The organism is Pedobacter hiemivivus (genome assembly GCF_005144565.1).
In the GTDB taxonomy this organism is placed as follows: Bacteria; Bacteroidota; Bacteroidia; order Sphingobacteriales; family Sphingobacteriaceae; genus Pedobacter; species Pedobacter hiemivivus.
This window is the reverse complement of sequence record NZ_SWDX01000012.1, coordinates 1-57,671: the sequence shown is the minus strand read 5'-3', so window position 1 is coordinate 57,671 and position 57,671 is coordinate 1. Positions and strand designations below refer to the sequence as shown.

Sequence of the window (57,671 nt, the reverse complement as noted above, 5' to 3'; positions counted from 1 at the left end):
ATTGTAAGAAATCAGACCGATATCTTTTCCTAGTGTCCATTGATTTTTACGTGCCAGCTTAATAATGGAAATATCATCCTGATCATATCTGCTGAATGTGATGTAAGCGTCGCCATTTTTACAGTTTGGTTCATCCACGGTGTTGTAAATGATATGTTTTTTACGAGTTAACTTACAGAAAGTCTCAAATCCATTTATTACCTCTTTGGCATGAAATGCTTCTAATGGTGCAATTAAAACTAATCTCGAGTATTTCTCTAGCTGGGGAAGGAGTTCCGTCAGCGATTCCTGAATATCTGTTTTATAATCCTGATAAATGCAGGTGTAATCTCCGGTTAGATTTTTCTCTTCATAATCCAGTATGATTCTTTTTTGTGAGGGAATGCGATTGAGCACTTCGGTAGTGTTGCCTTGTAAGAATGTTGTGATTACAAAATGAGTGTAATTGGGTAAATTCTCATCCACAAGTTTTTCGAATACCTTAAAATTATGATGATGAAAATATACGTCTACATCTGCCTGACCTTTAATCTTTTCTAAAAAAGACTGGTATACCCGATCTCTTAAGACATTCATTTTATCAAGGATCAGACATATTCGATAGGGCTGATATTGGGCCTTTTTCTTTACATAATAGCCTTTTCGGTATTCGGCTTCAATAATCCCTTTTTCAGATAAATGACTGAGGCCTTTTAACGCAGTTTCCTTACTGATTTTTAATTTTTCAATTAATTGATTTAAAGAAGGGAGTCTGTCGTTAATTTTGAGTTCGTCTATTTCAATGAGATGGTTAATATATTCTGCTAACTGCAAATACTTCATTCTATGTGTAGAAACAGGGGGGGAATCGGTCTCTATACTTTGTTTTTCAATTTTAGATTTTGAATTTTGAGGCATATATTTTTTTGTTGCGTTGCAAAACTAACTGATATTTTTGAGAAAACACAATCCATACCAAACCAAACCAAGCGCGGGTGTTGAATATTTTTATTGAAGATTTTTGTTTGTTAAATTATTGAATTTTAATTGTTTAGTTTTTGAATTCTGTTTCTTGACAGGGATGTTGTGATAATAAAAGATAAATAATGTTTGAAAACTAAGATTAATTTATATTTTTGTTATGACTGTTAAACCAAACCAGACCAAACCAAATATGAGCGATGTGTTATCATCCAAAAAATCGGGCATTACATACTTATATATTCCCGCACTACCTGTTCAGATTCAAATCCTAATCAGAGGGGCATTGATAAACTGATCTACAGAAAGCAATTATAGTATGAAATATAAAAACACTAACAAATGAAATACATTAAAACCTCCGTTTTACTTCTTCTTTTAAGCCTAATCACTGGTTTATCGTTTGGGCAAACCAGTCCTAAAAGTTTAAGGCTATTTATTATTGGCAATAGTTTTTCTCAAAATGCGTCGGCGTATTTATCCAATTTTGCAAAGGAAAAGGGCACAGAACTCATTGTGGGCAGAGCAGAATTAGCCGGTCATTCTTTAGAGCAGCATTGGGGATACGTTGAGGCCGCAGAAGCCAATCCTGAAGATCCTAAAGGGAAGCCTTATAAAGGTAATAAGTCCTTGCGTATGCTTTTATCGGCGGGTACCTGGGATGTGGTTACGCTTCAACAGGCTTCTTATCTATCCGCGGATAAGGAAAGCTACAATCCCTATGCTCAAAAACTATACGATTACATTAAAAAGATTCAACCAAATGCCAGGATTATTATCCATCAAACCTGGGCCTATAGAAGTGATGCTTTAAAATTTGGTCGAGTGGCGCCAAATCAGCTGGCTAAAAATCAGACTGAAATGTGGGAGAAATCAAGGGCGGCTTATCATGCCCTGGCCAAACAGTTGAATGCGAAAATTATGCCTGTTGGGGATGCCTTTTATGCCGTAGCATCAGATAAGGTTTTTGGTTTTAAAAAGGATCCTGCTTTTGATTATGAAAATCCGGTGTATCCCAACCTTCCTAACCAAGAAAATTCTATTAACATGGGTTATTACTGGAAAGATAAGAAAATTGTATTTGACCCAAATCATGCCAATGAAGCAGGAAGATACCTGGGGGGATTAATTTGGTATGCAATCTTATTTAACGAATCTCCGTCAAAAATTGAGTATGTGCCTAAAAATGTCCCAGCGGATTTTGCTGTCTATTTAAAAACAGTAGCAGAAAAAACAATTAAAAATTTAAACACAAGTAAATAAACCATTCGCATGAATTCAATAATAGATACCTCGGTTATCGTCGTTTTTTCAGTGTTTATTATGATTATAGGTTTGCTGTTTTCCAGAACGGGGAGAAACCTGAAATCATTCTTCGCGGGTGGTGAGGCGGTGCCCTGGTTTATCGGTGGCTTATCCCTTTTCATGAGTTTTTTCTCTGCAGGTACTTTTGTAGCATGGGGATCTATTGCCTATAAATACGGCTGGGTGGCCGTTACTATTCAATGGACCATGTGTATTGGAGGATTAATAACAGGCTTATACATTGCGCCAAAGTGGAAGGCAACGGGAAGCCTGACGGCAGCCGAATTTATAAAAGACAGATTGGGTGCACACGTACAAAAAAGCTTTATTTATATTTTTATGCTGGTCTCGCTATTTATCAAAGGATCAGTATTGTATTCGGTAGCTAAGTTGGTGGGCTCATCTTTGGAGTTTCCATTGGTACCTGTTACCCTCATTTTAGGCATACTTATGATTGCTTATACCGCAGTGGGTGGTTTATGGGCAGTTATGGTGACTGATATTTTACAATTTGTAATACTTACAGCAGCCGTTCTTTTGATCATTCCTTTAGCCTTTACAGAAGCTGGAGGCGTACAAACATTTTTGACTAAAGTACCCGATGATTTCTTTAACGTCGTTAATGGGGAGTATACCTGGGGCTTTATCGGTGCTTTTGCACTTTACCATATCTTTTATATCGGTGGGAACTGGACTTTTGTGCAGCGTTATACGAGTGTTGATACCCCAAAGTCCGCATCTAAAGTGGCATTTCTATTTGCTGGATTATACATTGTAAGTCCGGTATTGTGGATGCTACCCCCAATGATTTACCAAACTATTAATCCGGGCCTAACAGGTTTAGAAACTGAAAATGCTTATTTAATGGTATGCAAGCAAGTGCTGCCAGCAGGATTGATGGGCTTGATCCTGACAGGGATGTATTTCTCAACTTCGGCATCAGCAAATACAGCTTTAAATGTGGTGTCTGCAGTTTTTACAAATGACATTTATAAAGGAACAATAAACCCGCAGGCATCGGATGAAAAGCTGATGAAGATTGCCCGTACCTCATCATGGTGCTTTGGTTTTGGTATGATTGTAATCGCATTAATCGTACCCTATATAGGTGGAATTGTCGAGTTTACATTAAGTGTAGGCGCCATTACAGGCGGACCGTTATTGGCTCCACCAATATGGGCGTTGTTTTCTAAACGCATTACAGGTAAAGCAACTATTACGATTACCATGGTCAGTCTAGCGGTTAATTTATGCTTCAAAATCGTATTGCCACTTGTGCTTGACTATAAACTCAGTCGTGCAAGTGAAATGCTACTTGGTGTGTTGCTCCCTTTTATCCTGTTGGTAATTTATGAACTGTATGCCGCATACAAAGGGAAAATAAGTGCGGAATATTTGCAATTACAGGAGCTCAAAGCCTTTCGTGCTGCAAATGTGCCAGAAGTTGATGAAGAAGAGGTGGCAGAGATTAAAAGACAAAATAAGTTCGGTTTACAAGTCATCGCATTTTCATTGGCTTTTATCGCCTTGCTGCTATACATTCTTTGCGCTTTTACCACTAAGGGAACGACTATGGTGGCCGTTATTGCGACCATAATTTTACTGAGTGCCTGGATTCCGTTAAGAGCAAGTTTTAAGAAGAAAATTTAATAGAAGATATATAACATTACTGGGGTCACCCAAACATTTACTATGATAAAATCAGAAGGAACAGATGCCCGTAGCTTGGTGTCTGAAAAATTAAGTACCGCGTTTTTAGTTGTTGGAGGTGGATTGTCTGGCGTTTGTACCGCAATTACTGCCGCGCGTAAAGGCCTCAAAGTTGTTCTTGTGCAAGATCGCCCCGTTTTAGGTGGTAACTCATCCAGCGAAGTGAGATTATGGATCCTTGGCGCTACCTCGCACATGGGGAATAATAATAGATGGAGTAGGGAAGGTGGGGTTGTTGATGAAATTCTGGTAGAGAATACTTATCGAAATAAAGAAGGTAATGCTTTGATTTTTGATACCATATTACTGGATAAGATAGCTGCTGAGCCCAATATTACACTTTTATTGAATACAGTTGTTTATGAGGTTCATAAATCAGATAAGGATACTATTTCATCTGTAAAAGCATTTTGTAGTCAAAATTCAATTGAATATATCATTGACGCACCTTTGTTTTGCGATGCATCTGGAGATGGAATTGTTGGCTTTTTAGCTGGAGCAGCCTTTAGGATGGGCGCCGAAAGTAAAGAGGAGTTTGGTGAGAAATTTGCACCAAGTGTTGAGTACGGCGAACTATTGGGGCACAGTCTTTATTTCTATAGTAAAGATACAGGTAAGCCCGTAAAATTTGTGGCACCTGATTTTGCATTGAAAGACATTACGAAGGAAATTCCACGTTTTAAAAGTTTTAATGCCAAGGAATTTGGTTGTAAATTATGGTGGCTAGAATATGGTGGAAGATTAGATACTGTACATGATACCGAAAAAATTAAGTGGGAACTTTGGAGAGTAGTGTATGGTGTATGGGATTACATCAAAAACTCAGGTGAGTTTCCTGAAGCGGAAACGATGACATTGGAATGGGTAGGCACTATTCCCGGGAAACGAGAGAGCCGTCGATTTGAAGGAGATTATATGCTCCGTCAGCAAGATATTGTATCCCAAAATACCCATACAGATGCGGTTGCATTTGGGGGTTGGTCTATAGATCTCCACCCTGCTGATGGTGTGTTTAGTGAAAAACCAGGCTGTAATCAATGGCATAGTAAAGGCATTTATCAAATCCCATACCGTTGCTTATATAGCAGAAACATAAAGAATCTTTTCTTTGGTGGACGGATTATCAGTGCTTCACATGTGGCATTTGCATCAACCAGGGTAATGGCTACGGCAGCTCATGTAGGTCAGGCAGTTGGTATGGCTGCATTTATTGCCAATAAGCATAAAGCAAACCCCGCCGACTTATTGCCTAAAAACCTGATGGAAGATCTGCAAAAGGAATTGTTGAAAACTGGTCAGCATATTCCTGGACTTGAATTGGCAGATCAAGAGGATCTTGTACAATCTGCTGAAATATCTGCATCTAGTGAATATGTTTTAACTGAATTACCTTTGGATATACTGAAAACCTTGGATGTGTCCGTTGCACAAATGCTTCCTTTGGACAAAGGTAAGGTTCCTAAGGTTACTTTACATGTAGAATCGGCTGTGGATACCACACTTGATATCGAACTACGCATTAGCGGAAAATCTGGAAATTATACACCGGATGTGGTACTAGAGCAGCAAGTATTGGCGATTGTACCGGGCGAGAACTCTTTAAGTATTGAGTTTTCTGCAGCATTAGCCGAAGATGCATATGTGTTTATGGTATTACACAAAAATCCATCGGTAAAAATCTATCATTCAGAACATCGTATTACTGGAGTCCTTTCTGTATTTAACCTCGTGAATAAAGCCGTGTCTAACTATGGCAAGCAAACCCCAGCGGAAGATATTGGTGTTGACGAATTTGAGTTTTGGTGCCCACAGCGCAGACCAGAAGGACATAACCTAGCCATTCAGGTAGAACCAGGACTTTCTAAATTCACTGCCGAAAATATCAAAACAGGAGTTTACCGACCTACGACAGCACCTAATGCATGGGTTGCTACATTAGCCGATGCTCAGCCATCCATAAACCTAAAATGGGACAAGGAACAAAAAATAAGCACCATTGAACTGTTTTTTGATACGGATTATGACCATCCGATGGAGTCGGTACTGATGGGCCATCCGGAAAATGTTATGCCTTTTTGTGTAAGAAATTACGAGATTAAAGATGGTAATGGAAACCTTATATATACTAAGAAGGATAATTATCAGACCAAGAACACCATTGTTCTCGATCAGGCAGTGTATACCGACAGTATTACTATAAACCTGGCACATCCATCTCAAAATACACCAGCAGCATTATTCTCAGTAAGGTGCCATTAAACATCATACTTAAGCACGATATTTAAGCATCATGCTATCGACAAAATTTGCCTTCTGTGAAGAGACCTAGGAACTTTTGCCTTCTTCAGGCAAAAGATTTTTCGGGAGTACTTATTGGACTGTGTCCTCAAGAGTGCTTCGCAGTTCCAGACTCTGAACAGAATGGCTAATTTTGAATCCTATATGCGCAACGCCTATCCCCCGCAATAATATGATTCACTCTGGTAATGTTGACCTCTTCTCCCAGTACAAACTTAAACGTATTAAGTTCCGAAGTACAAAAGCCCTGACAAATTTGTGCCGCTGCGCAAATGGGACAATGGTTTTCAATTAATAGATAGCCCTTTTCATCCTTGATGTATTCAGCCATATAACCTTCCACTGTACGGATGTTTACGAGCTGTTGTATTCTTTCTTCTAAAGTAGTGGATTGTTGCAATTGTTGACTGTATCGTTGCTTGGCTTTTTGCTCGCCAGCTGATATGACCGTTTGGAGCGCATCTTCTCCCAAGGTTTCTTTAATTTGCTGAATCAATTTCACCGTAAGTTCTGCGTGCGTATCCGGAAAACCCTTGTTGCCAAGCTCTGTTAAACTGAAGTATTGGGTGGGTCTGCCAACTCCCTTAGATTCATGCGTAGATTGGATTAAACCTTCTTCCGTAAGCTTAAGTAATTGAAGTCTGGCTCCTTCGCTAGTGATTCCCAGTTCTTTAGAAATAGCTGCGGAAGTTAAAGCGCCACGGGTCTTCAGTAACATTAAAAAACGATTTGTCTTCATAATCTAATAAAACAAGTGTTTAGTTGTTTTATTAGCAAAAGTACTAACTTTGCTGAACTTATAAGAATATCAGGAATTATAATTTCTCCATGCACGGTATTGTAATCTCTTATTATTTGTATAAATAAATCTAAAGCAGACAACAATGTACTTTAATTACCTGGAATTCCTTTATCTACAACATACCGGACCACCGCTATATTAACCTGGCCTTTAGCAGCTATTCTTAACCATTTTTAAATACAGCCAAAGCCCTGAAATCTTATTTTTTTGGGAGTAAGGGGATTGTTATGGCTATTTTTTTACCAATACATCATACAAATACTGTCATTATGAAATCAATACAATTACCATTATTAATCACACTGCTTTTTTTACAGGCATGTGGACCAGAGCAGCAAACAGCGCAGGTAGAAACCATTCAGGAATACCCTGTAATGACGATAGAACGTCGGGAGGCCATTATAAATACCGAATATCCAGCTACTATTCAGGGACAGCAAAATATAGAGATCCGCCCCAAAGTAGACGGCTTTGTTGCACAGATTTTTGTGGATGAAGGGGCTTCAGTGAAAAAAGGACAGCCTTTGTTTAGGATCAATGCACCGCAATACGACCAGGAAGTAAGAACTGCTGATGCAGCGATCAAAAATGCGCTGGCGGAAGTGAATACCGCAAAAATGCAAGTCGAAAAAACTTTACCGCTTGTAAAAGAAGGCATAGTAAGTGATTACGAATTGAAATCGGCGAACTTTAATTTACACGCTAAAGAGGCTGCGCTTGCACAAGCTAAAGCCAGTCTTGCAAATGCACGTATCAATGTAGGTTATACGCAGATTAACAGCCCGGCCGATGGTGTAGTTGGGGCTATACCCTATAAAACAGGAAGTTTGGTTAGCAGCGCTTCGCCACAGCCATTGACTACAGTATCCAACATCGCTCATGTTTTTGCTTATTTCTCTTTTAATGAGAAACAGTTTTTAGACTTCACAGACAGCTTTACAGGTAAAAGTATGGGGGATAAGCTAAAACACTTTCCAGCGGTTACACTTTTGTTGGCCAATGGAACGGTTTATAAAGAAAAGGGACGTATGGAAAGTATTGGCGGATTGATCAATACAGAAACCGGTGCGGTGAATTTAAGAGCCGGCTTTCCTAATGCAGATGGCGTGATTAGAAGTGGAGCAAGTGCCACCATTCGAATCCCTATGTCGGCAAAGGATGCGGTTCTTATTCCTGCCAAAGCTACTTATGAAATGCAGGAAAAGCTGATGGCTGTACTGGTAAATAAAGATGGAGTGGTAAAGCCTGTTGAAATAGAGATCATGGACATTCCTTCAGGAGAATTCTATGTAGTGAAGAAGGGCCTAAATGCGGGAGATCAGGTGGTAGTGGAAGGTATGGGAAGTTTGAAAGACGGGACGAAGATTAAACCTGCAACAGTTAAAAAATAGCGCACATTTTATATAAAATATTAAACAATCATGTTAAAGAAATTTATAGACAATCCCGTATTATCTACTGTAATATCGGTGATCATTGTCATACTGGGGTTGTTAGGACTGTTCTCTCTACCAATATCCCAATATCCTGATATTGCGCCACCAGCAGTTGAAGTAAGCACTGCTTATCAGGGGGCTAGTGCGGATGTAGTGATGAAAAGTGTAATTATTCCACTGGAAGAACAAATTAATGGAGTGGAGAATATGACGTATATGACCTCCAAAGCCAGTAACGATGGCAGCGCCAGTATCACCATCAATTTTAAGCAGGGGACAGATCCAGATATGGCTGCGATTAACGTGCAGAATAGGATCACTAAAGCAACCAGCCTATTACCAGCAGAGGTAATTAAGATGGGGATTACCACCAGTAAAAGGTTGAATAGTGAAGTGTTTAGCTTTTTACTTTATAGCGAAGATGGAAAATACGACCAGAAATTCCTCGACAATTATTTGAAGATCAATATCATTCCTCAGATTAAAAGAATTCAAGGAATTGGAGATGCTCAAGTTTATGGTGGTAAGGATTACAGTATGCGGATCTGGTTAAAACCTGATGCTATGGCGGCCTATGGTCTTATCCCGGGTGATATCGTAAGTGCACTGGCAGAACAGAATATTGAAGCTGCACCGGGTAAGGTTGGTGAAAATAGCAACCAAAGTTTCCAGTATACCTTAAAATATACTGGTCGGTTTGAGAAGGCTACCGAGTTTGAGAACATCATTCTTAAATCGGTAGGTAGCGGACAGGTGTTAAAATTAAAAGATGTAGCGGATATTAATCTGGGTTCATTTACCTACTCCAGCTCCTTAACCGCTCAAGGACATGAATCGCCGTATGTTGCGGTTAGTCAGACTTCCGGATCGAATGCGCATGAAATCATCAAACAGTGTGAGAAAATACTAAAAGATGCAGAAAAGACTTTTCCTAAAGGGATTAAGATAGGCGTGTTTGCCAATGCCAACGAGTTTCTGGATGCGTCCATCTCTAAGCTGATCTTTACCATTATCGAAGCGTTTATACTGGTATTTATAGTCGTGTTTATCTTTCTTCAGGATTTTCGTTCTACATTAATCCCAGCTATCGCGGTACCTGTGGCGATTATTGGTACCTTCTTTTTCCTGAAGCTATTTGGATTTACCATTAACCTGCTTACGCTATTTGCATTGGTATTGGCCATAGGTATTGTGGTCGATGATGCTATTGTGGTGGTCGAAGCTGTGCATGCTAAGTTGGATCAGGGGGCAAAATCAGCCAAGAAAGCAACCATGCATGCGATGAGCGAGATTAGCAGCGCTATTATTTCTATCACCCTAATTATGGCAGCGGTGTTTGTTCCCGTAACTTTTGTAACCGGGTCTGTAGGCGTGTTTTACAAACAGTTCGGTTTAACGTTGGCAGTAGCGATTATCATTTCGGCAGTAAATGCCCTTACTTTAAGTCCGGCTTTATGTGCCTTATTGCTTAAGTCGCACAATGCCCATGATCAACCTAAAAAGGGTTTTATGCAGCGGTTTTATGATGGATTTAATGCCTCATTTACCGCTATGGCCAGCAAGTATAAGAAATCGGTTATTTTCTTGATCAACAAAAAGTGGATAGCATTTGCGGGTATTGCGTTGTTTGCTGTGCTGTTCTGGTTTTTGGTTAAAACCACGCCAACGGGTTTTGTTCCTAATGAAGATAGTGGTTCAATTTATGGCAATGTAATTCTTCCCCCGGCGACTTCGTTGGAACGTACAGAAGTGATTGCTGATCAGATAGACAGTATTGCACGGTCTATTCCTGAAGTGGAATTGTCATCCAGACTTGCGGGGATGGACTTGATGAGTGGTACAGGAAGCTCATATGCAGCAATTTTTATCCGTTTGAAACCATGGAAAGAAAGGACAAAAAAGGGGCAGGATATTAAGAGCATCGTTGGACAGTTGTTTGCCAAGACAGCTGAGATTAAAGGTGCCAATATTATCTTTTTTGCAGCACCAACCTTACAGGGATTTGGAAACAACGATGGTTTTGAATTCCAGCTACAGGATAAAACTGGTGGAAGCTATAAAGCGTTTGATGCTGTAATTGGCAAATTTATGGGCACACTTAATCAGCGTCCTGAAATTATGTACGCGGCAACTTCTTATAATACTGGATTTCCTCAATACGAAGTAAGCGTTAATGTCGCCAAATGTAAAGAAGCCGGAGTTGCGGTAAATACGGTATTGGAAACACTTCAAGGTTACCTTGGTGGGATTTATGCCTCTGACTTTAACCGTTTTGGTAAGCAATATAAAGTGATGATTCAGGCTGAGGCATCGCAAAGAAGTAATAAAGAAGCATTAAGCAAAATATTTGTTAGGAATGATCAAGGGGTAATGGCTCCGATTTCTGGATTTATCACCCTGAAGAAAACTTATGGCCCTGAATTCATTAACCGTTTTAATCTGTTTACTGCGGGTGCTGTAAATGGCGCGCCAAAGCTAGGATACAGTTCGGGTGATGCGATCAAGGCTATCCAGGAAGTTGCCGCAGAAACTTTACCACAAGGGTATACTTTTGAGTTCTCTGGTTTAACGCTAGAAGAGCTTTCCAGCGGGAATCAAACCTTGTTAATTTTTATACTAAGTCTGTTGTTTATTTACTTCCTATTGAGTGCGCAGTATAAGAGCTATATTTTGCCTTTCTCGGTGCTGTTGTCCTTACCGATCGGTTTGGCCGGAGCCTTTTTGTTTGCCCGTTTATTTGGGTTAGATAATAATATATTCCTACAAATCAGTTTGATTATGTTGATCGGCCTATTGGCGAAAAATGCGATCCTGATTGTTGAATTTGCCCTGATGCACCGATTGAGTGGTAGAAGTCTTGTTCAATCTGCCATAGGGGGTGCAACGGCCAGATTGCGACCAATCCTGATGACTTCTTTTGCCTTTATTTTCGGTTTATTGCCTTTAATGTTGGCAACAGGCGCAGGTGCCATTAGTAATCGTTCTATCGGAACGGCTGCCGTAGGCGGGATGTTAATAGGAACCGTATTTGGCGTATTTGTAATCCCTGTATTGTTTGTCGTTTTTCAATCCTTACAAGAAAAGATCTCAGGTACCACAAAAACCAATGAAATTGAATAGTTAATAAAGAAAATCAAAAATGAAATCATATATAGGATTAATGCTACTGCTCGTGCTTGCTTCCTGCAAGATATCGAAGGAGTACCAAAGACCAGATTTAAATACTACACAGCTTTACCGGGACTATCAATCGGTTGATACCATTAATATCGCTTCGATGCACTGGAACAAGTTGTTTGCGGATCCAATTTTAAATGGCTTGATTACAGAAGGATTGCAGCAAAATATAGATCTGAAGATGGCATACCAACGTATTATAGCTGCAAGCGCTAGCTTTCAACAGAGCAAGTCAGCCTTTTTGCCCGATTTGAATGGTAATGCCAGCATTAAACAATCCAAATTGGCCTTCCCACAGGGGTTTGGAATTATTAATTCCTCTACCCAATATGATGTGGGTTTAACCTCAACATGGGAAGCTGATGTATGGGGTAAGTTAAAGCGTGCTAAAAAAGCTGCGTTGGCAAGCTTATTACAGACCGAAGAGGCAAGGAAGGCTGTGCAAACACAACTGATTGCAGATATCAGTAATTGCTATTTTACTTTATTGGCATTAGATCAGCAACTGCTGATCTTAGAACAAACTGTAAATAACAGAAAAACAGACGTGCGAACCATGAAGTCTTTAAAAGCAGCGAATGTAGTAACCGGAGCGGCTGAGGTGCAGAGTGAAGCCAGTCAATATGCTGCTGAAGTTGTGATCCCACGATTGAAGAGACAAATTAGGGAAACCGAAAACGCTTTAAATCTGCTGTTGGCAAAGCCATCCACTACGGTTAACCGAGCTTCGTTAAATGATCAAAAACTGTTGGTTGATCTTAAAGTTGGCTTGCCTGTACAATTATTGCAAAATAGGCCCGATGTAAAACAGGCAGAATATGCTTTTATGGCTGCTTTTGAAAATACAAATGTAGCGCGTAAGCTGTTTTATCCTTCTGTTACGCTAACTGCATCTGGGGGCTTTACCAGCTTTAGTTTAAAAGATTGGTTAACTCCAGATGGTCTATTTGGTAATATAGCAGCTGGAATTGCACAGCCCATTTTTAATAAAGGTGTAAATAAAGCCAGGTTAATTACTGCAAAGGCGGCTCAACAAGAAGCGGCACTAGCATTTCAAGGATCCCTGTTAAAAGCAGGGGAGGAAGTTTCTAATGCTTTGTACGCTTACCAAACTGCTGTTGAACAAGAAGGGATTAGAGTAAAGCAACTGGCTGCATTGGAAAAATCGGTTGATTTTACAAAGAAGCTGCTACGTTATAGCTCTGCCACCAATTATACTGATGTACTTACTTCTGAGCAGAATCTATTGTCGGCACAGTTAGAAGGTGTTGACGATAAATTGCAACAGTGGCAGGCAGTGATTGGGTTGTATAGGGCGCTTGGAGGGGGGGGGGAAGGTGAAAATTAAGCGTTCTCCTCTAAGGCTGCATTACTTGTCGCTGAAGAAGCTCCAAGAACGCTGAGGCCTTTTCCGAGAAGCTAAATTTTCTTTTAAGCAGGTGTGTTAGGACAGTTTTATAGAAGAACAGGTGTGTTAGGATAGTTTTGTCTGACCAGCAGGATAAGCATCATGCTGGTCAGACAAAATTTGCCTTCTGTGAAGAGACCTAGGAACTTTTGCCTTCTTCAGGCAAAAGATTTTTCGGGAGTACTTATTGGACTGTGTCCTCAAGAGTGCTTCGCAGTTCCAGACTCTGAATAGAATGGCTAATTTTGATTTTGACTATTAAAGCAGTTGATAATCCGGCAGCTCCTCAATAAAAGCAAACTGCGAACTTTGATGATCTATAATCGCATAGCAATGTCTTAAGCCATTCGTTACAACCAACCATTTGGTTTTATGCACCGAATTATAGCGGGCAGCCTGGTCAAATACAGACTGTGTGATTTTTACAGCCGGAGCTTTACATTCGATCACCATTACTCTTTCGCCGAGATTGTTGAAAATAACAATGTCGGTTCTTTTTTGAAGCTTATTGAGTGTCAATCCCCCTTCAATTTGGATTAGGGATCTTGGGAATTTCTTAACAAAAATCAGGAATTGGATAAAATGCTGTCTTACCCATTCCTCGGGTGTCAATACCAGGTGTTTTTTCCTAATTTCATCAAATATAAAATACTGGGTATCCTTATGGGTAATTCTAAAAGGATACTCTGGTAGATTAAGTGGAGTAGGTATAAATGACATTAGTTTTTATTACAGGAAGAAAGGAAAAACACGATAGCCAAGCATAAATATAAATCTTAACACAATGAATGCTATTAGGGCTGTTTTAACAGTCTGGTTTTTAATGGTGGCCAGGAAGAATAGCATTACGGCTAAAGTCACAATGTCTGATGTCCAACCATATACTTTATAAACCAAGTCAATTCGAGCAAAGTCTCCATCATTGTGGGATACAAGTGGGGTAGCTTTTTGAATCAGGAACATGACCGTAGAAAGCAGGTAATCTACTCCAATAATGATCAACAGTGCTTTGATGGTTTGATGATCGGTTTTTGTCTGCATCTCTGGGGTAATCATGGTTGTGCCACAGTTTTTGCAGAATTTTGCTTCTGGAGCATTGGGGGCATTACATCTTATACAATTCATAAGGAGCGGTTTTTAGTTGAAATAATCACTTTTGTCGATAACCATTGTACTTGCTGCACGGTCACCCAGTCTTCTACCATCGTTAGTTGCTAATACCATAATTGGCTCTATAAATCCGCCAACAATTGGAACGATACCCATCAATAGCATAATGATATTTCTTAAGAATGATTTCTGCTTGGTACATGGCATATTGGTTTCGAGATCAATGACCATTAGTTTCATGGCTTTTTTGCCTGGACTCTGTCCCGTTCCGAACCCATCTTTAAACATTTGGAAGGCTAGTGGAATTAGGAATAGTAATATGCCAACAATACAAAATGCGGCAGCCTCTTCTTCCTTACTTCCGTATGCAGCAATAAAAGCAAACACGAAAATCACTGCTGCCGGTATCATCAATGCAAGAAAAATTAAGCCATCTAACAAGGCCGCTACGAATCTATTGCCAATGGAGGCTTTGTAATAAGATTGGCCAATTTGCGGCTGACGTTCAAAAGGATTGTGAAGTTGAGGTTCAGTTTGTTCCGCAGAACTGTCGGTCGCTATAAGCCTGGCGCCATCATTGACACAAAACTTTACATCTGAAGGGTAGCTGGTTTTACATATTGGACATAAATTATTCATAGGTAGGTATAAATGATAATTGTGCAAAAGTAGACAAATTTTTTATCTAAGTTTACAGCATTATATGAGTGCTGCCGACATAATAAAAGACATCAAAGCCAGAAAGTTTAAGCCTGTTTACCTGTTACATGGTGAAGAACCTTATTACATAGATCAGATCATCCATTATATGGAAGAGCATATTCTGAATGATATGGAGAAGGGCTTTAACCAAACCGTTCTGTATGGAAAAGATACAGACATGGCTACGGTAATGAATGCCGCTAAGCGCTATCCGATGATGTCCGACTACCAGCTGGTCGTAGTGAAAGAAGCACAGGATTTGAAATGGGCCAAAGAGACGGAAGGCAATAGTAAAACTGCTGAATTTGTATTGAACTATTTCGAAAAGCCTTTGCCTAGTACCATCCTGGTGCTGGGGTATAAATATGCCAATTTTGATAAGCGCAAAAAGATCTATAAAGCGATTGACAAGAATGGGGTGGTTTTTCAGTCAGACTTGGTGCGCGATTACAAACTTGCGCAATGGATTGACGAGCTGGTAAAGGAGAAGGGGTATAAAATAGCTCCACAGGCATCGGCCTTGATGGCGGAATACCTGGGAGCCGATCTTTCTAAAATTGCCAATGAAGTAGAGAAACTGCTGTTAAATATTAGTAAAGAAACTACTATTGATACAGATATTGTACAACGAAATATTGGTATCAGTAAAGAGTATAATGTGTTTGAGTTGCAAAAAGCATTAGCGGTAAAGAATGTCTTGAAATGCAATCAGATCATCAATTATTTTGCTGATAATCCGAAGGCCAACCCTATGGTGATGGTCATGGCCAATCTGAATTCCTATTTCACCAAAATATTGAAATATCACTATTTACCCAATAAAGGTGATGCTGCAAAAGAGTTGGGGGTAAACCCATTCTTTGTCAAAGATTTCGAAACAGCTGCACGTAGTTACAGCTTACCCAAAACTTTTGATATTATAAGCCTGATGCGGGAATATGATTTGAAAAGTAAAGGCGTAGATAGTACCGGGAACACTACTGATGGGGAGTTATTGAAAGAAATGTTGTTTAAAATCCTACATTAGGATTAATTATCGAGCCATTGCTTAAAAGCAGCAGCTTTTTCTCTGCTAATAAAAATCTCTGCTTCTGGATATTTGTGCAAAATAACCTTCAGCTTACCATTAAAGAAGTTATGAATGTCTTTAATGCTGTTGATGCTAATGATGTGCTGCCTGTTTGCCCTAAAAAATGCTGCGGGATCTAATTGCTCTTCTATTTCATCCATGGTATAAGGAACTGCATGTTCCTGCCCTTGATGAAGTACCAGATGGGTGATTTTAAATTCAGAATAGATATAATCAATGTCTTTTACGACAACCGTTTTGTAACCATCATTTACCTGAATTAAAAAACGCGACCGATAAACTGGATCCTGTTTTTTAATGATGTCGATAAGGTCAGAAATGATTGGGTCGGCCTGTTGATTACCTGTAAGCTGTTTGTATTTAGCCAAAGCTCCTGCCAATTCCTGTTTATGGATGGGTTTTAACAAGTAATCTATGCTATTCACTTTAAAAGCACGTATGGCATACTCATCATATGCAGTGGTAAATATAACTGGTGTTGTAATATTACAAGCCGAAAAAATCTCAAAGCAAAGCCCATCCGCTAGTCGTACATCCATTAATATCAGATCAGGTTGCTGATTTACTGAAAACCATTCAATGCTGTCGGCCACACTTTCTAAAACTCCTACAATTGAAATATCAGGATTGAGCTCCTTAATCATCGCCTGTAATCTGTTCGCATTATGTATCTCGTCTTCAATAATTAATAATTTCATATCCAGCATTTAAATGTCCATTAAAGGTAATTTCACCACAAAAAGATTTTCAGTCTCAGTAACCTCGGGTAGTTTGTCGGAAAGTAAACGATAACGGCTTTCAATATTTTTTAATCCAGTGCAGGTAGAAGGTATATTATAATTAAGTCGTTGCAGTGAATTGGTGATCACCAGGTTTTTCTGGTCATCCTCGTTAATATTTATCGTCAATGGTTTAGAACGTGACGCAGTATTGTGCTTAATCGCATTTTCTATCAATAATTGTAACGTAATTGGAGGGATCCCCTTTTTAAGCACCTCATCACTTAATGTCAATTGCATTTTTATGTTTTCGCCCAAGCGGATTTTGATGAGGTAAAAATAGGCTTCCGCAAAACGAATCTCTTCTTCTACAGAAATGATGTTTTTATGGACATTGATGATCATGTACCGATATACACGGGATAGGTTTTCGAGAAAGTGTTGAGCAGCATTAGCATCCTCAGCGATAAGCGCAGAAAGTGTGCTGAAGTTGTTAAACATAAAATGGGGGTCGAGCTGCATTTTGAGCGATTGTAACTCTGATTCGAGCGCAATCTGCTTCAATTCTGCAGCCTTTAAATTCAAATTTGAAGTTTCCAGCATAGCGGCTTTCCATTGTTGTAAAAAGAAATTGCCCGTAAAAATTAAGCTGATCAACACAGATAAAAGCGCACTCACTACGAATGACTGTCGCAATCCCTCAGCATTCAGATCACTAAACTTCATTTCTCCTCCAAATGCACCCAGCGTAATGTGTAAATAGATATAAAGGAAGGCTATCGAAGCGATAATCTGCAGACTAAATTGAAGGAGAAATCTCCACAGCGGATACAAAACCCAAGGTAATCTGCGATCCAGTGTGCGCGCAATGGCTAGACTGATCTCGGTAATTAGTAAGCAGAAAATAGATACAAAGATCCATTCAGTAAGGATCTCGGTTGTATCTCTTTTGAAAAAGCCCGACCATGGCCTATTAGGGTCAATCATGAAGGCCAACAAATAGAAGCCAACAAATACCACAGGGATAATGATAAACCTGAAATATTTATAAAAGTCTTGAGATTCTTTCTTTAATGCCATTGGTTATACGAGCTTAATATACAAGGATACCACTTAGAAGCCATTCTGATCAGCAAAACTAACCGAATGCCGTAAAGTTAAGGCCAGAACGGATAATCTCAGTACTCAACCGACATCTTTATCGATTTATAAATTTACATAAATGAATTTCATTTGAGCTTGCTTATGCGTCGGTTCAGTCTCAAAATTGTTGAGTTCGGTCAACTTTTACCCCAGCCACTTCTAGGTAAAATTACTTTTGCAGCTTCAAAATTTTCAATTCGAAAGACATTATGAAATTAAATAAAATATCATTTATGCTTTTTGTGATGGGAACGGTCTTTATTCCTTCGCATATTTTTGCGCAGACCGACAGCACAAAAACAGTATTGCAACAAGCATCGTTGCAGGATGTGATTAACTATGCCCTAAAAAATAAGCCAGGTGTAAAACAGACCCTGGTAGATGAAGAGATTGGCGAACGTGATATCAAATCTGCACTTTCAGGCTGGTTGCCACAAATCAACGCAGATGCGAGTTTTAACCACAACATGAAGCAACAGGTAAATGCTTTAACTGTTGATGGGCAGACTTCGTACATGACTTTAGGTACTAAGAATACTTCGGGTATTACTTTACAAGCCGATCAACAATTACTAAATGCTGGCTTAATTCAGGCTTCTAAGTCAGCAAAGTATTACAGACAGCAGTATAAACAAGGTACTGAAAACACTAAAATCACTACGGTGGTGGAAGTGAGCAAGGCTTTTTATGATATCCTGACGAGTCAGGAGCAGTTTAAAATCATCGATGAAAATATTTCCCGTTTAGAAAAACAATTTAAAGATGCCAAAGCACAGTATGATGCAGGTTTAGTGGATAAAACTGACTTCCAAAGGGCTCAAATCAGTTTGAGTAACGCTAAAGCAGATAGAAAAAGAACGCAGGAATTGTTAAAATACAAGTATGCTTATCTAAAATCTATTATAGGTTATGATGCCGGTAATGATTTAAGTCTGGTGTTTAATGAAAAGGGCATGGAGCAGGAGGTGTTGTTAGATACGGCACAGGTCCTTAATCCACGCAATAGAATTGAATTTAAACAATTAGAAACCCAGCGTCAGTTACAACAAATCAATACTTCTTATAACAAATTGGCATATATGCCTAAGCTGTCTGCTTTTGCAAACTACAGCTGGAATTATATGAACAACGATTTTAAGGATTTATATAGTAACTCGTACCCAGGATCAATGGCAGGATTGAAATTGAGCATCCCAATTTTTCAGGGAACTAAGCGTACTCAGGAAATCCGTAAGTCGCAATTATTGGAGAAAAGAATTGATTTAGACCTGGAGAATACCAAAAACCAGATCAATAGTCAATATGAGCAAGCGATGGCCACTTATAAAGCGGGTTTAAACGATTGGAAAACTGCAAATGAAAATCAAGAAATCTCTAAACAAGTTTACGGAACGATAAAGCTTCAATACGATGAGGGGATTAAAACATACCTGGATCTGATGACTGCAGAAACCGATCTAAGAACTACACAACTCAATTATCTAAATGCACTTTACAGTTTGCTTTCCGCAAAATTAGATGTGCAACAAGCATTAGGAACAATAACCATTACTCAATAAAATCAGCAATGAAATTCAATTCGATAAAACCAGGCATTTTAATATTAGGCGCTGCTATGTTAGCATCATGCGGGAGTTCAGAAAAACCTGCACAAATGGCAGCAGCCCCTGCGGCTATTCCAGTAAGTGTTTATACGGTAGCTGAAGAAGACGTGACCACTGTAGATACTTATCCAGGTGTGGTTGTGGCTTTAAATGAAGTTGAACTGAGAGCAGAGGTCGGTGGTTATATTACGGGGATCTTTGTAAAAGATGGCCAAAAAGTAACTAAAGGACAGAAGCTATATGAAATTGACCGCACCAATTATTTGGCTGCTTATAATTCAGCAAAAGCCAATGTTCAAGTCGCTAAAGCAAATCACGATAAAAGTAAAAAAGATGCTGAGCGCTATACCAATCTGGCAAAACAGGAAGCTGTGGCTAAGCAACGTGTGGATTATGCATTAACAGATATGGCTAATGCAGGATCTCAGGTTGCAGTAGCAGAAGCCGCTTTGGCCACTGCAAAAGCAAACCTTAACCGCTCGGTTATCGTGTCGCCACTAACAGGTACTATCGGTATCTCACAAGTAAAGGTTGGCGCGTTGGCAAGTCAGGGCACTACCTTGTTGAACACCGTTTCGGCAAATGATCCGATTGCTGTTGATATTGCCGTAAATCAAAAAGATATTCCACGATTTCTTAAGCTACAACAAAATGCTTCAACCGTTAAAGATTCTGTATTCAGCATAGAGCTTCAGGATAAAAGCGTGTATAAGATGGCAGGAAAAATTGTAGCCGTAGACCGTTCGGTTGATCCTGGAACAGGAACGATAAAAGTAAGAATCAGTTATCCTAATACCTTTGGTATGTTGTTGAGTGGTATGACTTGTAACGTTAAGGTTTTAAACAAAGCCGAAAGCAAGCAAGTAACGATTCCTTACAAATCGGTATCGGAGCAATTAGGTGAGTATATGGTGTATGTAGTTGGTGATAGCAGTAAAGCGCAGCAACGTATCATTAAGCTTGGCTCGGAAACGGGAGAAAAGATTGTGGTATTGAATGGCTTACAGGCCGGTGAAGTCATCGTTTCGGAAGGGGCGCAAAACGTAAGACCAGGCTCGGTAGTTCAGGCAGCTACAAAATCTCCAGAGGTTGCAGCAACGCAGCCTGCAAAAAAATAGTTTCAAAATATTTTAAGACATTATGATTTCAGAAGTTTTTATAAAACGTCCGGTAACGGCGATTGTTATCTCCATACTGATCGTTATGGTGGGTATCATTGTACTCACAGGGCTGCCCATTAGCCAGTACCCAAATATTGCACCGCCGACAGTAACGGTGAGTGCCACCTATACCGGTGCAGATGCACAGACCGTTGAACAAACGGTAACCACACCTATTGAAAGCCAGATTAACGGTACACCAGGTATGAAGTACCTAACCTCTTCAAGTACTGCTGATGGTAGATCGACCATTACGGTAACTTTCGAAGTAGGAACAGATATTGACATTGCTGCATTAGATGTGCAGAACCGTGTTGGTATTGCCGAACCCTCATTGCCGGAAGCGGTAAGAAGGTTAGGTGTAACCACAAAAAAAGCAAATACAGACATGTTAATGGTGCTTGGGTTGTATTCTCCAAAGGGCACCTACGACCAAAAGTTCTTATCTAACTACTCCAACTTATATTTAAAAGATGCCCTTTTAAGGGTTAAAGGAGTAGGGGATGTGATGGCTTTTGGACAGCCATTTAGTATGCGTGTATGGTTAGATGCCAATAAAATGGCAGCTATGGGGATTACTCCAGCAGAGGTTTCTGCAGCTATTCAGGAGCAGAATACGCGTATTCCGGGAGGTAGTGTAGGTGGACCACCACAGAAGGGTAACCAGACTTTTGAGTTCTCGGTGATTATGGATGGTGACCTGAGTACTGAAGAAGAATTCAGGAACATTATTGTAAAGACTTCTGAAAATGGTTCTGCAGTGTATTTGAAAGATGTTGCCAGAATTGAACTGGGTGAATTTGCTTATAGCATCAATGCGCAGATCAACGGTAAGTCAGCAGCGATGATGGGGGTTAACCAGACTCCCGGAGGTAATGCGGTACAAACTTACGAAGGGATTATTAAAACGCTTGATAAGTTAAAGCAATCCTTCCCTGAAGATTTGGATTATACGATCGGATATGAAACGGTATCTATCGTAAATGTGTCTATTGATGGTGTAGTTAAAACCCTGATCGAGGCATTGATATTGGTAACTATAGTAGTATTCCTGTTCCTTCAAAGTTGGAGAGCAACATTAATCCCTGTATTGGCGATCCCGGTTTCCATTATTGGTACTTTTATCTTCTTTAACTTGCTGGGCTTCTCGGTAAACGTATTAACCATGTTTGGTTTCGTCCTCGCCATTGGTATTGTGGTAGATGATGCGATTGTTGTGGTGGAGGCTGTGCAACATTATATGGATCATGAGGGCCTATCTGCTAAAGAGGCAACGAGGAAAGCGATGCGGGACATCACAGCGCCTGTTATTGCAATTGCATTAATTCTGGCTGCGGTATTTGTTCCGGTAGGCTTTATTCCGGGAATGGTTGGTCAGTTGTATCAGCAGTTTGCCATCACAATTGCCATATCTGTATTGATCTCCGCATTTATTGCCCTAACGTTAACGCCTGCATTGTGTTCATTGATGCTAAAACCGATGGACATTCATAAAGATTCAAAAGGCTTAAATAAGTTTTTCTATAAGTTCAACGCATGGTTTGCACGCGTAACCAGTAAATATTCTAAAGGTGTACAGTGGTGTTTGAGAAAGGGGCCCTTAGTAATGGTATTACTGGTGTGTATTTATGTAGGTACAGTTGGTTTGTTTAGTGCAAAACCATCAGGATTTATTCCTAATGAGGATGCTGGGGTATTTATTATGGGGGCCACTTTACCAGAAGGTTCATCCGCAGTAAGAACGGATGCTTATGTAGCCAGGATTATTGAAACGATCCGTAAGGAGAATCCTGAAATCAAAAATGTGACCTCTATTTCCGGAATGAACATCTTAAATAGTTCATTTAAATCCAATGCGGCTACCTTCTTTGTGCAGTTACACCATTGGAATGACCGTAAAAAAGATGTATCAGCTGTGGTCGCTAATGTGCAAAGAGCCTTTGCTGGTGATAAGGAAGGTAATTTAATTGCCGTACAGCCACCTCCAATTCCGGGCTTAGGTTTTAGCGGTGGTTTTACCATGCAGGTTCAGGAGCAGCAGACTGGTGACATTAAGAAATTCCAGGAAGTTGTGGGCAAGTTTTTAGGAGCGGCAAATCAAGATCCAGCTATTGGAATGGCTTATACCTTATTCAATTCCAATACGCCAAATTATAAGATTAGTGTGGATCGCGATCAAGTGAAGAAGATGGGCGTATCCATCGGGGCTGTTTACAGTACGATATCTTCTTACTTTGGTAGTGCTTATATCAATGATTTTACTAAATATGGTAGAAGCTTTAGGGTTGTTGCCCAAGCCGATACCAATTACCGAAGTAAGATTGAGGATTTGAATCAGATTTATGTGAAAAACATAAAAGGGGTTCCGGTTCCATTGACTACAATGGTTTCTTATAAAAAGATAGAGAATCCTTCAGTTATCAATCATTATAACCTGTTTAGATCTATTGAGATTAGCGGTGCTGCAAAACCAGGTAAGAGTAGTGGTGAGGCATTGGCTGCTTTAGAGAAAGCAGCGGCTGAAAACCTACCAGCTGGTTACAGTTACAACTTCTCCGGAATGAGTCAGCAGGAGCAAGAAGCAGGGGACAGTACCACAGTTATATTTGCATTAATTATTGTTGTCGTATTCCTTTTATTGGCCTCTTTATATGAGAGCTGGTCTGTTCCCTTTTCAATTTTACTAAGCGTTCCCTTAGGTTTATTCGGTGCTATTCTGGCATTGATGTTCTTGCCTCATCTGGATAATAACATTTATGCTCAGGTAGGTTTAATTACCCTGATCGGACTTTCGGCGAAGAATGCGATTCTGATTGTTGAATTTGCAAAGGAGCGTGTAGATTGGGGAATGGGACTTATTCCTGCAACAATGGAGGCTGTTAAGTTGAGGTTACGACCGATTGTGATGACCTCTGTGGCATTTATTTTAGGGGTAATTCCTTTGGTATTGTCGGTAGGCGCAGGAGCGGTATCCAGACAAACCATTGGCTGGACAGTAGCCGCAGGTATGTTGTCGGCAACTATTCTGGCTATATTTATTGTGCCGGTATTGTTTGTACTAATTACAAAACTGGCTTACGGAAAGCAGAAGTTGGCTGAGCTGGAAGCAAGCTATAGTGCCGAAGCGCACAAAGATACTTTGCATGCAGATCCGGATATTGAAGAATAGGATTTCGCGGTAAAAGCAAAGAGCGGGTGTATCAAAATCATGATACACCCGCTCTTTGCTTTTACGTGTTTTTTATTGTTTATTTTTTTGATCTTAATTTGGTTAAGTAAGCTCTTACAGGTGTATCATAAACCGTCATTACCAGATAAGCGAATCCAAGTAAAAGGATTGTTCCTGTTAGTATAATCATCGTTAATTGTGGTGTTTCAGGCTTATGGGTAGTATAGTAGCTCAAAAATATCCATATCACTGCATAATGTGTCATATACAAGGGGTAAGATATTTTACCAGAGAATACACATAAGTTTTTTACGCCTTGGCTAAGGTTTGCACCAGCACCCAAAGCCACAAGCAGCGGGAAGTAAATCAGTACTACCATTGGTTGAGTAAAACCGTTCCATTTGGAATCTGGCAGAAAAAAGGCCAGCAATAATAACACCGATAAGCCCAAAAAACCTAGTTTATTTTTTACGATCCAGTTAAAACGGAAAATCAGCATACCCACTAAAAATGAATAGGCGATTCGGGCACCGCCGTCCCAGAAGTTTTCTCCAGCCCATCCACCCAATAAGCTACCACCAGCACGGTAGCTCACATAACAAAGTGTGCCTGCAGCTATTATAGCCAGTATAAGCAGAATACGACGATCTAGTCGGCAAAGAATAAGTGCATAAAGGATATTGGCTACATACTCCCAAAATAACGACCATGCAGGTGCGTTTAACCCGAACAAGTTAAATGAACGCTCGGCAATTACAGGATATGGAATAAGTAAGATGGAACAAAGGAAAATAAGTATGATTTTTCCGGCACTATATACTTCAGGTGTCCCACCAAAGGGATCAAACAGAAAGGCCAATAAACCTAATACAGAACCCATGATCACCAAAGGATGTAATCTGATCAGCCTGGATTTGAAAAATTCTTTGATACCCATTTTCCCGATCCGGTCATCATAAGCATATGCAATTACAAATCCCGATAAACAGAAAAAGAAATCTACCGCTAAAAAGCCGTGTGCAATGAAGTTTTTGGCTGGAAGATATACCATTTCCATGAAATGGAACACCACAATAGCCAATGCAGCTACTCCTCTTAATCCGTCAAGAATTTCAAAATGTTGTTTAGTTTTTAAGATTTCTGGGTTTAGTGCATTCGTGTTCATTTACAATTTCCTTTGTTTCATTTTTTCGGCTTCCGCCTTTAGTGTCGAAAGTCTGTCATTTGAGTTCTTTTGTTTACTAAGCATTTCAATCGCCTTATTTTGATTAAGCAAAGCCTCATCATAAAGTTGCATGCGATAAAATATATGCGCCATCGTATCATAGTACTCTGGAATTGGAGTTATTTCAATTGCGCGTTTACTCCATAATAATGCTTTTGTTAAATGTGTAGTATTACGGGTACCTAAGATGTAATAATCCCAAGAGGCATTATTTAGTGTCTTTGCTACATTGTTAATTGTTCCGGAAGCTGAGATTTTTGAATAAGTATATTTGGTTATTGGTCCGCTTGACTTTGCTTCTACATTTTTTCTAGCTAACATGTACTTTTTAATTGAAGCAGTCAGACTGTCTTTTATATCCTGTTCTTTTTTTGCAAGCTTTTTTATGGAGTCTGGACTGATCTTCATATAATACTCATCGTAATAATACTGTGCCTGACGATAGAAATTTGCGGTGTCTTTTACCGCCTTATAATAGTCAAGCATGAGATAAGAAGATTGTTTATTGCCCGCGGCATAATTCTTTCCCCATGATCCTCTGGCAAAATTCGACACAGAATAGGCCATAGTTGGGTTTTTGGTTGCTATGGCTTCATTTTGTGTGTTTTGAATAATCCGTTTATTTATTTCAGCCTTCTCTCTTGAAGGGCGTGTTTTGTAGATACTATCCCTAATCTTTGGATTGGTAAAGCTAAGCTTATATGCTTTGCCATTCGTAAAAGGCCCTGCATTTAAAATAAATAATACCTCGTCATAATCATTAAAAGAAGCTACAGTTAAAAAGTTAACATACTCATCAATTAGCTTGGCATTGTCATACATTCCTAATTGTTGTCTTAAACTGATGTACTCTTTTAAAAAATCTTTGCTTAGTTCTCCAGCCTTGTATTTTACTTCATAATCGCCTAAAGATGAATTGCTGGAAAGCTTATTTAATGCCTGGTTTGCCAGATCTAAATAGAGTTTGGATGCGCTACTGCTTCTAGCCCCTTTAACGATTAACACTCCTTTTTGATCAAGATACAGGTAGGCCGGGAAAATTTTAAGCTGATATTTCCGCATGAAGCTCAAAGCCTCAGCATTTGGAAGGTTTACAGCATAATTAACAAAGTTTTTATTGTAAAACTGAACAACATCAGGATTATCAATTCCACTTTTGTTGGGTAGTTTTTTAGTCGCCCCAATATTGATAAAAAGTGGCTGTTTGGTTTCTGAAGCCTTTTTCAAGGCGCTATTCAAATCTTTTTGGTAGTTAATCTGCGCAAATGAAAAGCTAGCTTTAACTAGAAGAATGGATAACAGTAATGTTTTATACATAGAGCGGTTGGTGAATGTTTTGGTTTTTCTGTTTAGCTAATATAAGCTCAAAAAAAGATTTTATAAGACTTTTGGAATTAAACTCTCGAAATATCCTGTATATTCAGCTGCATAACTTAATAGTCATGTGCCTCTTACGTGTTATTTTATTTACACTAATTATTTTCGGTTGGACACCTCTGTCACAGGCTCAGATCAATTGTAAGGTAACCAGGTATACCAGTGAAGATGGCTTGTCTCATGATCGTACCAATGTCATTGTGCAGGATCAGGATGGTTATATTTGGATTGGTGGATGGGGCGGAATCAATAGATTTGATGGTAGAAATTTCAGTTCTTTTAAATATGGTCCGGGTGATATCGCTGCGGCCGTAAGAACCAGTCGTATAGAGCGCATCATTGATGATGGAGAAGGCAACCTTTGGTTAAAGGGATTGGACAAACGTATATACTGTTTCGTCAAAAAGAGCGAGAAATTTTCCTCTTTGAAGGAGCTTAATTTAGGGGAAAGCAATATACAGGCAACTGAAATTTATTACCTGCGTCCAGGTCTTGTTGGCATAACTATGCGGGGAATGGGGGGGTATATCATTTCGACTAAGCATGATAAGCTCCGGGCGGTTCCTTTCAATACTAAGGCAAAAGCTGGCGGTAAAATAGGTTCAGATAGCGTTCGCTTTATTTTTTCAGATCAGCACAATCAAATTTGGCTAGGTACCCATCGTGGAGTTTATGGTGTAAAAACAAATGAAAATGGGAGGTATGGACGAATTCGCCTTACCAACCAACTATTGTCATCATTAAATTTTACCAGCTTCTCAGAGGACGAATCGTCTATTTACCTCGCAACCTTAAGCGGTCATCTGGTAACCATCAACAAAATAAGTCATAATGTACTGGTTAAGAAAATAACAACTGATGCTATTGTAGGGTTGAAGAAATCGAAAAAGAATGCCTTGCTTTTTTGTACAACTAATAAGGGATCGCTCTTAACTGTTAACGATAAGGCAGAACTCGTAAACGATACAAGAATCGACGAAAAAATAAATGCTTCCACGATTTTCGAAGATCGATCTGGTAATTTATGGATAGAATCTAGTAAAAGAGGGGTGATCAGATATGTGCCAGGTACAGGTAAATTCAATTGGTTTCAAAATAGAGCAGACGGAATCAATAATGGCTTGCAAAAGTATAATATTTTTGAGGATGATTTAGGGCGCATATGGGTAAATATGAAAGGTGGCGGATTTGGCTATTTTGATGAGCCCAAAATGGTGATTTCTGGTGCCTATCTTGCCGAAGGAGAAAGTGTGAATGGTATGTTTCCAGATATGGTTAATAATTGCCTATATGATCGATTTGGTGTAATATGGCTTGCAACTCACAAAGGAATCGTTGAAATTACTCCACCAAATTCTGATTTTAGCCCACAATTAGTTACTGAAAATTCAAATCGTTTAGCTAACCAGGTTAGGGGGATTACCACTGATCATTTTGGTCGTACCTGGATGGGGACAAAAAAAGGGCGCATTTTTTTATATAAAAATGGAGGTTTACAACCTAATCCCATTGAAAACCTGCCGAAAAATGGTTTAGGATCGATATATGCAATACTTGAAGATCACAAAGGAACAATCTGGATTGGGACGAAGGGACAGGGATTATTCAAAGCAGATCCTATCTCTACCGAAGGAACATCCTATCGCTTAAGTCATTTTGAACATAATCCATCCGATAAGAATAGTTTAGGCAGCAATAAAATAGTTGCATTGTTTGAAGATCAAAGTAACCGGGTTTGGTTGGGCACTTTTGAAAGAGGCCTGGATTTAGCCACAGAAGAAAATGGAATCACGGCTTTCGTTCATGTTGGTCAGCATATGAAGGAAACGGCGGAATTCTGTAAAATCAGGAGTATTACTGCTGATGCTGATCATAATCTTTGGGTTGGAACGACAAATGGATTAATGATTCTTCGGCCGAATGGTATCTCCGATGTTCCACAAAAAGTTAAGTTTTACGTAAATAAAGAGACTGATCCAAATAGCCTTGGTGCCAATGATGTACAGCATATTTTTTATGATGGAAAGGAGGAAATGTGGCTATCCACTTCTGGTGGCGGATTGTGTAAAGCAAATTATGCCGACCCATTAAAAAGTATAAAGTTTAAAAACTATAATTCGACCGCCGGACTGCTAAGTAATTATGTATTAAGTGCGCAACAAGATAAAAATGGTAAGATTTGGCTCGCTACACAAACGGGGCTTTCTAGATTTGACCCAACAAAAGGAACTTTTCGTAATTATCGCGAAGAAGATGGTGTGTTCGTAGCCACATTTTCTGAGGGAACAGTGACTGCATCGCCCAATGGCGAAATCACATTTGGAACGGAAAAAGGATTTTTAAAGTTTGATCCCTTAAATCTGAACGAAAAGCAGAGAAGTAGTAGGATTATCTTCCATAACCTTTTGATAAATAATCAGTCCGTTAATGTAGGCGATGTTGGATCAGTACTTCAGGTAGGAATTGACAAAGTAGATAAACTACAGCTTAAATATGATCAGAATACCATTAGCATTGGTTTTGGTATGCTTGATTTTCGGGATGGATTAAAGCGTCAGCTGCTTTACAGACTTAAGGGATTTGATAATAACTGGCATTTTAGCGGTAATCAGCATCGTGCTACTTATACCAATTTACCACCGGGTGAATACATTTTTGAAGTTAAAAACTTGAAAAATGATTACTATTTAAATGAAACTACGAAAGAGCTGGAAATCAATGTGCAACCTCCATTTTGGCGGACGTGGTGGGCCTACCTATTTTATGCAATCTTACTGTCTGGCGCTATAATAGTTATTTTTAGAATTATACGAACGATACTACGCTTGCGACAAAGTGTTGCCATTGAACGTGAGGTGGCGGCACTTAAGGTAGACTTCTTTACACAGGTTTCTCATGAATTGCGAACACCATTAACGTTGATCTTAAATCCTATAAAAGCAATCATGGAGACTGAACAACTCTCCGTAAAAGGGAGTCAGTACATACAGATGATCCATAGAAACGCGGGTCGGTTAACACGATTTATGGATCAATGGCTGGATCTTAGGAAGATTCAGAGTGGGAAAGGGGAGCTCCATTACCAGATCGTTGAATTGATAGGTTTCATCAGAAAGTTTCCGGATTACTTCAAAGGCGCGGACACTGAAAAAAACATCAGTTTTGCGATACAATGTGAGTTTGATGAACTTTATGTACAGATTGATCCTGAAAAAGTAGATGTGATGGTGTATAATTTACTCGCTAATGCCTATAAATTTTCTAATGAAGGAGGCTTAATAGAGATATTTATAAAAGTAGACAATCATCATAATTTTAGCATCGCAATTAGCGATCGTGGAATTGGCTTGCCACCTGATCAGCTAGAAGAGGTTTTCGTGCTTTATCACATTGACAATAGAAAGGAAACCAATGCCATTAAGGGAATCGGTATTGGCCTTGCGCTGGTGAAAGAAATTGCCGAATTGCACAATGGAACTGTTGCCGCTAATAACAATGAACATGGAGGTTTAACCGTAGAAGTAATCTTGCCATTAAAGGGAAATGTTTTAGAAAATGTAACGAATGATATCGGATGGAAAGCGCAGGAGACAGCTGTACCGGCTGCGGATTTAAATTCGCTATATACCGAAGAGCTGATGACTGATTCGTCGTTGTACCCCGTGTTGTTGCTTGTCGAAGATAGTTATGAACTGCGCGCTTTCCTAACCAAAGAACTCGGTGCGAATTTTACCGTAATTTGCGAAAATGATGGTTTGGCAGGTTTTACAACAGCGACTAAAATTCTTCCAGATTTAATTCTTAGTGACGTGATGATGCCTGTAATGGATGGGATTGAAATGTTGGATAAACTCAAAAACGATCAACGTACCAGCCATATTCCGATTGTACTGCTCAGTGCAAGGGCATCAATCGAAAGCAAGTTAGAGGGATTGCGGTATGGGGCTGATCATTATTTTACCAAACCATTTAATAAAGAAATGCTGATTACTGCCATGCAGAGCCTGATCAAACAGCGACGGAAAATGTTTAGCCAGATTAAAGACAAGGTTGTTGATCTTTTACCTGGTCAGGTTGTAATTACTTCCAAGGATGAAATCTTCCTTAAAAATGTAATTAAGATTGTGGAAGAAAATATGGCCAATCCAGATTTTACCATTGAAGCCTTGGCAGATCAGGTAGCGATGGGTCGTACTGCTTTCTATAGTAAGTTTAGGAGCTTAGCAGGAGTAACTGCTGTTGATTTTGTAAGGGATATGCGTTTGGCTAGAGCCAAACAATTATTTGACGCAGGTGAAGAAAGGATATCGATGGTGGCTTTTGAAGTTGGGTTTAACAATCCAAAATACTTTAGCACCTGCTTTAAAGAGAAATATAACACTTCACCCACCCAGTACGTGAAACATTTGACCCATTCCTGAGATTTTGAAGGACTTCGAATAAAAATGAACCATTTTCGAACAAATTTGAACCTTCCCATAGGCTGTATTATGTAAGTTTGTTATCATAGATACCGCTTTATTCGGGACCTAATAACCAAGTATAAACATTTCTCAGGGTATTACTTATGAATGTATCGTTCATAAATTTACATATCAAGTGTTTTTTCTTCTGGTTGATAAGGTGTTGAATTTTGCGATTTATAAACCAAATCTTTAACCAATTATTGATGAAAACTATGCAAAAAACACTACTCAAGAAATGCCATTGGAGAGCACTGTCAGGTATTAAGTTGCTACTGGCCGTGGCAATTTTACCATTCTCTTCTTTCGCAACAGAAAACTCTACAGTTGCTAAACTTAACAGCGCTGTTTTTTTTGTGCAAAAATCAATAAACGTCAAAGGGACAGTTGTAGACGGTAAAGGCGCCCCCCTGCCTGGTGTAAGTATTAAAGTCAAGAATACAATCAGGGCTGCTGCTACCAATAATAAAGGTGAATTTAGCATCGATCTGGAAAATCAAAACAGTGTATTGATATTTAGTGCAGTTGGTTTTAAAACTGTAGAAGTTGTCGCATCGAACAATATGCGGGTAGTCCTAATGGAAGCGATTGACGAACTGGATGATGTTGTGGTTATTGGTTACGGTACTGTCAAAAAACGTGACCTTACCGGGTCTGTGGTGTCAGTAAAACCTGAACAAATTACAGCCAGACCTGGGCCGAATCCTATGGAATCGTTACAGGGAAGGGTTGCAGGTTTGGATATTAGTCGTTCATCAGGACAAGCCGGAGAAGGTGTTAACTTACAGTTGCGCGGAAACAGATCGTTTAATGCCAATAGTACACCTTTATTTATCATCAATGGTTTGCCGGGTGATTATGCTACTTTAAATCCCTATGATATTGAATCTATCGATGTATTGAAAGATGCAGCTTCAACGGCTGTATACGGTGCATCAGGAGCAAACGGTGTAATCATCATTACCACAAAAGGTGGAAAGGCAGGAAAAATAAATATCGATTTCAACTCTTATTATGGGTATAATGGTTGGTCGGTTGTTCCGGAAGCACTGAGCAGGGACCAGTATCTGGAGGCGAAAAGAGAGGCCTATAAATATAACTTCGATGGTGCAACCAGAAAGTGGGTGACAACTGCAGTTGCTGCAGCAAATGGATTTCCTCAAGCTGGTCCACCGCTATGGCAATCACCTGCAAACGATGAAGCAATTTTTGGGACTGCTAGATATAATTTGTTCAACCAGGGCAATTTTGTGAATTGGGCAGATATTTTCATGAGAGAAAACGCTGCTTTGCAGAACTATAGTTTAGCTGCTTCTGGAGGTACCGATGTTACAAAAGCTTACGTTTCATTTAACTTAAATGATGAGAAAGGCCAGTATATTGGAGATGACTACAAGCTCTATTCTACAAGCATGCGTCTGGATCATAAAATTAGAAGCTGGCTTTCTATAGGAGCCAACCTTCAGGCCTCGTATGTGAATAGAAATAAAGCCCAGGACAAACTGGAAAATGCTATTGTTACTGATCCCCTGGTACAGCCTTATAAAACTGATGGGTCTATAAACCCTGATCTGGGAAGTAACGTGTACAACCTTTTACTCGACTATCAGCCTGGAGTTTATGGAAACGTAGATAACAATACAAAAGTGTTTTTTAATCCATACATTGAAATCAGACCATTAAAGGGGCTAACTATTTTAAGCCGTGCGGGCGTACGTATGGATTATTTAAATACCTATCGTTTTGATGGGGTGGGTTCTGTAAATTATACCTATATAAACGCAAATACGGCCAGAGCAAGGATTAATCAAAATCGTTATCAGGAATATCAGTGGGAAAATGTGTTGACCTATAACTACCTGCTTGGAAAAGATCATGACTTTACATTTACCGGTGTTACATCTTATATCCACGTCCAGAATACAAGGACCGAGATGAATCAAACCAATATTGCCAACAACAAATTTAAATGGTACAGGTTTAGTGGCGATGTGAACACCACTTCCATATCAAGTTATGATATGAAGAAAACCTTCGGTTTGATGGGGCGTATCAATTATGCTTATAAAGGTAAGTATCTTTTTTCGGCTTCAGTACGCAGAGATGGATCTTCGGTATTATATGAAACCAATCAGTGGGATACTTTCCCCGCAGTGTCTGCTGGCTGGAGAATTTCTGATGAAAACTTTATGGCGGGTACAAAGAAATATATCAATAACCTTAAAGTTCGTGCTACATGGGGTGTTGCGGGAACTTCCTTTATACCCCCTAACTCTTCTGCTAATTTCGTTGATCAAACTAATATGTCATTAGGTGGGGAGATGGTTCCTATTTACCGTAGTTCGCGTATTCTTACCAATCCAGACCTGAGATGGGAGAAGTCTAAAACTTTAAACCTTGGCCTGGATCTGGGCTTATTTAACAATCGTATTGATATGGCCTTAGATTATTACAATACGAATACTGACGGGGTAATTTATGCTGTAAACGCCCCTATCACTACCGGAGCAGCCATCAGTGGTAGTACACCTTATCAAACCTATATGAATATTGCGAAAACCAACAACAAAGGTTTTGAAGTCACCATGAATACACGTAATATCGTAAGCAAGAATTTTGAATGGACCTCTTCTATTGCTTTTGCTCGTAATAATGAGAAAATTTTAAAAATAACAAATGGTCTTGCCAATAACATTACAAATAACGTAACGGCAGGAGAGAATCGGACAGCTGGAAATTATACACTGACCATTGGAGAGCCAATTGCTTCATTTAGAAATTTTAAAATTGATGGAATCTGGCAAATAGGCGAGGAAGCAGATGCAGGTGCATTTGGAAGACGCCCGGGAGACTTAAAAGTAAATACACCTGGAATTGTTAAACTGGCTGATGGGGTATTTAGGAGGGAAGGCACGAGCCAGTATTATTATACTAATCTGGCCGATGCGCAAAGATTTAATTCTGCATTAACTGCCCCATCTTCTCTCTACAATTACAATAATACCAATGACTTTCAGACTATAGGACATAATTCGCCTGATTTTTCATTGGGTTTCCAAAACAATTTTAAATACAAAAATTTTGATCTGGGTATTTATTCTTATTTACGTTGGGGACAAACAATCAACTATGTGATGTTGGGATGGTATAATCCCAGTGCATTGGCAACTGTTGCCAGTCCGCCAAGAACTTTTCTCGCTGACTTTAATTACTGGACACCAGAAAACCCATCTAATGATTTTCCTGTAATGAATATTCTTGCGTCTCCTTCAACTATGACCGGATTTTCAGGACTGAATTATGTAGACGGTTCATTCTTTAAAATCAAAAACATCACACTGGGGTATACATTGCCTGAAAATATTGCAAAAAAGATAGCTATGCGTAAAGTGCGTTTTTACAGCACCCTGACCAATCCATTGGTGATTACAAAAAGCCATCTGTTGAAAGACTACGATCCGGAAATGAATGGGGAGATGGATTACCCATTGACTAAACAGCTTGTGTTTGGTTTGAATGTATCATTTTAATCCTGGAAAATAAAATAGCGAGGAACACCTGTTCAGTAGCTGAAACAAATAAAAAAATAGAGATGAAAAATATAAAGAAAATATTTTGTACATGTGGATTAGGCTTATTGATGATATTGAGCGTGCCATCATGTAAGTTAGACGAATATAATCCTAATGCGCTGGCGGAAGAAGAAGTGCTCAGAGATTTTAACGGTTTTAGATCATTTCAGTCTAATATTTATACAGGGCTTTGGGGTACATTGATCAGTATGCCATACGGGATCGTTTCTGAAGTTGGAACAGATTTATGGACATCGCCTACGAATTCTGTAAGTAACAGACAGGTGATGGCTTATGAAGAATTTACCAATAATTTTAATCTGGTAACCAACACCTGGGATTATGCCTGGGGTTCAATTAAAGATTGTAATAAAACTATAGAGTTGGCTCCGCTGATAAAAGACGGAAATGCTACGGATATTAAAACCCTTGTAGCAGAAGCACAGGTAATGAGGGCTTATTATTATTCTGTACTGGTTGCTCAATTTGGTAATATTCCATTGATCACAACTGCTGGTCCTGTAAACCTGACTCCTGTGCGGAATAGCGTTGCTGACGTTTATACTCAAATTATTTCCGACTTAACAACCGGTGCCCAGAATTTGCCAGTGACACCTTACCAGGGCAACCTTCAACGCGTAACCAAAAAATCTGCGCTTGGTTTACTTGCCCGGGCATATGCGCAAGGAGGTGGCGAAGGATTAATGGAGGGAACAAAAAGTTACTGGCTGAGGGCAAAAGAAGTTGCTGAAGATCTGATTCTAAATAAAGGAGCATATGGTGCTACCATGTATGCCGATTTTGCCCAGGTGTTTGCTGCTGCTAACAATAGAAATAATGCTGAAGTTTTATTTACTGCATATGGGTTAAATCCTTATAACGCGTCATACGATGTGTTTACAGGCAATAATAAGCCCAATCTTTATTTGCATTATTATCCATCGCTCGACAATGCATTCGGTGCAGGTACAGATCTTTTCAGGAGAGCAGCAGGGTCAAATACATCTAATGCTTATTACGGACGTCTGAACCAGTCGTTTATTGCGCCTACAAAATACCTGATCAATTGCTTTAATGCAACTTATGATAAGCGTTGGGAAAATTCATTTGTGACTGCATTTACAAACTATTCGGGTGTTCAGGCAAAAACAAGTAATGCAACCCCACCAAGTCCTGCAAACGTAACTTATGCTGACGCTACAGTTACGCTTAATGCTGCAATGTGTACCAAGTATGGCATTAATCCCGCATTTATTGGTCAAAAAATCTATCCGTATGCGGATGTTGATGCCAAAAATGCTTCACCGAATGCGACCTGGCAATACATCTCTAAAGTATGGCCGAAAGGTGTAACTACAGGAGCAACTTCTGCTTTAGTTACTGTGGCAAATGCCAATGTGCATCCATATCCACTGGATGTAGATGAAGACAGGTTTTTCGCATTTTTAAGTAAGGATCAGCTAAGCCCTGCAGATAAAGCACTTCGCAAATATGCAGTGGTGAATATCAACGACCTTTTTGATCCTTCAGATCCAACGGGTGCCAAATACAAAGATCCTACAGGTAATGGATTGACCCCATTAACTATGGCAAATCTTTTTCCTGCTTTAAGTAAGTTTAACCACAATTTCGATGGTGGATGGCTGGGTGGTAACTTCCAGCAAAAACTAGGTAATATTATGGTGATGCGTATGGCTGAAGTTTATTTGCTTGCCGCTGAAGCTACGCTTAAATCTGGTGGAAGTGCAGGTGTTGCTGCAGGATATTTAAATGAGCTGCGTAAACGTGCTTGTCGTAATCCTGCGGATTTTAATGCTGGAACGGGAATGATGTTATCTACAGCAACGATGAACGATGTTTTTGATGAGTATGCCAGAGAGCTTTGTGGCGAGTTTAACCGCTGGGCACTTTTAAAACGTCATAGAGCATTCGAGACTCGCTTAGCACTATACAACCGTAGGGCTGCAGCAAGCTTTAATCCGGCAAAACACTATAACAGACCTATTCCTTTCAATTTCCTGAATACAATCAATAATGGTGATGAATTTGGAAACAATGGTTACTAGTTAAAATAAGCTCTTTTTTTTACGTTCGCCATCCTGAGATAAACTCAGGATGACGAACGTACCTTTTTACACACCCAATTTTTTCCTCGATATTCTTTCTGATTTGTTAGCTTTGGGCTTTAAATAACAGAACCCTTTTAAATAAGAAATAGATGAATCATTGGTTAGTAAAATCTGAACCTTTTAAATATAGCTGGGAAAAATTCAATCAAGATGGACGCACCTTTTGGGATGGCGTACGCAATTATCAGGCACGCAATAACCTCAAAGCTATGAAGGAGGGAGATTTAGTCCTGTTTTACCATAGCAACGAAGGCAAAAATGTGGTGGGTGTAGCTAAAGTGGTGAAAGAGTTTTATCAAGACCCAACAACTGATGATGCGAACTGGGTAGTGGTAGATTTAGCCCCTGTAGAATCGCTGAAAAATCCAGTAAGTCTGGAGCAGATCAAAGCCGAAGAAAGCCTGAAAGATGTTTCACTAGTTAGACAAGGCCGCTTATCAGTAATGCCCTTAAAAGCAGAAGAATTTGATAAAATCCTGGAAATGGGAAGCTAAATAGAAGAATAAGGTTCTGCTCTTACGTATTTCTTTGTTAAGAGCAAACCTACACTCATAATCAAGCTAGAGCCTAATACCACTACAAATAAAAACGAGGTGCCTACTTCGGGTATTTTAAGCGCTGGTGGCAAGTTAAAATATAGCAAAATACTAATTAGTCCTCTCGGACCAATGAATACCTCTGCACCACTGTTTTCTTTCCTGAAGAGCTTTAGGTAAACAAATCTGATGGTAAATATAGAAGCCAGCATAATCAGCCCGTTCACAATCACTACCTGGTCATTCAGTTCATAAATGTTCATGGTAAAGCCGAAGATGACAAAGAAGAAGGTACGAATGATAAAAGCACTTTCTGCCGACAACTGGTACAATTGAGTCAGATCATTTGATAAATTCTTATAAATAAAGACGCTTCTAAACCAAACATGTTTAATGGTGTCGGCATTATTCAAAAACAACCCGAAGGAAAGGATCAGTACCAGCGAAGAAAGGTGATAGGATTGCCCGATGGCATACACCAAGATCAGAATAGAAATGATCAGGAAGAATTTGATATGGTGCGATATCTTTCCCATAATATACAACAGCAAAACACAAGATACAGCGGATACCACTACAATTAATGTGGTGGTCATTGCTAAGCCTGTAAAAGATGATATTGAAATGTGCGGGTTCGTGATGGCAAAGTTGAAAAGGATGATCCCTAAAATATCCGAGAAGGAAGATTCGTAGATGATATACTCTTTACCCTTCTTACTCAGCGCTGCGGCTGAGGGGATGGCTATTGCCGAGCTGATTACACTAAATGGAATGGCATTGGCAAAACAGATGTAAAGGTCTTTTCCGCTAATCTGATAGATGATAAAGGTGATGACCGATACCGTAGCGATCAAAATAAAAAAAGCTGATAAAAAGGCTCCCTTTATCAGCTTATTCTTTTCCCGCTCGTATTTGAGTTCTAAAGAACCCTCAAAAACAATTAGAATTAAACCTACAGTTCCAAGCGTAGGTAATATGGTTAGGAAATTGAAAGTATGCAATTGAAGGTTGTCTACCAGCACGCGCAAACCAATACCTAAAAGCAAGAGTAACAGGACAGATGGCAATTTAGTTTTGCTGGCAACCAGGTCAAACAAGTAGGAGAAGATAACCAGTCCGCTTAAAATAATGAGTGTAGTGTAAGTGGTCATGAGCTCCTAAAGTAGCAATTATTCTGGAAAAAACAGGGCTTTTAGCTCTATAGCGTCATTAGGCTTCATTTTTCCACCTAGTATTAAACGCAGTTGTCTCCTTCTTAATGCACCGGCAAACAATTCAATTTCTTCCTCCGTTTCTGGCAAAAGTTCCGGAACAGGGATAGTTCTACCACTCTGGTCTACCGCTACAAAAGTATAATAGGCTTCATTAGATTTAGCTCTGGTACCCGATGGGATGTTCTCTGCCCATACATCAAGTCTCACTTCAACCGATGTATTAAAAGCACGAGTTACTTTAGCTTCAATTGTAATTACATCACCCAGTTTAATAGGCTGTTTAAAGGAAACATTATCAACCGATGCAGTAACTACAATTCGATTACAGTGTTTCTGAGCAGAAATAGCCGCTGCAATATCCATCCAGTGGAGCAATCGGCCTCCCATTAAATTGTTAAGGGTATTGGTATCATTTGGCAATACCAACTCATTCATAATGGTGAAAGAGTCTTTCGGGCTTTTTATTTTTGTACTCATAATTTCTGCAAAAGTAATTAAAATTGAATAGACATCCGCAGGAAGGATGAATAGAGGATTATTTTCTTAAAGTATTTATATTGCTGTAACCAATCAGCTCTTCCCATCTTGCACCTGGTTTTTTGTAGTAAGCAAATACCTGGTAAGTATTGGTTGTTTCAAAATAGGAGCCTTCAAAAATAGCCTGATCAATTTTGCCGGTCGCCTTGTCAAGCCAAATGTACTTGTAGTCGTAAAGGCCCTGTTTTAATAAGTTTTTCCCGTAAAACCGTTTTTTAGAAGGCTCAAAAGTCATTTTACTGCTTTCATCCAATACGTAATTATTAAAGCGACCGACCACATAAGCATCACCATTGGCATTAGGTGGCGTTGCATTTAGCGTAAAGTAAATATTGGCATAATCGGCATCGGTATTGTTATCCCTGCCTTCTGTATTGCGAATAAAAAAGTTACCATTCTCATCAACAAGATTGGTGTATTTTGGTTTATTGGTATTGACATCCTGAAACAATATCACCTCAAAAATTTTGTCTCTAACAATCTCCTGAACATTCTCCGCCTTAAAGCGCAAGCTACGGATGTCGAACTTTCTAAATTGATTCCCAGCAGGGAAATCGTTCGCCAACAGGTCATTGTAGACCAATGAACCCGGTTTGATAAAAGTTGGCTTAGTGTTTAAAATGGCAGTTTGAGGAATGCCGTTTTGCATCACTATGGCCTTCAGGTTAGTGTATGGATTTTGTATTGGCGTTTTATGGAAGATCGTAAAATTAACCTTCTGGTTGCTAAAACGTAGGGGAACCTGCGAGCTTGCCACAACTTCTAAACCTACATCAACCAGGTTTTCTACCACATAAAAACGCTGAGAGATTACGGGCTTTTGTTGGTTGCCATCCTCATATACCTTTAATAAATAGTTGCCCGAAATTTTAGGCTTAATCTGGTAATTGGGTAGGGAAAGTTGGTAATGTGTGTATTTTTGAAGCGCGTTGAAAGAATACTTGTAATCGTTTATTCTGTCTTCAGATATGCCATCCAGGTAATCGATAGGAGAGATCCCTGAAGATTTCCATTCCGATGTGCAATGCTCTACCGTGTACCAGTAGATCTTGCTGCTTCCATTCAGGTCATCAAAGGAGAAGCTAAGCTGCTCATTTGATTTCAAAGTCAGGATTGGGATGGATTGTTCTTTTTTAGTATTGTAACACTGCACCGTTTTAATCTGTGGCAGGTACACTTTATTGTCGTAAACAAACTGCTGGTTTTGTGCCCTTGCAATTTGAATGCTGCATACTAGTAAAAAGAACAATCCTATCCGTTTTATCATTTATTTGCTTTCTAATTCCATGATTTGTGAAGCTAGATCTTCCCAGTTTTTCTGAGCAGTATCCAACAACAATTTAGCTGTAGCGTATGCTGCGTTCGCTTCAGCTAATTTACCAGAATTTGAGTAAACATCCTCATCCGCAATTTTTGCTTCAATGGTTTTTACGCTATGTTCAAAAGCAGCAATTTCCTGCTCTAATTTTTGCAATTGATCATTTAACTTTTTAAGCTGTTGCTGAGCATTTGGAGCTGCTTTTTCTTCAACCTTAGGCTTTACTTCTTTCTCCTGTTTTACTGGGATACTCGTTGGAACTGGTTGTACTCTTTTTGCATTCCATTCTTCATATTCCGCATAAGTGCCAGGATATTCCTTAATGTCTTTATCTTCGATAAACCAGATTTTATTGGCCACGTTATCCAGGAAATACCTATCGTGAGATACCGCTATAAAAGTACCTTCATATTGTGTTAAAGCCTGAATCAGGATATTTACAGATTGTATGTCCAAGTGGTTGGTAGGCTCATCCAGAATCAGGAAGTTTGAGTCTGTCGTTAATGACTTAGCCAAGGCAACCCTTGATTTTTCACCTCCAGAAAGCACTTTGATCTTTTTGAAAACGTCATCACCTGTAAAAAGGAAACAACCCAAAATACCACGAAGCTCTGTGTCAGTATGCTTAGGTGCAAAAGCCTGTAGCTCTTCTAAAATGGTATTTTCAAGGTGAAGTGACTCCAATTGATGTTGTGCAAAGAAGGTGGTCGTTACATTGTGACCAATTTCACATTTTCCATCAAACCCTTCAGCACCGGCTATAATCCTTAGTAAGGTGGATTTACCTTTACCATTGGCACCAATCAAAGCAATTTTGTCGCCTTTTTCGATCAAACCATCAGCATTTCTCAGAATTTCAATGTTAGGATAACTTTTGTTCGCTTCTTCAACACGGATCACGTGGCGGCCTGATGGTTTAGAGAACTTAAATTGGAAGTTCACCGTTGGGTTATCGTCATCCACATCTTCTACGCGTTCCAGTTTATCTAAGGCCTTTATCCTTGATTGTGCCATTTTAGCTTTTGATGCCTTGGCCCTGAAACGCTCAATTAACTTTTCTTCCTGCTTAATCTTAGCCTGTTGGTTTTTAAACTCTCCTTTTTGGATTTCACCTCGTAAAGCTTTTTCCTCTAAATAGAAGGTATAGTTACCCGCATATGGCGTTAATTTTCCTTTACGAGACTCTACAATTTTATTTACCACTTTATCTAAAAAGTACCTATCGTGAGAAACGATTACAATGGCACCTTCAAAACTAAGCAGGTAAGTCTCTAACCATTTAATGGAAGGTAAATCCATGTGGTTGGTAGGCTCATCCAGCAATAGGATATCTGGGGTTTGTAAAAGGATTTTTGCAAGCATTACGCGCATCCGCCAACCTCCAGAAAAGGTGTTTAGCGGGCGGTGTTGGTCTGCGGTGCTAAAACCCAAACCTGCCAAAATCTCATTTGCTCTATATTCGATACTATATCCATCTAAAGCCTCAAACTCCTGTTGCTTATCGCTCAGTTTATTTAATACTTCTTCAGAATAATCTGTTTCAATTTTTTTTAATAGTTCTTCAATCTCATCATGTAATTGGTTTTGGCGCTCAAAAGCCTCCATGGCCACATGTAAAATACTATGGTGTGAATCGTAAGAAAGTAAATCCTGGTTCAGGTAACCGATTTTCAAGTCTTTCGACATAGAAATCGAACCCGAAGAAGGTGAGTATTCGCCAACAATTATTTTTAGTAAGGTAGATTTTCCCGTTCCATTGGCACCAATAAGTCCAATTCTCTCTCCTGGTCTAATGTGCCAGTCTGCTTCATCGTATAATGCCCTAGAGCCCAGCAGGAATGTTAAGTCGTTTATAGAAATCATTTGGCTGCAAAAGTACAACTTTACGGCCAGTTTTGAGGGAATTTAGCAGCCGCAATGACAGAATTTTGCTGTTTTTTTGCCATAGTTATGAAATATTATACAAAAACGCGGAAGCTGTACTTTTGTGATACATCAAAACGTTGCTTATCTTCGCGCCATGTATCAGTTAATTAAGCCTATATTTTTCCAGTTCGACCCCGAGAAAGTTCATTATTTTGTTGTTAGAAGGTTGAAATGGTTTCACGATCATTTCCCATTGGGAAAAACCATTTTGCGCAGCAGCTTTGATGTCAACATTAAAGGTTTAGAACGTGAGGTTTTTGGAATTAAATTTAAAAACCCTGTAGGACTAGCAGCTGGCTTTGATAAAAATGGGGAATACATTGAGGCTCTAAGTAATCTGGGCTTCGGTTTTATAGAAGTGGGTACAGTAACTCCTTTGCCACAGCCTGGTAATGATAAGCCAAGGATGTTCCGTTTGGAAGAAGATAGTGCCCTGATCAATAGGATGGGCTTCAACAATAAAGGTGTAGATACGCTTGCGGAAAGGTTAAGGCTGTTAAAAAGTAAGCATAGCGATATTGTAGTAGGTGGTAACATCGGTAAAAATAAAAATACACCGAATGAGGATGCCGTAAATGATTACATTAAATGTTTCGATCGCCTGTTTGATGTGGTTGATTATTTTGTAGTCAATGTGAGTTCGCCAAATACACCTGGATTAAGGGAGTTGCAGGAAAAGGAGCCGTTAATGCATCTTTTAAACACCTTGCAGCAACGGAATAAGAAAAATGATATCTCACGACCTATACTGTTAAAGATTGCTCCAGATTTAACCAATGAGCAATTGGATGATATTGTGGAAATTGTAATACAGACCGGAATTGCTGGTGTTATTGCGACCAATACAACTATTGATAAGACGGGGTTAAAAACGCCTGAAAAGATCAGTACTGAGGCAGGTGGTTTAAGTGGCAAGCCCTTAACTGTGCGCTCTACCGAGGTGATTAAGTATCTATCAGATAAATCGAATAGGGCATTTCCTATTATAGGAGTAGGGGGGATTCATTCTCCGAAAGATGCGCAGGATAAATTAGATGCAGGTGCATCTTTAGTGCAGTTGTATACGGGTTTTATTTATGAAGGCCCCGGTATCGTTAAAAGGATTTGTAACGAGTTGGTTAAGAAATAACCAACTCTACTAAAACGGTCTTTTAGTCGGTCGTCATTGGTCACTCGTCATCCTGAGTTTATCTCAGGACCTCGCACTTGCAGGGCTTCCTTTCTCTTGAGGGGTCCTGAAATGAATTCAGGATGACGACCGCATAAAAAAATAATCCCTCATTACAAAACGACGAGGAGCATACAATAGGATAGTGGATTACAGCGCGACGAACGCCTTAGTAGACCGCTAAAAAAAGCGCATAAAAAAACACCTCCACATGGTAGAGGTGTTTTTTTTATGCTTTAAAGAAACTTATGCTTTTGCAGTAAGTTGAGCTAATACAGCGTTGTTTTTAGCTAACTGATCTTTACTAGATTGTTTTGATCTGCTACCTAACTCAATGTTAGTAGCTAATTTTAAGAATTTCACATCTAATTTTGCGAAAGTTTTATTTCTTCTGTCTTTTCTTTTTAATCTGGTAACTGCCATGTCAATCTTTTTTTATTTTTTAATAAAACTTGGAGGTCGAGAGCGGATTCGAACCGCTGTAGGAGGTTTTGCAGACCTCTGCCTAGCCACTCGGCCACTCGACCTTATTAAATTTCAGGATGCAAAAATAGTAATTAAATATTAGGATGCAATTTATTTCTGAAAATTTCTACTAATATCTGCACACAGAATTGCAGCAGATATCGCAACGTTCAAAGACTCAGCGCCTCCAGTGCGTGGAATAGTTACTGGATTTGTAATTAATTTTATCACCTCCGGTGTGATTCCTTGACCTTCGTTACCCAAAATCACCAATCCTTCGTTACCCCAATCGGTTTTATACATGCTTTTTCCATCTAAAACTGCCCCAAAAATCGGCATTTTAATGTTTTTTAGGAGCAAAGGGAGCTCTTCATAGTAAATATTTACCCTGCTTAAGGAACCCATAGTCGCTTGTACCGTTTTAGGATTATAAACCTCAACGCAATTATTTGAGCAGATGATTTGCTTAAAACCAAACCAATCCGCAGTGCGGATAATGGTGCCCATATTACCGGGATCCTGTATACCATCCAATACCAACGTAAAGCAGTTTTTTAAGTCGGCTACATTTAATACTGGTGACTTCGGAATGTTTACCAATGCCAGTATTCCCTGTGGAGTTTGTAAAGTACTAATCTTATCCAGTTCGGCGTTGTTTACTTCAAATAACTTTATATTTGCTGCTAAAGTAGGTAGTAAAGAATGATATTGCGCTAAGTAATAAATACTGTGTATCTGGTAATTGGATTGGATAAATTCTTCAATAGATTTTATACCTTCAATGATGAATATTCCGTTTTCTTTGCGGTACTTTTTTTGATGTAACGATTTTATAAAACTTATCTGAGATTTTGAAAGCATACCACGATTATAAAAAAAATGTTCTGTTTCGTGCAATATTACTATTTATTATTGTTTTTGTTACAGCATGTTCATCAACAAAATACATCGAAGACTACCAATCTATCGTAAAAAGGGTAGAGATAGACAGTGTCCCAAAGTCATTACACGAAGAAGCATTTAATTATATACAAAAGGATATCAGACCCACGTCTAAGCTCGGTGTCAATGTTTTGATTTATAATATGTTTAATACCAAAGACGGACGCTATAAAACAAATAATGTTAAACCTTTGGGTACGCCACCTCCAATTCTGGACAGTACACTGGTTGAAATTTCGCGTAATCAGATCGAAAAATACTTAATGAGTAAAGGGTATTTTAATGCAAAAGTTAAATCCGATATAAAGGTTAAAAATAAACGGGCCGAAGTTTTTTTTAAAGCAGATACCGGATCTGCATTTTCTGTGAATAAGATCATCTATGAAATTCCAGATCCGAAAATTAAAGAATTGTATTTATCGCAAAAGGCGGCGTATAGCCATTTAAGAGAAGGAAGACGTTATGATGATGACTCTTTGGCTTACGAGCGGGATCAGGTTTACCTGATGATGAAACAAAAGGGGTATTTCAATTTTTCTCGTCCTTATATCAAATTCACTGTGGATTCGAATTTAAATGCCAGCAAAGCGAATATCACCATGATTATAGACAATCCTGTGGATAAGCCAAGGCATTTACAATACAATTTGGGTGAGATGAATATCATTATAGCGCCAAATTCTGATGGTTTCCCTGATTCTATAAAAATGAACCCTAGAATTTATAAGGGGGTAAGGTTTACCGATCTGTCAGGGAAATTTCGAAGGAACCCCATTACGAGGTATAACTTTTTGCAACCAGGTCAGCAATACGATATTGGGAACGAAAACTTAACGTACGATCGTTTGTATGAATTGAATGTTTTTAAGAATGTTAAAATTGAATACAATAAACCTAACGATAGCGCCGGTACGGTAGATCCGGTAATCCATTTGATTCCACAAAAGTTGATGAGCAATAGAATTGAGGGGGAGGTACCCTTTAATGGTGGTACAGTTGGTTTTACCTTGAGTAATACATATACCAATAATAACCTTTTTAGAGGGGCCGAGAAATTCGAATTTCAAATAAAGGGCGGTTTGCAAGCCTGGTTGGGGCAGGGGAATGTTTTTAGTGAGATTTATCAGCGTGACTTTTCTGTGAGTACAAATTTATCTGTTCCTCGATTGATGATTCCTTTTATGCGATCAAAACCAAATAGAGGAGGCATGCCACATACCATTTTCTCTGCTAGCTATGTTTACGCTTTGCAGAAGGACTTCTTTCAGCGTAAGGTGATCCTGACCTCAGTTGCTTATGAGTTTCGTGAGACCAAGTCTAAATTCCATACTGTAACCCCTTTAAATTTCGAGTACCGTTTTGGGGGCTTGCTTTTTGATCAGTTTGATTCCACAAATGTGAATTTCCCAATCATCAGAGATAATTTGGTCAACCTGCTATTGTTGGAACGAAAGAACGTAACATTAGGTATCAAATATGCTTATACTTTAAATGCCGAAAAGTTATTGACCAACGGAAGTTTTATTTACTTCCGGGGGGATCTGGATTTGGCAGGTAATATGTTACAAGGAGTATCAAAATTGTTCCATACTAAGGTGGATTCGCTGGGTTCTTCAACTATATTTGGTGTTCCATTTAATCAGTATGTACGACCTGAGATTGATCTTCGTTGGTATAAAGGGCTTGGTGGTGATAAACAGTTTGTAGCCAGAATAAATGCCGGAATAGGCTACGCTTATGGTAATTCCAAAGTAACAGGTATTCCGTTCGAGAAACTGTTTTACGCAGGTGGATCAAGTGGGGTAAGAGCTTGGCAAGCCAGAACTTTGGGGCCAGGCAATTACAACAGAGGGATCGCGATTACAGATCCGAACCAACGTAAGATACTCTATGGCTTTGACCAGATTGGTGACCTGCATATTGAGGCAAATTTGGAGTACAGATATAAACTGTTAAACAAATTTTTTGGTGCTAAACTTAAAGGAGCCATCTTCCTGGACGCGGGGAATATTTGGAATGTATCGAGTGGATCGCCGGCAACCAGGTTTGATCTTAAATCATTGGGCAAACAGATTGCCATAGGTACAGGTACTGGCTTTAGATACGACGTGCAGTATTTCGTATTTAGGTTTGATGTGGGATTAAAGCTTAAAGATCCGCAATTTACAGGTTCTGATCAGTGGGTGATCGGTAAGTTTCTAACGGGTGGAAAAGCCTTTAGAGCTGCCTATGATGCAGCCAACTCTCCAGACTCCTATCGCTTTATACAATACAATTTTGGTATCGGAATGCCTTTCTAAAACATCCCTTTTAAGCCATCGAATATAGTTTCAAAAAAGGTCGATAGGTTTAACCCATTGCTATGATTGAAATAAATATAGATCACCAAAAGGATCACAGCTATCGTGATGAATTTTCTAAAAGCGAAGGCGAAAAAGACAATCAGGGCAGGGATAATCACCAACCACATGCTATTAATGGCATATGGATTTAGATCCCCATCTTTTTTATAAACGTAAAGTAGTTTACTATGTGTACCTGCATCATTTTGATGTTTGATGTATACAAATGCGGAGCGCTCCAGCTGCAAAGGGAGGATGGCTACACCATCATGAAAGTTTACCGGTTGGGTAAATCCACTTACGGTAAAAGTATAAGTGCCGTTGATTTTTTCTAGCGGATTGTCTAAAGAATCGGCAGCTATAATCGCAAGTTTGCTGTTTTTGAGCAAGCTCTCTTTAACTACGAAATTATTAATGTCTGCTTTTTGGGCAAAGGCCGTACCGCTGAATACCAAAAGCAGGAGCAATAAATAAATTTGTCTCATTCTAAAGATCGTTTGTTGTAAATTAAGTACCCCAAATGTAATAAAACGCCGTTTCTTTTTATCGGGTCATCGTATAAATTATAGCTGAGGCTTATTGGGCCCAGTGGAGTGTGATAAACCAGGCCCGCAGTGCCCGCATAATGCCATGTGGTAAATGCTTTTTTATTGGCTACACCCTGAAAGCCAACTTTTTCAAATTCACGGTAGGGCAAAAACACGTATCCCTCTACCCGGAGATCCAAATTTTTCTTAATGTTATATACGTTTTTAAGTCCACCGGCAAGGTAAGTGGTCGCTCTAAAATTTTCTAAAAATATCGATCGACTGTCTTGCAATGGATAAAATGCAGGTGCTGCCAATAAAGTCGAATAATAATTAGCGAAGAGCGGTTGATTGGAGTATACGGCTTCAGCCTGATAACCCAATGTGTATTTTCCGAACCTTAAAAAGTAGTTCTCTTCGCTCATTTTTAGGTTTATCCATTGTCTGAGTTGCTTGTTTACGCCAACTTTTAGGGTTGTAAGCAGTGCTGTAGGCTCATTGATATTGCCGGGGGTATAACTTTCGCGTCCAACAAAATAATTAAAGCTCAATAAGAAATTACGACCTTTATTGGCATACTGTTTACGGTTAAGGGTGTACTGTTCAAACGATAGGCTGGATCTTGAGCCATTTAAGATTGTTTTTTCCAAGGTATTGCCAACAGAGAAACTGTTGTTTGGACTATAGTTGTCATTGTTGTTGATAAAAGCTGTGCTCAAGGTAATCCGGATATTCCTGTTCAATGGTATCCCCATTTTAAGCTCAATTTTTCTGTCCGACTGCTCTATATAAGTAGGATGTGGGTTTTCAATAAATATGGAACTTGTCTCGTAATAATTAAAGTGATTGTAGGTTATATCGGCACCAAGAAACAGCGGCAAACGGGAAGGGAAATCTACACGACTTGTTAATTGTACAGATTCGTAAAAACGCCCGGAATAGAGGTTCACACCAAAAGCGTAAGCTTTCCTATCCAGGAAGTTGTATTGTATACCTAAAAAAACATTGCTAATTGGTCTGCTGGAGATGTTCCCCCCGAAATCTATTTTTACGCTTTTCTTTGGATGAGCAAGTATTTCAAAGTTAAAGTTGTCCGATACCGGGTCATATGATATTTTAGGGTAAATCGATTCAAAGGTTTCATCAGCAACCAGTTTGTAGTAGCCTTGCTTAATGTCATTCAGATTAAAAGTCGCCTGGTCACTTTTAAAAAGTCGTTCTATATATTTTTTTTGTTGTGTATTTACACCACTTACCCTTACACTGTTGAATACCAGATCAGGCTTTTTATTGTTGAACTCAATTCGTTTAGCGATAAGGTCATTAATACTCACCCGTCTTTTTATCTTCTTTTTAATCTGTGCCATGTTGGCCATCGTTGCATCATATCCCTGCTTGATCAGGGCTTGTGCTGGGGTAAAATTACTTGCGATATAATCTTTAACGTCTGGCTGGATATAAACACCATTGTCGCCAATAAGTGTGGAGTCTGATTTGGCCAGGAACATAAATCTCATCAACCTGTTCATTAACCGATCATCCCCGTTCTTGGGATATTCACTATAATTTTTGGAAGAAACATTGGCACCGATCATGATGTCAGGATTAAATTCCTTTTTCATCACATCAGCCGGGAAATTATTGTATAATCCGCCGTCGACAACATATTTATCCTCTAGTTTTATAGGGCGATAGATCAATGGTACTGCCATTGTTCCTCTTACTGCTTCGGCTAAGCTGCCTTTTTTAACGGTAATACTGGTTTGAGATAAAATATCAGAAACCATGCAACGGTAGGGGATAAATAGGTTGTCGAAATTATCTTTAGAGATGGCCGATGCTTGCGAAAAAAGCTCTAGCAATGCGAAATTTAGGGGGATGTCGTTGACCAGATTAGATCTAAAACTTACGCGTAAGCCTGTATCCAGGAGTAGCTTGGCCGTGACTACAGAGGCATTTAATGGCTTTTTTTGAAAGAAGAAGCTGTAATCACTGTTAAATCTGCCAGTTACCCAATCCTGAAATTCAGGGCTTAGGGCCACCTTTTCTATTTGACTGGGAGAATAACCTGCCGCATACATGGCACCTACTATGCCCCCCATAGAAGTGCCAGTAATGTAATCGATTGGGATATTGTTTTCTTCCAGCGCTTTTAAAGTGCCAATATGGGCAATTCCCCTAGCGCCACCGCCACTCAATACCAAACCTACTTTTTGGGCATTACTATGAAATGCCAAAAAGACCAGGGCGATTGTTAGGAGTGTTTTTAAATTGGTCACACCCTAAAATAGGGAAATTAGTTCAGAATGAATATATTATAGGTTAATACTGTTGCGAAAATTATCCATAAAATATAGGGGATAAAGAGCAGACCAGCTATTTTATCTATCCTATAAAATAGGATGGCATTTACGATGGCGATAAATAATAGAAATACGATTTCGAATACAGCTACGCCAATTTGATTTGAGTAGAAGAAGATGAAAGACCACATCAGGTTCAACATCAGTTGAATGAAATAGATGGCGATGGTCCGTGGAAAACGGTTAATGGTATCTCTTTTTTGCCATACCCGATAGGCCGAAATGCCGATTAGAATATAAAGGGCAGTCCATACCGGAGCAAAAATCTGGTTAGGTGGATTAAAAGAAGGCTTAGCCAAAGTTACATACCAGGTTGTCACAGAACTGGAGGTGAAAAAGGCACCAGCAACTCCAAAGGCAAGTGGAATCGCAATGTTAATAATCAGTGCAATCGGATTTAATCTCATTTATTTTTTCGTGTCTGGAGTGATCAACATGCTGAAGTTATAATACAAAACATCTCCTTTTTTCAAGTGATGCTCGCCGCTGTAGTTGTCGGCCAGTATGGCTTTTCCTTTTTGTTCGATATGAATGCCGCCATGCCCATCATTAGCCCATGATGCAGGGATTTTCTTGTGCTGGTTGTCTGTCAATTCAAATTGCAGACCACCAGTAACATCACCAACCCACACTTTAGCTTCTGCAGCCTTGTCTGTGCTCCATTTCCATTCTATGGCCTCAGGCCTTAATTCTTCTTTCTGACCAAGGCCCTTAACAAACTTTGCGGCCGCTGTTGTAAAAGGGATATGCATACGGATATTATCCAGGTTGATGTCATTCAAAGCCGTTATTTTAACGGTGTAAGCCAATTTTCCATCCGCTTTAATCAGCCCATCCACATCCATATTCAAACTGTCGGAAGTGTTTTTAACTGACCAACTTACTTTGTCTGGTTTCTGCGATGTATAGTTGAATGCGCCATTTTTCCATTTGATGTCTTTATGGTTCAGCGAATTGATCACATGAAAATGGATCGGTTCTGTAACCAGGTTAAATGAGGTTTGGATCATTGCGGGGAATCCATCAGCATTTATATCCAGTTGTTTGCCTGGAAGGGTAATACTTTTTTCTTTCACAACAAGAGTCGCATCTGCTGTTGTTTTTTTTTGTGCATTGGCATTTTTAATCAGTAGCAGCACTACGAAAAAGGCAATAGTTTGTTTCATCAGAAAAGGTTGAATGATAATTTTTTAAAAGTAGAACATTTTAGGCATAATTTCAGGACTCAGATTCAAGTTTACGTGTGAGGTAAACAATATCCTTAATCGACTCATCCATTTGAATAGCCGTATGCCTTACTCTTGCCAGCAGTTCAAGGTTATCAGGGTCGCTAGGTTGCTTAATGTTGAAGAGATCAACAAGTCCTAATAAATTTGATACGGGTCCCCGAATTTGGTGCGCCTGCACCCAGGCAATTTCTTTAAACTGTTTATTCTGACTTTCTATCTTTTGTTGGTAATTCTTTTGGTCGGTAATGTCGACAAAGTAAATCGCCAATCCACTTTCAGTTGGGTAAGCATTTACGGCTAGCCAGCGAGCAATCGTATGGTCAAACTCTTCAAAATGGACAGATACATGCTCGTCCATGGCTTTATGATATTGCGTAAAAAATTCCAGTGTTAAAGATTCGGGAAAGATATCCCACAGATTTTTGCCAAGTAGATCTTCTCTGTTTCTTTTTAGTATTCTTTCAAATTCTTTGTTGATATAGGTAAATTCCCAATTCTTGTTTACGGTAAAAAAGCCATCTGTAATACTCTCCAATATGTTTTCTTTTTCCCTTGCTTTTTCTTTAAGCACGTTTTCAGCCTTCACATTGCCATCTATATTGATAGCCGTAACCAGTTTACATCTTTTGCCAGCAAACAATATTTGGTGGGTATAAATGTGTACATAAAAGGTTTCGCCGTTTTTACGGGTATGGTGCCAGATTCCTGCATTCGAATAAGTAGGGGGCAGTTCGTCATTTATCTTGTAAAAAGCATCCAATTCTGTCACAGGGCGAATATCCTTTGCCGTAAGTTGTAGGAACTCATTTCTATCATATCCATATTGGCGCAAGGCGGAAGTATTGGCCTCTAAAAATTGATAGGTTTCTTTTTCATAAATGTACATAGGGCTTGGGTTCTCCCTAAAAATTCGTGTATAATTGCAAGAATTCTTTTTTCTTTCGATGGTCAGGTATAGTGTTTTTTTTAACAATAGTGGCTCTACCCAGGATTTAAGCAACCAGTCATCGGCCCCAGGTGGGAGTATACTATCGGCCGAAGCTGTGGCGGTAATGATAATCAATGGATGATCTGGAAGCTCGGTACTTAAATGAAGTACAAAAGGACCAGCTAGTTCCAGGTTTTCGGTCACAAACAAGATGACTTCATAGTTATTAGGGTCTTCTTGTTGATAAGCTGATTTTGCCACTGTAACCACCTGAGAAGAGTGGTAGCCTATGTTTATAAGTTGTTTATAGAGGGAATCATCATTAGCATTCTGATCATTCTCCCTAATAATTAGTGCATTTTGATAGAACATGATAAAGGTGTATTAACTCCCGTTGTATGATTAAGATTCAATTTATTCAAATATTTGCTGAGATCAAAATTTGTTCCGATATATTATTTCCGATTTAAAGTATTTTTCATCATCTTAGAAGATAAAAAAATAGATTATGAAGAAAATAATTGTTTTAGCAATGGTTGCCGGGATGTTTGCAACCTCAACGGTTTTTGCACAGCAAGATAAGAGTAAAAGACCAAGCCCGCCGGCAGTGGTAAGAGAAACACTAAATTCTGGAGCTACAGTTGTTATTGACTATAGTCAGCCATCAGTAAAGGGTAGGACGATCGGTAAGGAAATTGCACCATTTGGTAAAGTGTGGCGTACAGGAGCTAACGAACCAACTACATTTGAAGTAAGTAAAGCCGTGAAGGTTGATGGAAAAGCACTAGCTGCTGGTAAATATGGTATGTATTCTATTCCGGGCGAAAACGAATGGGTTATTATTTTCGGTAAAAAATCAGATGTATCTGCAGATAAGCATGTTGAAGCAGATGACGCTTTGCGTATTAAGGTTAAGCCAGCAAAAGCAGCAGCATTTACGGAGAAAATGACGTTTACAGTTGATAAAGGTGGTAAAGTAGCCTTAGTTTGGGGTGATATTTCAGTTCCTTTTATGGTAAAGTAATTTGATGTGGATTTTAAGTAAATGAATCCATATATTTGCGCTCCTGTCTCCGTAGTTCAATGGATAGAATTTTGGTTTCCGGTACCAACGATATGAGTTCGAATCTCGTCGGGGACACTACAGAAAGAGGGAATTTCAGCAATGAGATTCCCTCTTTTTTTTATTCATATGTCTGACAGTTAGATTATTGTAATTTTTTCGGATTGGCTGATTTTTGAACTCTAAAATCTCAGTGTTTTTAGAAATTTTTAAGCGTTATTTTGTTTGATGTTCTGATATATAGTTGTTTGATTTGTTTTTTTTATTCAAAGTTCTAAAAAAAGGTTCGATATCCGGAAGGGTGAGTTAAAGAGAGTCGAACCAGAGCAATATATCCCTAGGAGAGTAAAATTGTTGATTTAATAAAAACGGTTAATAGCGGGCCTAGATACTAGTAAATATAAATAGTCTAGACAGTAATACGACCATTCCATTAATGCCGCAATAACCTTGAGTTTGTTAAGGTTTAATAGAGTTAGCACTATTCTTTATGAATTAATCAAGTCTTTGATTATCAATATTTATTGCTTAAGTTTAGCAGTGTAATTGATTTATAATATAGATGGCAAAGGATAGAGGTACCAGTACAACGGTTGATCGGCCAGTAACATCAACCAAGGACAATAAATAGTTTAAAAAGAATGGCTAAAGACAGAGGTAATTCGACAACTGAACAGGATGTAATCCTTTCTACCAGGGGTGCTAAATAAGACAACCAATATAAAAACAAGTACTAATGACCAAAATTAGACTTAGACCGAAAAATCGGTTATAAGTATGATTTCTTTTACTGACAATTAGCGTTAGTCTATTGATTTTGATTGCATATTTTTCAATGCAGTTATAGTAAAAGAGCCTGATTTTATCACCTTCACTAAATTCTTCCCGATCAAATTCGGCATTGAACATGCCTTCTATATTCAATCCTTTTAGATAATGAGCTCTTGCTTTAATAATAGAGAATAGACCATAGATATTGCAAACTGAAACAACTGCAATAACGGCTGAGGTTGTCGAAATTGTTTCTTTGCTCAAAATATACAGGCCTGCTCCGGAAAGAAATGTAACAAATGCAATAAGTGTTTTTATGGATTTGTCTGTAGTACTTTCTACCTCAGATGATAGGTCGCAAAAATGTTCTTTTATTTCATCTAAAGCCTTTTGATACACTTCAATTGGCAAAATATCCCATTCTTTGAATGGAAGTTCGATTTCTGGTTGGTTCATAAAATAAATATACTGTTCTATCTTTGAATTTTGGAAAGTCCTCCCTCTTTCTTTCAAGGATCAAATTGTTAACTTGCTTTGTTTAAAAATAGGTTTAAATCAACTATCAGACAAAGCCCTTTGGATATAATTAATGAATTTCCCGATGCCATTGTAAAAGATGTACACTGGTCTATTGAATCCATCAAATCGTTTCAGGATGAGAAGGTCGGTAAAATAGAAAAAAGTGATTTTCCGATATCTGAATGTACAGCGATAATACAGAAAGATGGTATCAAAGGGTATACCTTTAAAATTATACTTAACAAGATTTATGATTATACTTATAATCAGGATCTTCAAAAGTATGGTATACTGGACGGAATCAGGCTCACTATCAATGGTTCGGGTTATGTAATCGATGCTGATGGAGCAAAAAATGTTGAAATTAGCCTAAGTGATCCTCAGGTTTTAACCTTATGGATCGCTCACATTCAGAGGGGAGAAATTAGTGATTTTGATAAGAGGTTGCTGAGACTTGTAATTCCTATTAAAGCAGACCCTCAGATGGACCTGATCGAATATTCAGGTTTAAGGATCGGATCAAATTACACCCCGGCTGGGCTGATTGAAGTTTCATTCAACAAGAAATCCTACCACGTATTTAAATACGAGCATCCCAATACCGACGATAATTATCTCATAATTGATGGCCTGGAACCAGATGATTTTGCGATGTTCCAGCATAACACCATTGCCATCATCACAGCTATGGGCTTTGTGAGTGGAGACCTTTATTTGGATGAGTATTTTTACCATACCTTGGATAAAGATGAAAATTATAAGGTCGATTATATGTGTTACCAGCAGATGGAGGAATCGGCAATTACCAATCAGGCCATTTTGGACCCGTTAGGTTTTCAGCAGTATGTCGAGGCAACTGGGCAAAGTAGGATAGTTGAGCAGTTTGGGGTTGATATGAAGAAAGCTGTATTCTCGAGTCTATGCCAAAAAATTGCAGGCAGTCTGGAATTTTCACGATGTTGTAAACTGATGATCGAAGGCAATCAATCCAAGCAGATGTTACTTAGAGCTGGGATCTATTCGATCGCATTGGAAACAATTACAGGAATTATAAACGACCAGTATGAAGATAAGGTTAATCCTATTGCGGACAAGAAACTCTCTAAAACCATTATCGATAAAATGCTCTCTACGCTGCAGGAATATGATGCTTTCCTGGATGACTATGGACTTGAAATACTAAAATCAAAACTAAAGAATCTTAATTCTCCAACAAATGCCAAGAAGCTGTCAAAACCCTTTGAGATTTATGGAGTCAATCTGACCAAGGAGGATTTAGATATTCTTAACCACAGAAACAAATTCTTACACGGTACCTCACCATTTTCTGAAGACGAGCTCCCCGGGAAAACATTAGAACTCGGTTTGATAGTCGCAAGGCTATGGTTCCTGCTTAATGTCTTGATGCTAAAATATGCTGGTTACAGTGGCCATATTAAAAATCTCCCGGCTTTGATACTTTTCCGCAGAAAAAAGAATCCTGAGGAAAGCCTTTACAAAATTATATAACCATTATAATGCATGGATATGAAACTTATTGAAAAGTATGTAAGGCAACATCCAGATGAATTTATTAAATTGATCTAGCCATTTTGAACAATCTCTCCCAATTTACCCACGTCTTCTAGATTAAAAGGTGTTTCCTGGTACACAAAGTAGTTGAGCCAATTATTGAAGAGTAAATTCGCATGACTTGTCCAACATACCAATGGCGCATTCTCTGGATATTGTCCCGGTAATAGTTTTTCGGTACAGGTACATCAAGACCTTTCTCCCGGTCTCTGACATATTCCTCGTGAAGGGTTAGCGGAGAGTATTCTGAGTGACCAGTAAGATAAAATTCACGCCCGCCTCGGGAAAATACAATGGCTATTCCTGCATCCGAAGATTCTGACAGGATACGAAGATCTTCCTTATCAGCCAAATCCGATTTCAATATTGTAGTGTGCCTGCTATGAGGAATAAAGAATTCGTCGTCAAAGCCTCTCAACAAGGAGTGCCCCTTTTCAGTGGCAGTATGCTTGAAAACCCCGGATAATTTTTCGTTTAATGGTTTTTTTTTACCCCATAAAAATGATAGAGCGCAGCCTGAGACGCCCAGCAAATATAAAGCGTTGAGGTAACGTGTTTTCTTGCCCAGTCGAAGATTTGAGTGATCTCATTCCAATAGCTTACTTCCTCGAATTCCAGCATTTCTACAGGAGCACCGGTAATGATCAAACCGTCATAGAAGTTTTCCTTTATTTCGCCAAAACCTTTATAGAACATTTCCAGATGTTCTTCAGATATATTTTTAGAGGTGTGGGAATCGAGTCTTAAAAATTCTACTTCAACCTGTAGGGGATTGTTGGATAATAAACGAACAAAATCCGTTTCAGCAGATATTTTAAGAGGCATCAGGTTAAGGATAAGCACACGCATTGGGCGAATATCTTGAGTATCCGCTCTCATATCACTCATAACAAATATATTTTCCTTCTTTAAAAGCTCAATCGCTGGCAGATTATTCGGAATCTTTACTGGCATTTATCACCTCCCTTGTTCTTATTTAAACGCTAAAAATAAGAATAATACCATTGAACTCTACACTAAGTGGTATCTGTGACTATCATATGGCAATTCTGAGACTACTACAACCTCGCTTAATGTATGAAAAGATGAATCTTTCCTAAAAGCGGACTTTGTTTGGCGGTTTTAATTTTCGAGTATATGGACATTCAAAAGGGATGTTTAAAATCTCTAGTAGTGAAGAATTGAAAATCGATCACCTCTAGTAGGGATGATTTTGTATTTTTATCACTAGCAAAATCACCCCATTTAGACAAAATAAGAATTTTATAAATTAGTCAGTTTTATAATCATCAATAAACTTTTTTGAGTTAAGTCCGTAGGGGAACACTTTTTTAACGCTGTGTTAGTATAGTGTTAAAGTTTTTCAGGAAAATTATTAAAAGGGCTATAGATTATTCGAGGGCACTGAAAAAGTTCCTCATTTATGAGCCAGCTTAAGGAACGATCAAGTAGAACATGTTTTTTACTTGATCGTTTTTTTTATTGAACAAAGTTGAGATTTCGTTATACTGATTTTCTGATCAATATATACCTGTCTTTTTCGAAGGATAAATAAGCATTTTGGTTGCAATTGACTGGATTTAACTCAGATTTATTGAATATTAGATCAGTTTTAGGATTCTTTTTAAATTTACGGTAAAAATTGCCATAGCCCCCTGCATTTCCATATTCTGTATTCCATAGGAAGTCGCA

At 39.0% G+C, this 57,671-nt stretch carries 41 protein-coding genes, 2 tRNA genes and 1 pseudogene (1 of these 44 running past the window's edge); 19 read left to right on the top strand and 25 right to left on the bottom strand.

Annotated features, from left to right (window positions below; genetic code table 11):
* On the bottom strand, positions 1 to 897 hold the 5' portion of the coding sequence (locus FBD94_RS22670; protein WP_131608947.1) for a GntR family transcriptional regulator. Its footprint begins 153 nt before the window's first position; 897 of the gene's 1,050 nt are visible here — the first part of the coding sequence; it begins with the start codon at positions 895 to 897; its stop codon lies beyond the left edge, outside the window.
* Between the two features lie 405 nt (positions 898 to 1,302).
* Between FBD94_RS22670 and FBD94_RS22665 the strand changes: the two genes are divergently transcribed.
* From FBD94_RS22665 to FBD94_RS22655, 3 genes are read left to right on the top strand one after another with little or no spacing between them, the layout of a single operon-like run.
* Positions 1,303 to 2,223 (top strand): DUF4886 domain-containing protein, encoded by a 921-nt coding sequence (locus FBD94_RS22665; protein ID WP_131608945.1) that lies wholly within the window; start codon positions 1,303 to 1,305, stop codon positions 2,221 to 2,223.
* Positions 2,224 to 2,232: 9 nt separating this feature from the next.
* The gene (locus FBD94_RS22660) at positions 2,233 to 3,915 is read left to right on the top strand and encodes a sodium:solute symporter family transporter (protein WP_136881904.1); all 1,683 of its coding nucleotides are present in this window, start codon (positions 2,233 to 2,235) and stop codon (positions 3,913 to 3,915) included.
* A gap of 6 nt (positions 3,916 to 3,921) precedes the next feature.
* On the top strand, positions 3,922 to 6,234 hold the full coding sequence (locus tag FBD94_RS22655) for an FAD-dependent oxidoreductase (protein ID WP_394347797.1): 2,313 nt from the start codon (positions 3,922 to 3,924) through the stop codon (positions 6,232 to 6,234).
* 166 nt (positions 6,235 to 6,400) lie between these two features.
* Here FBD94_RS22655 and FBD94_RS22650 read toward each other — a convergent pair whose 3' ends face one another.
* Positions 6,401 to 6,991, bottom strand: coding sequence for a helix-turn-helix transcriptional regulator (locus tag FBD94_RS22650; protein WP_225874702.1), 591 nt, complete (start codon positions 6,989 to 6,991; stop codon positions 6,401 to 6,403).
* Between the two features lie 353 nt (positions 6,992 to 7,344).
* Between FBD94_RS22650 and FBD94_RS22645 the strand changes: the two genes are divergently transcribed.
* The 3 genes from FBD94_RS22645 to FBD94_RS22635 are packed head-to-tail and all read left to right on the top strand — an operon-like array spanning position 7,345 to position 13,036.
* Positions 7,345 to 8,466, top strand: a complete 1,122-nt coding sequence (locus FBD94_RS22645) for an efflux RND transporter periplasmic adaptor subunit (protein WP_235884609.1) — start codon at positions 7,345 to 7,347, stop codon at positions 8,464 to 8,466.
* 30 nt (positions 8,467 to 8,496) lie between these two features.
* On the top strand, positions 8,497 to 11,631 hold the full coding sequence (locus FBD94_RS22640; RefSeq protein WP_136881902.1) for an efflux RND transporter permease subunit: 3,135 nt from the start codon (positions 8,497 to 8,499) through the stop codon (positions 11,629 to 11,631).
* Positions 11,632 to 11,650: 19 nt separating this feature from the next.
* A complete protein-coding gene (locus tag FBD94_RS22635) occupies positions 11,651 to 13,036 on the top strand; it encodes an efflux transporter outer membrane subunit (protein ID WP_136881901.1) in 1,386 nt (461 codons plus the stop codon).
* A 318-nt stretch (positions 13,037 to 13,354) separates the two neighbouring features.
* Here the strand turns inward: FBD94_RS22635 and FBD94_RS22630 are convergent, their stop codons facing one another.
* From FBD94_RS22630 to FBD94_RS22620, 3 genes are read right to left on the bottom strand one after another with little or no spacing between them, the layout of a single operon-like run.
* Positions 13,355 to 13,816 carry a type I restriction enzyme HsdR N-terminal domain-containing protein gene (locus FBD94_RS22630; protein ID WP_136881900.1) on the bottom strand — a complete coding sequence of 154 codons (462 nt, stop codon included), beginning with the start codon at positions 13,814 to 13,816 and terminating at the stop codon, positions 13,355 to 13,357.
* A gap of 9 nt (positions 13,817 to 13,825) precedes the next feature.
* Positions 13,826 to 14,221 (bottom strand): zinc ribbon domain-containing protein, encoded by a 396-nt coding sequence (locus FBD94_RS26160; protein WP_205945929.1) that lies wholly within the window; start codon positions 14,219 to 14,221, stop codon positions 13,826 to 13,828.
* A gap of 12 nt (positions 14,222 to 14,233) precedes the next feature.
* Positions 14,234 to 14,845 carry an RDD family protein gene (locus tag FBD94_RS22620; RefSeq protein ID WP_136881899.1) on the bottom strand — a complete coding sequence of 204 codons (612 nt, stop codon included), beginning with the start codon at positions 14,843 to 14,845 and terminating at the stop codon, positions 14,234 to 14,236.
* Positions 14,846 to 14,909: 64 nt separating this feature from the next.
* Between FBD94_RS22620 and holA the strand changes: the two genes are divergently transcribed.
* A complete protein-coding gene (holA, locus tag FBD94_RS22615; protein ID WP_131608929.1) occupies positions 14,910 to 15,935 on the top strand; it encodes a DNA polymerase III subunit delta in 1,026 nt (341 codons plus the stop codon).
* A gap of 2 nt (positions 15,936 to 15,937) precedes the next feature.
* Here the strand turns inward: holA and FBD94_RS22610 are convergent, their stop codons facing one another.
* Complete coding sequence (locus tag FBD94_RS22610) at positions 15,938 to 16,696, bottom strand: LytR/AlgR family response regulator transcription factor (protein ID WP_131608927.1); 759 nt, start codon at positions 16,694 to 16,696, stop codon at positions 15,938 to 15,940.
* A gap of 9 nt (positions 16,697 to 16,705) precedes the next feature.
* Positions 16,706 to 17,797: a sensor histidine kinase gene (locus FBD94_RS22605; RefSeq protein ID WP_131608925.1), complete on the bottom strand. Its 1,092-nt coding sequence runs from the start codon at positions 17,795 to 17,797 to the stop codon at positions 16,706 to 16,708.
* A gap of 272 nt (positions 17,798 to 18,069) precedes the next feature.
* Here FBD94_RS22605 and FBD94_RS22600 point away from each other — a divergent pair, with 272 nt between their 5' ends.
* From FBD94_RS22600 to FBD94_RS22590, 3 genes are read left to right on the top strand one after another with little or no spacing between them, the layout of a single operon-like run.
* A complete protein-coding gene (locus FBD94_RS22600) occupies positions 18,070 to 19,419 on the top strand; it encodes a TolC family protein (protein WP_136881898.1) in 1,350 nt (449 codons plus the stop codon).
* Between the two features lie 8 nt (positions 19,420 to 19,427).
* Positions 19,428 to 20,582: an efflux RND transporter periplasmic adaptor subunit gene (locus FBD94_RS22595; protein WP_136881897.1), complete on the top strand. Its 1,155-nt coding sequence runs from the start codon at positions 19,428 to 19,430 to the stop codon at positions 20,580 to 20,582.
* 22 nt (positions 20,583 to 20,604) lie between these two features.
* Positions 20,605 to 23,793: an efflux RND transporter permease subunit gene (locus FBD94_RS22590; protein ID WP_136881896.1), complete on the top strand. Its 3,189-nt coding sequence runs from the start codon at positions 20,605 to 20,607 to the stop codon at positions 23,791 to 23,793.
* Between the two features lie 79 nt (positions 23,794 to 23,872).
* On the opposite strand, the gene FBD94_RS22585 is transcribed toward FBD94_RS22590, so the two are convergent.
* Positions 23,873 to 24,958 (bottom strand): acyltransferase family protein, encoded by a 1,086-nt coding sequence (locus FBD94_RS22585; protein WP_136881895.1) that lies wholly within the window; start codon positions 24,956 to 24,958, stop codon positions 23,873 to 23,875.
* Complete coding sequence (locus FBD94_RS22580; RefSeq protein WP_136881894.1) at positions 24,959 to 26,335, bottom strand: thioredoxin domain-containing protein; 1,377 nt, start codon at positions 26,333 to 26,335, stop codon at positions 24,959 to 24,961.
* Positions 26,336 to 26,460: 125 nt separating this feature from the next.
* On the opposite strand from FBD94_RS22580, the gene FBD94_RS22575 reads away from it, so the two are divergent.
* From FBD94_RS22575 to FBD94_RS22560, 4 genes are all read left to right on the top strand, one after another.
* Positions 26,461 to 30,816, top strand: a complete 4,356-nt coding sequence (locus FBD94_RS22575; protein ID WP_169472387.1) for a hybrid sensor histidine kinase/response regulator transcription factor — start codon at positions 26,461 to 26,463, stop codon at positions 30,814 to 30,816.
* A gap of 248 nt (positions 30,817 to 31,064) precedes the next feature.
* Positions 31,065 to 34,388 carry a SusC/RagA family TonB-linked outer membrane protein gene (locus FBD94_RS22570; RefSeq protein WP_136881892.1) on the top strand — a complete coding sequence of 1,108 codons (3,324 nt, stop codon included), beginning with the start codon at positions 31,065 to 31,067 and terminating at the stop codon, positions 34,386 to 34,388.
* Between the two features lie 62 nt (positions 34,389 to 34,450).
* The gene (locus FBD94_RS22565; RefSeq protein ID WP_136881891.1) at positions 34,451 to 36,496 is read left to right on the top strand and encodes a RagB/SusD family nutrient uptake outer membrane protein; all 2,046 of its coding nucleotides are present in this window, start codon (positions 34,451 to 34,453) and stop codon (positions 36,494 to 36,496) included.
* Positions 36,497 to 36,648: 152 nt separating this feature from the next.
* A complete protein-coding gene (locus FBD94_RS22560; RefSeq protein ID WP_131608909.1) occupies positions 36,649 to 37,053 on the top strand; it encodes an EVE domain-containing protein in 405 nt (134 codons plus the stop codon).
* On the opposite strand, the gene FBD94_RS22555 is transcribed toward FBD94_RS22560, so the two are convergent.
* From FBD94_RS22555 to FBD94_RS22540, 4 genes are read right to left on the bottom strand one after another with little or no spacing between them, the layout of a single operon-like run.
* A complete protein-coding gene (locus FBD94_RS22555) occupies positions 37,050 to 38,246 on the bottom strand; it encodes a cation:proton antiporter (protein ID WP_136881890.1) in 1,197 nt (398 codons plus the stop codon). The genes FBD94_RS22560 and FBD94_RS22555 overlap by 4 nt on opposite strands.
* Before the next feature lie 18 nt (positions 38,247 to 38,264).
* Positions 38,265 to 38,786, bottom strand: a complete 522-nt coding sequence (locus FBD94_RS22550) for an acyl-CoA thioesterase (RefSeq protein ID WP_131608905.1) — start codon at positions 38,784 to 38,786, stop codon at positions 38,265 to 38,267.
* 58 nt (positions 38,787 to 38,844) lie between these two features.
* The gene (locus FBD94_RS22545) at positions 38,845 to 40,113 is read right to left on the bottom strand and encodes a type IX secretion system plug protein (protein ID WP_136881889.1); all 1,269 of its coding nucleotides are present in this window, start codon (positions 40,111 to 40,113) and stop codon (positions 38,845 to 38,847) included.
* Entirely contained in the window at positions 40,114 to 42,027 is a 1,914-nt protein-coding gene (locus FBD94_RS22540) for an ABC-F family ATP-binding cassette domain-containing protein (RefSeq protein WP_136881888.1), read from the bottom strand.
* 157 nt (positions 42,028 to 42,184) lie between these two features.
* Here FBD94_RS22540 and FBD94_RS22535 point away from each other — a divergent pair, with 157 nt between their 5' ends.
* Positions 42,185 to 43,219: a quinone-dependent dihydroorotate dehydrogenase gene (locus FBD94_RS22535; protein WP_136881887.1), complete on the top strand. Its 1,035-nt coding sequence runs from the start codon at positions 42,185 to 42,187 to the stop codon at positions 43,217 to 43,219.
* Positions 43,220 to 43,504: 285 nt separating this feature from the next.
* On the opposite strand, the gene FBD94_RS22530 is transcribed toward FBD94_RS22535, so the two are convergent.
* The 3 genes from FBD94_RS22530 to FBD94_RS22520 form a co-directional block, all read right to left on the bottom strand.
* On the bottom strand, positions 43,505 to 43,681 hold the full coding sequence (locus FBD94_RS22530) for a spore protein (protein ID WP_131608897.1): 177 nt from the start codon (positions 43,679 to 43,681) through the stop codon (positions 43,505 to 43,507).
* 30 nt (positions 43,682 to 43,711) lie between these two features.
* Positions 43,712 to 43,785: transfer RNA gene (locus tag FBD94_RS22525), tRNA-Cys, on the bottom strand.
* A 49-nt stretch (positions 43,786 to 43,834) separates the two neighbouring features.
* Positions 43,835 to 44,584, bottom strand: coding sequence for a TrmH family RNA methyltransferase (locus FBD94_RS22520; protein WP_136881886.1), 750 nt, complete (start codon positions 44,582 to 44,584; stop codon positions 43,835 to 43,837).
* Between FBD94_RS22520 and tamL the strand changes: the two genes are divergently transcribed.
* Positions 44,575 to 46,965 carry a translocation and assembly module lipoprotein TamL gene (gene tamL, locus FBD94_RS22515; protein ID WP_136881885.1) on the top strand — a complete coding sequence of 797 codons (2,391 nt, stop codon included), beginning with the start codon at positions 44,575 to 44,577 and terminating at the stop codon, positions 46,963 to 46,965. The two genes, FBD94_RS22520 and tamL, sit on opposite strands and share 10 nt — an antisense overlap.
* On the opposite strand, the gene FBD94_RS22510 is transcribed toward tamL, so the two are convergent.
* The 5 genes from FBD94_RS22510 to FBD94_RS22490 are packed head-to-tail and all read right to left on the bottom strand — an operon-like array spanning position 46,962 to position 52,426.
* Positions 46,962 to 47,492 carry a hypothetical protein gene (locus tag FBD94_RS22510; protein WP_131608891.1) on the bottom strand — a complete coding sequence of 177 codons (531 nt, stop codon included), beginning with the start codon at positions 47,490 to 47,492 and terminating at the stop codon, positions 46,962 to 46,964. The two genes, tamL and FBD94_RS22510, sit on opposite strands and share 4 nt — an antisense overlap.
* Complete coding sequence (locus FBD94_RS22505) at positions 47,489 to 49,813, bottom strand: patatin-like phospholipase family protein (RefSeq protein WP_235884607.1); 2,325 nt, start codon at positions 49,811 to 49,813, stop codon at positions 47,489 to 47,491. The genes FBD94_RS22510 and FBD94_RS22505 overlap by 4 nt, the downstream gene beginning before the upstream one ends.
* A gap of 17 nt (positions 49,814 to 49,830) precedes the next feature.
* Complete coding sequence (locus FBD94_RS22500; RefSeq protein ID WP_131608889.1) at positions 49,831 to 50,304, bottom strand: TspO/MBR family protein; 474 nt, start codon at positions 50,302 to 50,304, stop codon at positions 49,831 to 49,833.
* Positions 50,305 to 51,063 carry a glycoside hydrolase domain-containing protein gene (locus FBD94_RS22495; protein ID WP_136881884.1) on the bottom strand — a complete coding sequence of 253 codons (759 nt, stop codon included), beginning with the start codon at positions 51,061 to 51,063 and terminating at the stop codon, positions 50,305 to 50,307.
* A 52-nt stretch (positions 51,064 to 51,115) separates the two neighbouring features.
* Positions 51,116 to 52,426, bottom strand: coding sequence for a PAS domain-containing protein (locus FBD94_RS22490; protein ID WP_136881883.1), 1,311 nt, complete (start codon positions 52,424 to 52,426; stop codon positions 51,116 to 51,118).
* Positions 52,427 to 52,562: 136 nt separating this feature from the next.
* On the opposite strand from FBD94_RS22490, the gene FBD94_RS22485 reads away from it, so the two are divergent.
* Together FBD94_RS22485 and FBD94_RS22480 are read left to right on the top strand one after the other, a co-directional pair.
* Positions 52,563 to 53,078: a DUF2911 domain-containing protein gene (locus FBD94_RS22485; RefSeq protein ID WP_136881882.1), complete on the top strand. Its 516-nt coding sequence runs from the start codon at positions 52,563 to 52,565 to the stop codon at positions 53,076 to 53,078.
* A 45-nt stretch (positions 53,079 to 53,123) separates the two neighbouring features.
* A tRNA-Arg gene (locus FBD94_RS22480) sits at positions 53,124 to 53,195 on the top strand.
* A 624-nt stretch (positions 53,196 to 53,819) separates the two neighbouring features.
* Here FBD94_RS22480 and FBD94_RS22475 read toward each other — a convergent pair.
* Entirely contained in the window at positions 53,820 to 54,344 is a 525-nt protein-coding gene (locus FBD94_RS22475; RefSeq protein WP_136881881.1) for a hypothetical protein, read from the bottom strand.
* 120 nt (positions 54,345 to 54,464) lie between these two features.
* Between FBD94_RS22475 and FBD94_RS22470 the strand changes: the two genes are divergently transcribed.
* Positions 54,465 to 55,916, top strand: coding sequence for a hypothetical protein (locus FBD94_RS22470; RefSeq protein ID WP_136881880.1), 1,452 nt, complete (start codon positions 54,465 to 54,467; stop codon positions 55,914 to 55,916).
* 74 nt (positions 55,917 to 55,990) lie between these two features.
* Here the strand turns inward: FBD94_RS22470 and FBD94_RS26615 are convergent.
* The 3 genes and pseudogenes from FBD94_RS26615 to FBD94_RS26155 all read right to left on the bottom strand — a co-directional run.
* Positions 55,991 to 56,511, bottom strand: a pseudogene (locus FBD94_RS26615) (homoserine O-acetyltransferase/O-succinyltransferase family protein).
* Positions 56,454 to 56,933: a homoserine O-acetyltransferase/O-succinyltransferase family protein gene (locus FBD94_RS26370; RefSeq protein ID WP_394347796.1), complete on the bottom strand. Its 480-nt coding sequence runs from the start codon at positions 56,931 to 56,933 to the stop codon at positions 56,454 to 56,456. The pseudogene FBD94_RS26615 and the gene FBD94_RS26370 overlap by 58 nt, the downstream one beginning before the upstream one ends.
* Positions 56,934 to 57,482: 549 nt before the next feature.
* The coding region (locus FBD94_RS26155; protein WP_205945934.1) for a hypothetical protein at positions 57,483 to 57,671 on the bottom strand (189 nt) is incomplete at its 5' end.

Coding starts and splice junctions, on each gene's coding strand:
- FBD94_RS22665 (WP_131608945.1), top strand. CDS start 1,303: ATGAAATACATTAAAACCTCCGTTTTACTTCTTCTTTTAAGCCTAATC.
- FBD94_RS22660 (WP_136881904.1), top strand. CDS start 2,233: ATGAATTCAATAATAGATACCTCGGTTATCGTCGTTTTTTCAGTGTTT.
- FBD94_RS22650 (WP_225874702.1), bottom strand. CDS start 6,991: ATGTTACTGAAGACCCGTGGCGCTTTAACTTCCGCAGCTATTTCTAAA.
- FBD94_RS22645 (WP_235884609.1), top strand. CDS start 7,345: ATGAAATCAATACAATTACCATTATTAATCACACTGCTTTTTTTACAG.
- FBD94_RS22640 (WP_136881902.1), top strand. CDS start 8,497: ATGTTAAAGAAATTTATAGACAATCCCGTATTATCTACTGTAATATCG.
- FBD94_RS22635 (WP_136881901.1), top strand. CDS start 11,651: ATGAAATCATATATAGGATTAATGCTACTGCTCGTGCTTGCTTCCTGC.
- FBD94_RS22630 (WP_136881900.1), bottom strand. CDS start 13,816: ATGTCATTTATACCTACTCCACTTAATCTACCAGAGTATCCTTTTAGA.
- FBD94_RS26160 (WP_205945929.1), bottom strand. CDS start 14,221: ATGAATTGTATAAGATGTAATGCCCCCAATGCTCCAGAAGCAAAATTC.
- FBD94_RS22620 (WP_136881899.1), bottom strand. CDS start 14,845: ATGAATAATTTATGTCCAATATGTAAAACCAGCTACCCTTCAGATGTA.
- holA (WP_131608929.1), top strand. CDS start 14,910: ATGAGTGCTGCCGACATAATAAAAGACATCAAAGCCAGAAAGTTTAAG.
- FBD94_RS22610 (WP_131608927.1), bottom strand. CDS start 16,696: ATGAAATTATTAATTATTGAAGACGAGATACATAATGCGAACAGATTA.
- FBD94_RS22605 (WP_131608925.1), bottom strand. CDS start 17,797: ATGGCATTAAAGAAAGAATCTCAAGACTTTTATAAATATTTCAGGTTT.
- FBD94_RS22600 (WP_136881898.1), top strand. CDS start 18,070: ATGAAATTAAATAAAATATCATTTATGCTTTTTGTGATGGGAACGGTC.
- FBD94_RS22595 (WP_136881897.1), top strand. CDS start 19,428: ATGAAATTCAATTCGATAAAACCAGGCATTTTAATATTAGGCGCTGCT.
- FBD94_RS22590 (WP_136881896.1), top strand. CDS start 20,605: ATGATTTCAGAAGTTTTTATAAAACGTCCGGTAACGGCGATTGTTATC.
- FBD94_RS22585 (WP_136881895.1), bottom strand. CDS start 24,958: ATGAACACGAATGCACTAAACCCAGAAATCTTAAAAACTAAACAACAT.
- FBD94_RS22580 (WP_136881894.1), bottom strand. CDS start 26,335: ATGTATAAAACATTACTGTTATCCATTCTTCTAGTTAAAGCTAGCTTT.
- FBD94_RS22575 (WP_169472387.1), top strand. CDS start 26,461: ATGTGCCTCTTACGTGTTATTTTATTTACACTAATTATTTTCGGTTGG.
- FBD94_RS22570 (WP_136881892.1), top strand. CDS start 31,065: ATGAAAACTATGCAAAAAACACTACTCAAGAAATGCCATTGGAGAGCA.
- FBD94_RS22565 (WP_136881891.1), top strand. CDS start 34,451: ATGAAAAATATAAAGAAAATATTTTGTACATGTGGATTAGGCTTATTG.
- FBD94_RS22560 (WP_131608909.1), top strand. CDS start 36,649: ATGAATCATTGGTTAGTAAAATCTGAACCTTTTAAATATAGCTGGGAA.
- FBD94_RS22555 (WP_136881890.1), bottom strand. CDS start 38,246: ATGACCACTTACACTACACTCATTATTTTAAGCGGACTGGTTATCTTC.
- FBD94_RS22550 (WP_131608905.1), bottom strand. CDS start 38,786: ATGAGTACAAAAATAAAAAGCCCGAAAGACTCTTTCACCATTATGAAT.
- FBD94_RS22545 (WP_136881889.1), bottom strand. CDS start 40,113: ATGATAAAACGGATAGGATTGTTCTTTTTACTAGTATGCAGCATTCAA.
- FBD94_RS22540 (WP_136881888.1), bottom strand. CDS start 42,027: ATGATTTCTATAAACGACTTAACATTCCTGCTGGGCTCTAGGGCATTA.
- FBD94_RS22535 (WP_136881887.1), top strand. CDS start 42,185: ATGTATCAGTTAATTAAGCCTATATTTTTCCAGTTCGACCCCGAGAAA.
- FBD94_RS22530 (WP_131608897.1), bottom strand. CDS start 43,681: ATGGCAGTTACCAGATTAAAAAGAAAAGACAGAAGAAATAAAACTTTC.
- FBD94_RS22520 (WP_136881886.1), bottom strand. CDS start 44,584: ATGCTTTCAAAATCTCAGATAAGTTTTATAAAATCGTTACATCAAAAA.
- FBD94_RS22510 (WP_131608891.1), bottom strand. CDS start 47,492: ATGAGACAAATTTATTTATTGCTCCTGCTTTTGGTATTCAGCGGTACG.
- FBD94_RS22500 (WP_131608889.1), bottom strand. CDS start 50,304: ATGAGATTAAATCCGATTGCACTGATTATTAACATTGCGATTCCACTT.
- FBD94_RS22495 (WP_136881884.1), bottom strand. CDS start 51,063: ATGAAACAAACTATTGCCTTTTTCGTAGTGCTGCTACTGATTAAAAAT.
- FBD94_RS22490 (WP_136881883.1), bottom strand. CDS start 52,426: ATGTTCTATCAAAATGCACTAATTATTAGGGAGAATGATCAGAATGCT.
- FBD94_RS22485 (WP_136881882.1), top strand. CDS start 52,563: ATGAAGAAAATAATTGTTTTAGCAATGGTTGCCGGGATGTTTGCAACC.
- FBD94_RS22475 (WP_136881881.1), bottom strand. CDS start 54,344: ATGAACCAACCAGAAATCGAACTTCCATTCAAAGAATGGGATATTTTG.
- FBD94_RS26370 (WP_394347796.1), bottom strand. CDS start 56,933: ATGCCAGTAAAGATTCCGAATAATCTGCCAGCGATTGAGCTTTTAAAG.